General features: G+C 73.2%; 48 protein-coding genes (2 of these 48 cut by a window edge). 26 read left to right on the top strand and 22 right to left on the bottom strand.

Features of this window, described 5'->3' with window-relative positions:
- Positions 1-206, bottom strand: the start of a protein-coding gene (locus tag AB0E98_RS20065) for a YbaK/EbsC family protein (protein ID WP_361704523.1). The gene continues 337 nt to the left of window position 1, outside the view; the window shows 206 of its 543 coding nt (coding positions 1-206); its start codon is at positions 204-206; the stop codon falls past the left edge of the window.
- 79 nt (positions 207-285) lie between these two features.
- Positions 286-858 (bottom strand): XRE family transcriptional regulator, encoded by a 573-nt coding sequence (locus tag AB0E98_RS20060; protein WP_361704254.1) that lies wholly within the window; start codon positions 856-858, stop codon positions 286-288.
- 100 nt (positions 859-958) lie between these two features.
- Between AB0E98_RS20060 and AB0E98_RS20055 the strand changes: the two genes are divergently transcribed.
- The gene (locus AB0E98_RS20055; protein WP_361704252.1) at positions 959-1,825 is read left to right on the top strand and encodes an EamA family transporter; all 867 of its coding nucleotides are present in this window, start codon (positions 959-961) and stop codon (positions 1,823-1,825) included.
- A 133-nt stretch (positions 1,826-1,958) separates the two neighbouring features.
- On the opposite strand, the gene AB0E98_RS20050 is transcribed toward AB0E98_RS20055, so the two are convergent.
- Complete coding sequence (locus AB0E98_RS20050) at positions 1,959-2,480, bottom strand: gamma carbonic anhydrase family protein (protein WP_361704249.1); 522 nt, start codon at positions 2,478-2,480, stop codon at positions 1,959-1,961.
- 182 nt (positions 2,481-2,662) lie between these two features.
- Between AB0E98_RS20050 and AB0E98_RS20045 the strand changes: the two genes are divergently transcribed.
- On the top strand, positions 2,663-4,456 hold the full coding sequence (locus AB0E98_RS20045; RefSeq protein ID WP_361704247.1) for an NAD(P)/FAD-dependent oxidoreductase: 1,794 nt from the start codon (positions 2,663-2,665) through the stop codon (positions 4,454-4,456).
- Between the two features lie 54 nt (positions 4,457-4,510).
- Here the strand turns inward: AB0E98_RS20045 and AB0E98_RS20040 are convergent, their stop codons facing one another.
- Together AB0E98_RS20040 and AB0E98_RS20035 are read right to left on the bottom strand one after the other, a co-directional pair.
- Positions 4,511-5,176: a DedA family protein gene (locus tag AB0E98_RS20040; RefSeq protein WP_361704244.1), complete on the bottom strand. Its 666-nt coding sequence runs from the start codon at positions 5,174-5,176 to the stop codon at positions 4,511-4,513.
- Positions 5,177-5,383: 207 nt separating this feature from the next.
- Entirely contained in the window at positions 5,384-6,334 is a 951-nt protein-coding gene (locus AB0E98_RS20035) for a MerR family transcriptional regulator (RefSeq protein WP_361704242.1), read from the bottom strand.
- A 97-nt stretch (positions 6,335-6,431) separates the two neighbouring features.
- Between AB0E98_RS20035 and AB0E98_RS20030 the strand changes: the two genes are divergently transcribed.
- Positions 6,432-7,922, top strand: coding sequence for an alpha/beta hydrolase (locus tag AB0E98_RS20030; protein ID WP_361704239.1), 1,491 nt, complete (start codon positions 6,432-6,434; stop codon positions 7,920-7,922).
- A 68-nt stretch (positions 7,923-7,990) separates the two neighbouring features.
- Here the strand turns inward: AB0E98_RS20030 and AB0E98_RS20025 are convergent, their stop codons facing one another.
- From AB0E98_RS20025 to AB0E98_RS20005, 5 genes are all read right to left on the bottom strand, one after another.
- Positions 7,991-8,686: a hypothetical protein gene (locus AB0E98_RS20025; protein ID WP_361704238.1), complete on the bottom strand. Its 696-nt coding sequence runs from the start codon at positions 8,684-8,686 to the stop codon at positions 7,991-7,993.
- A gap of 59 nt (positions 8,687-8,745) precedes the next feature.
- Positions 8,746-11,337 carry a glycosyltransferase gene (locus AB0E98_RS20020; protein ID WP_361704235.1) on the bottom strand — a complete coding sequence of 864 codons (2,592 nt, stop codon included), beginning with the start codon at positions 11,335-11,337 and terminating at the stop codon, positions 8,746-8,748.
- Positions 11,338-11,339: 2 nt separating this feature from the next.
- A complete protein-coding gene (locus AB0E98_RS20015; RefSeq protein ID WP_361704232.1) occupies positions 11,340-14,330 on the bottom strand; it encodes a glycosyltransferase in 2,991 nt (996 codons plus the stop codon).
- Positions 14,327-15,232 (bottom strand): glycosyltransferase, encoded by a 906-nt coding sequence (locus AB0E98_RS20010; protein ID WP_361704231.1) that lies wholly within the window; start codon positions 15,230-15,232, stop codon positions 14,327-14,329. Before AB0E98_RS20010 ends, AB0E98_RS20015 begins: the two co-directional genes overlap by 4 nt.
- 143 nt (positions 15,233-15,375) lie before the next feature.
- Entirely contained in the window at positions 15,376-16,500 is a 1,125-nt protein-coding gene (locus AB0E98_RS20005; RefSeq protein WP_361704228.1) for a hypothetical protein, read from the bottom strand.
- Positions 16,501-16,928: 428 nt separating this feature from the next.
- Between AB0E98_RS20005 and AB0E98_RS20000 the strand changes: the two genes are divergently transcribed.
- Both AB0E98_RS20000 and AB0E98_RS19995 read left to right on the top strand, forming a co-directional pair.
- Entirely contained in the window at positions 16,929-17,294 is a 366-nt protein-coding gene (locus AB0E98_RS20000) for a hypothetical protein (RefSeq protein WP_361704226.1), read from the top strand.
- Between the two features lie 308 nt (positions 17,295-17,602).
- Positions 17,603-18,457: a methyltransferase domain-containing protein gene (locus AB0E98_RS19995; RefSeq protein ID WP_361704224.1), complete on the top strand. Its 855-nt coding sequence runs from the start codon at positions 17,603-17,605 to the stop codon at positions 18,455-18,457.
- Between the two features lie 57 nt (positions 18,458-18,514).
- On the opposite strand, the gene AB0E98_RS19990 is transcribed toward AB0E98_RS19995, so the two are convergent.
- Positions 18,515-18,967 (bottom strand): DUF4442 domain-containing protein, encoded by a 453-nt coding sequence (locus AB0E98_RS19990; protein WP_311612269.1) that lies wholly within the window; start codon positions 18,965-18,967, stop codon positions 18,515-18,517.
- 82 nt (positions 18,968-19,049) lie between these two features.
- Between AB0E98_RS19990 and AB0E98_RS19985 the strand changes: the two genes are divergently transcribed.
- Positions 19,050-20,102, top strand: coding sequence for a hypothetical protein (locus AB0E98_RS19985; RefSeq protein ID WP_361704221.1), 1,053 nt, complete (start codon positions 19,050-19,052; stop codon positions 20,100-20,102).
- 123 nt (positions 20,103-20,225) lie between these two features.
- On the opposite strand, the gene AB0E98_RS19980 is transcribed toward AB0E98_RS19985, so the two are convergent.
- Positions 20,226-21,071, bottom strand: coding sequence for a fused MFS/spermidine synthase (locus tag AB0E98_RS19980; RefSeq protein WP_361704218.1), 846 nt, complete (start codon positions 21,069-21,071; stop codon positions 20,226-20,228).
- A gap of 60 nt (positions 21,072-21,131) precedes the next feature.
- Entirely contained in the window at positions 21,132-22,265 is a 1,134-nt protein-coding gene (locus tag AB0E98_RS19975; protein WP_361704215.1) for a GTP-binding protein, read from the bottom strand.
- 333 nt (positions 22,266-22,598) lie between these two features.
- On the opposite strand from AB0E98_RS19975, the gene AB0E98_RS19970 reads away from it, so the two are divergent.
- The 4 genes from AB0E98_RS19970 (at position 22,599) to AB0E98_RS19955 (ending at position 26,606) form a co-directional block, all read left to right on the top strand.
- Entirely contained in the window at positions 22,599-23,345 is a 747-nt protein-coding gene (locus AB0E98_RS19970) for a TVP38/TMEM64 family protein (protein ID WP_361704212.1), read from the top strand.
- A 143-nt stretch (positions 23,346-23,488) separates the two neighbouring features.
- Positions 23,489-24,361, top strand: coding sequence for an undecaprenyl-diphosphate phosphatase (locus tag AB0E98_RS19965; protein ID WP_361704209.1), 873 nt, complete (start codon positions 23,489-23,491; stop codon positions 24,359-24,361).
- A gap of 151 nt (positions 24,362-24,512) precedes the next feature.
- Positions 24,513-25,130, top strand: coding sequence for a helix-turn-helix domain-containing protein (locus AB0E98_RS19960; RefSeq protein ID WP_361704206.1), 618 nt, complete (start codon positions 24,513-24,515; stop codon positions 25,128-25,130).
- Between the two features lie 111 nt (positions 25,131-25,241).
- Positions 25,242-26,606 (top strand): FAD-dependent oxidoreductase, encoded by a 1,365-nt coding sequence (locus tag AB0E98_RS19955; protein ID WP_361704203.1) that lies wholly within the window; start codon positions 25,242-25,244, stop codon positions 26,604-26,606.
- A gap of 104 nt (positions 26,607-26,710) precedes the next feature.
- On the opposite strand, the gene AB0E98_RS19950 is transcribed toward AB0E98_RS19955, so the two are convergent.
- Complete coding sequence (locus AB0E98_RS19950) at positions 26,711-27,880, bottom strand: PP2C family protein-serine/threonine phosphatase (RefSeq protein ID WP_361704202.1); 1,170 nt, start codon at positions 27,878-27,880, stop codon at positions 26,711-26,713.
- A gap of 332 nt (positions 27,881-28,212) precedes the next feature.
- Here AB0E98_RS19950 and AB0E98_RS19945 point away from each other — a divergent pair, with 332 nt between their 5' ends.
- The 3 genes from AB0E98_RS19945 to AB0E98_RS19935 all read left to right on the top strand — a co-directional run bounded on the left by AB0E98_RS19945 (position 28,213) and on the right by AB0E98_RS19935 (position 31,028).
- A complete protein-coding gene (locus AB0E98_RS19945; RefSeq protein ID WP_361704199.1) occupies positions 28,213-28,890 on the top strand; it encodes a uracil-DNA glycosylase in 678 nt (225 codons plus the stop codon).
- Positions 28,891-28,924: 34 nt separating this feature from the next.
- The gene (locus AB0E98_RS19940; RefSeq protein WP_361704197.1) at positions 28,925-29,971 is read left to right on the top strand and encodes a BadF/BadG/BcrA/BcrD ATPase family protein; all 1,047 of its coding nucleotides are present in this window, start codon (positions 28,925-28,927) and stop codon (positions 29,969-29,971) included.
- Between the two features lie 106 nt (positions 29,972-30,077).
- The gene (locus AB0E98_RS19935) at positions 30,078-31,028 is read left to right on the top strand and encodes a hypothetical protein (RefSeq protein ID WP_361704195.1); all 951 of its coding nucleotides are present in this window, start codon (positions 30,078-30,080) and stop codon (positions 31,026-31,028) included.
- A gap of 244 nt (positions 31,029-31,272) precedes the next feature.
- Here the strand turns inward: AB0E98_RS19935 and AB0E98_RS19930 are convergent, their stop codons facing one another.
- Together AB0E98_RS19930 and AB0E98_RS19925 are read right to left on the bottom strand one after the other, a co-directional pair.
- Complete coding sequence (locus AB0E98_RS19930) at positions 31,273-32,331, bottom strand: lactonase family protein (protein WP_361704193.1); 1,059 nt, start codon at positions 32,329-32,331, stop codon at positions 31,273-31,275.
- Positions 32,332-32,508: 177 nt separating this feature from the next.
- Positions 32,509-34,005 carry an FUSC family protein gene (locus AB0E98_RS19925; RefSeq protein ID WP_361704191.1) on the bottom strand — a complete coding sequence of 499 codons (1,497 nt, stop codon included), beginning with the start codon at positions 34,003-34,005 and terminating at the stop codon, positions 32,509-32,511.
- Positions 34,006-34,345: 340 nt separating this feature from the next.
- On the opposite strand from AB0E98_RS19925, the gene AB0E98_RS19920 reads away from it, so the two are divergent.
- The 3 genes from AB0E98_RS19920 to AB0E98_RS19910 all read left to right on the top strand — a co-directional run bounded on the left by AB0E98_RS19920 (position 34,346) and on the right by AB0E98_RS19910 (position 36,584).
- Positions 34,346-34,828, top strand: a complete 483-nt coding sequence (locus tag AB0E98_RS19920) for an Lrp/AsnC family transcriptional regulator (RefSeq protein WP_361704189.1) — start codon at positions 34,346-34,348, stop codon at positions 34,826-34,828.
- Between the two features lie 34 nt (positions 34,829-34,862).
- Positions 34,863-35,576, top strand: a complete 714-nt coding sequence (locus AB0E98_RS19915; RefSeq protein WP_361704187.1) for an HAD family phosphatase — start codon at positions 34,863-34,865, stop codon at positions 35,574-35,576.
- 84 nt (positions 35,577-35,660) lie between these two features.
- The gene (locus AB0E98_RS19910) at positions 35,661-36,584 is read left to right on the top strand and encodes a serine hydrolase (protein ID WP_361704184.1); all 924 of its coding nucleotides are present in this window, start codon (positions 35,661-35,663) and stop codon (positions 36,582-36,584) included.
- Positions 36,585-36,587: 3 nt separating this feature from the next.
- Here the strand turns inward: AB0E98_RS19910 and AB0E98_RS19905 are convergent, their stop codons facing one another.
- A complete protein-coding gene (locus tag AB0E98_RS19905; RefSeq protein ID WP_311612246.1) occupies positions 36,588-37,010 on the bottom strand; it encodes a secondary thiamine-phosphate synthase enzyme YjbQ in 423 nt (140 codons plus the stop codon).
- Between the two features lie 97 nt (positions 37,011-37,107).
- On the opposite strand from AB0E98_RS19905, the gene AB0E98_RS19900 reads away from it, so the two are divergent.
- From AB0E98_RS19900 to AB0E98_RS19875, 6 genes are all read left to right on the top strand, one after another.
- The gene (locus AB0E98_RS19900) at positions 37,108-38,244 is read left to right on the top strand and encodes an NAD(P)-binding domain-containing protein (RefSeq protein ID WP_361704182.1); all 1,137 of its coding nucleotides are present in this window, start codon (positions 37,108-37,110) and stop codon (positions 38,242-38,244) included.
- Positions 38,245-38,304: 60 nt separating this feature from the next.
- Complete coding sequence (locus AB0E98_RS19895) at positions 38,305-39,066, top strand: (Fe-S)-binding protein (protein ID WP_361704181.1); 762 nt, start codon at positions 38,305-38,307, stop codon at positions 39,064-39,066.
- Positions 39,063-40,532 (top strand): lactate utilization protein B, encoded by a 1,470-nt coding sequence (locus tag AB0E98_RS19890; protein WP_361704178.1) that lies wholly within the window; start codon positions 39,063-39,065, stop codon positions 40,530-40,532. The genes AB0E98_RS19895 and AB0E98_RS19890 overlap by 4 nt, the downstream gene beginning before the upstream one ends.
- Entirely contained in the window at positions 40,529-41,209 is a 681-nt protein-coding gene (locus AB0E98_RS19885) for an LUD domain-containing protein (protein ID WP_361704176.1), read from the top strand. Before AB0E98_RS19890 ends, AB0E98_RS19885 begins: the two co-directional genes overlap by 4 nt.
- Positions 41,210-41,268: 59 nt before the next feature.
- Positions 41,269-42,438, top strand: coding sequence for a CaiB/BaiF CoA-transferase family protein (locus AB0E98_RS19880; RefSeq protein ID WP_361704174.1), 1,170 nt, complete (start codon positions 41,269-41,271; stop codon positions 42,436-42,438).
- Positions 42,439-42,571: 133 nt separating this feature from the next.
- Positions 42,572-43,807, top strand: a complete 1,236-nt coding sequence (locus tag AB0E98_RS19875; RefSeq protein ID WP_361704171.1) for an SGNH/GDSL hydrolase family protein — start codon at positions 42,572-42,574, stop codon at positions 43,805-43,807.
- A gap of 84 nt (positions 43,808-43,891) precedes the next feature.
- Here AB0E98_RS19875 and AB0E98_RS19870 read toward each other — a convergent pair whose 3' ends face one another.
- The gene (locus AB0E98_RS19870; RefSeq protein ID WP_361704168.1) at positions 43,892-45,688 is read right to left on the bottom strand and encodes an ABC transporter ATP-binding protein; all 1,797 of its coding nucleotides are present in this window, start codon (positions 45,686-45,688) and stop codon (positions 43,892-43,894) included.
- 157 nt (positions 45,689-45,845) lie between these two features.
- On the opposite strand from AB0E98_RS19870, the gene AB0E98_RS19865 reads away from it, so the two are divergent.
- A complete protein-coding gene (locus AB0E98_RS19865; RefSeq protein WP_361704167.1) occupies positions 45,846-46,289 on the top strand; it encodes a MarR family transcriptional regulator in 444 nt (147 codons plus the stop codon).
- 74 nt (positions 46,290-46,363) lie between these two features.
- Here AB0E98_RS19865 and AB0E98_RS19860 read toward each other — a convergent pair whose 3' ends face one another.
- A complete protein-coding gene (locus AB0E98_RS19860; protein WP_361704165.1) occupies positions 46,364-47,977 on the bottom strand; it encodes a peptide-N4-asparagine amidase in 1,614 nt (537 codons plus the stop codon).
- A gap of 158 nt (positions 47,978-48,135) precedes the next feature.
- Here AB0E98_RS19860 and AB0E98_RS19855 point away from each other — a divergent pair, with 158 nt between their 5' ends.
- On the top strand, positions 48,136-50,016 hold the full coding sequence (locus tag AB0E98_RS19855) for an ABC transporter ATP-binding protein (RefSeq protein ID WP_361704162.1): 1,881 nt from the start codon (positions 48,136-48,138) through the stop codon (positions 50,014-50,016).
- Positions 50,013-51,794 carry an ABC transporter ATP-binding protein gene (locus AB0E98_RS19850; RefSeq protein WP_361704160.1) on the top strand — a complete coding sequence of 594 codons (1,782 nt, stop codon included), beginning with the start codon at positions 50,013-50,015 and terminating at the stop codon, positions 51,792-51,794. Before AB0E98_RS19855 ends, AB0E98_RS19850 begins: the two co-directional genes overlap by 4 nt.
- A gap of 29 nt (positions 51,795-51,823) precedes the next feature.
- Here AB0E98_RS19850 and AB0E98_RS19845 read toward each other — a convergent pair whose 3' ends face one another.
- Positions 51,824-52,615 (bottom strand): metal-dependent hydrolase, encoded by a 792-nt coding sequence (locus AB0E98_RS19845; RefSeq protein ID WP_361704159.1) that lies wholly within the window; start codon positions 52,613-52,615, stop codon positions 51,824-51,826.
- Between the two features lie 133 nt (positions 52,616-52,748).
- Between AB0E98_RS19845 and AB0E98_RS19840 the strand changes: the two genes are divergently transcribed.
- Positions 52,749-55,262 (top strand): DUF3516 domain-containing protein, encoded by a 2,514-nt coding sequence (locus AB0E98_RS19840; RefSeq protein ID WP_361704156.1) that lies wholly within the window; start codon positions 52,749-52,751, stop codon positions 55,260-55,262.
- 53 nt (positions 55,263-55,315) lie between these two features.
- On the opposite strand, the gene AB0E98_RS19835 is transcribed toward AB0E98_RS19840, so the two are convergent.
- Both AB0E98_RS19835 and AB0E98_RS19830 read right to left on the bottom strand, forming a co-directional pair.
- Positions 55,316-56,290 (bottom strand): DUF6397 family protein, encoded by a 975-nt coding sequence (locus AB0E98_RS19835; RefSeq protein WP_361704154.1) that lies wholly within the window; start codon positions 56,288-56,290, stop codon positions 55,316-55,318.
- Positions 56,291-56,496: 206 nt separating this feature from the next.
- Positions 56,497-56,614 carry the final stretch of a roadblock/LC7 domain-containing protein gene (locus AB0E98_RS19830; protein ID WP_361704153.1) on the bottom strand. Its footprint extends 254 nt past the window's final position, so the window shows 118 of its 372 coding nt (coding positions 255-372); its start codon lies off the right edge, out of view; the stop codon is at positions 56,497-56,499.

Below are 56,614 nucleotides of genomic sequence, written 5' to 3'. Positions count from 1 at the left end.
ATCACGCAGTTCGCGGACTTCTCCAGCAGCCACTGCCCGTAGTGGGCCACGAGGACGGCGGTGTCGGCCTTCTCCGCCGCGGTGTCGACGTGGAGCAGCTCCTCCACGGGCACCGGGCCGCCCCAGCCCCGGATCGCCTCCGCCACGGGCGGGACCAGCAGCCCCAGCCGCTCGACGGCGGGCGCGACGTCGTCGAACGCCTCCATGGGCGTCGGGTTCTCGCTCACGATCGTCACCGTAACAGCCCCGCCGACGAGGGCGGTGGGGCGTCTCAGCCGGGGCGTCTCAGCGGGCGGGCGGGACGGCCACCGCCATGGTCATCTCGACCGGTTCGGAGCCGTCGTTGCGGTAGGTGTGCGGCACGTTCGCCTCGAAGGTGGCCGAGCTGCCGGCCGGCACCCGGTGCTCCGCCCCGTCGACGACGAGGGTGAGCTCGCCGGCGGTGACCCGCAGCAGCTCGACCGTGCCGGGCGGGTGGGCGTCCGAAGCGCTGCTGTCGCCGGGCACGATGCGCCACTCCCACAGCTCCAGCGGGCCGCGCGCGTCGGTGCCGACGAGGAGCGAGGTGTGGCTGCCAGCCTCGGTGGACCACATCCGCACCGCCTGCTCCCGGGGGACGACCCGGACACGCGCGCCCTGCTCGTAGTCGAGGAGGGTGGTGATGCTGATGCCGAGCGCGTCGGCGAGTTTGACCGTGGTGCCGACGCTGGGGTTGGTACGGGCCTGCTCGATCTGGATGATCATGCCGCGGCTGACCCCGGAGCGGGCCGCCAGGGCGTCAAGGGTGAAGTTGCGCTCGCCACGCCAGCGCTTGAGGTTACGGGCGAGTGACTGGGTGAGCTGATCGAGGTCCGTCACGTTCGATCCCGTCCAATATACTTTTCGCCAAGTTCAACATAATGAACTACGGTGTCCCGGACTCTTACTGTTCACCACACTGTACTGCGAGGTCCTTCCCATGACACCGGTCTTCGCCCTGGCCACCAGCCTCATGTGGGGGCTGGCCGACTTCGGCGGCGGTCTGCTCACCCGGCGCATGCCCGCCCTGACCGTGGTCCTGGTCTCCCAGCTGCTGGCCGTGGCCGCGCTGGGCTCCATCGTCGTCGCCACCGGCGGCTGGTCCGAGACCGGCCCCCAGCTCTGGTACGCGGTCGCGGCCGGCGTGGTCGGCCCGGCGGCGATGCTCGCCTTCTACCGCGCCCTGGCCCTCGGCCCGATGGGCGTCGTCTCCCCGCTGGGCGCGCTCGGCGGCGTCGCCGTGCCGATCGGCGTCGGGCTCGTCCTGGGCGAACGCCCGGGCCTGCTCCAGCTCGCGGGCATCGCGGTCGCCGTCGCCGGCGTCGTCCTGGCCAGCGGCCCGGGGCTCGGCGGCGCGCCCGTACAGCGCCAGACCCTGGTGCTCACGCTCGTCGCCGCCTTCGGCTTCGGCTCCGTGATGGCGCTGATCGCCGAGGCCTCGCACAACCTCACCGGGCTCTTCCTCGCCCTGTTCGTCCAGCGCCTGTGCAATGTGGTGGTGGGCGCGGGCGCCCTCTACGCCTCCGTCCGCCGGGGCGCCCCGGCCCTGCCGGACAACGGCTGGCAGGGCATCCGCGCCGCGCTGCCCGCGCTCGCCTTCGTCGGCCTGGCCGACGTGGCCGCCAACGGCACGTACAGCATCGCGGCCAACAACGGCCCGGTGACCGTCGCGGCCGTCCTCGCCTCCCTCTACCCGGTGGTCACCGCTCTGGCCGCCCGGGGCTTCCTGAGCGAACGGCTGCGCGCGGTGCAGGCCGCGGGCGCGGGCCTGGCGCTCGTGGGAACGGTCCTGCTGGCGACGGGCTGACGGCCGGGTACCGCCCCGGCGCGTCGCCGGGCTGTCCGTCGACGCGCCGCCGCCGGGCACGCCGCCCGACTGGTACGACCTGATCGCACAGGCCGGCTGGGGCGACCGTCCGGTCGCCCCATAGCGCGAGCGCTCAGACCTCGCGGTGGGCCTTCGCGAGTTCCAGGTACATCGTGGCGTTGAGCCGGATGTGCTCGCGCTCCTCCTCGGTCAGCTCCCGGCGCACCTTCGCGGGCACGCCCGCGACCAGCGAGCCGGGCGGCACCCTCATGCCCTGGGGCACGAGCGCCTGCGCGGCGACCAGTGAACCGGCACCGATCACAGCACCGTTGAGCACGGTCGCGCCCATGCCGATCAGCACGTCGTCCTCGACGGTGCAGCCGTGCAGCACGGCGTTGTGCCCGACGGTCACCCGCTCGCCGACGCGCACCGGGAAGCCGGGGTCGACGTGCACGGTGCAGTTGTCCTGGATGTTGCTGTCGGCGCCCAGCGCGATCGGGCCGCAGTCGGCGCGCAGCACGGCGTGGTACCAGACGCTCGCCCCGGCGGCGAGGGTGACGTCGCCGAGTACGACGGAGGTCGGGGCCGTGAATGCCTCCGGGTCGATCTCCGGTTCCCGCCCGCCCACGCCGGCGATCAGCGCTCGCTCCGTCATCGCCCCGGTCCTCCCTTGATCCATCACGACTGATCCACACAGCGCCCTTCGCGCCCCCGGAACGGTATCCCCCTCCGTCTCCGCCGCACATGACGATGACCCGAATGTGTCATCTATGAATAACTTTCTGGCTATTTGTACAGCCTCGTAATGCCAGAGCGGATCACGAAGCTGGAGGACGCATGCCGAGTTCGACCCCACCACCCGTCATCGTGCTGATGGACGGCGACCCGCTCCGCCGGAGCTCGCTCGCCGAGACGATCGCGGGCTGGTACGAGCAGGACTTCCAGGTCCTGCAACTGGGCTCCGGCGAATCCGCCGGCCTCGGCGCCCTGGCCGGGGGCGGCACACGGGTGGCGCTGGTGGCCGAGGTGGGCGAGGACAGCGCGGGGCTCGCCCGGACCGCCGAGGCGGCCAAGATCCCGGACGCGGCCGGCCTGGTGTCGCTGGTGCCCGACGGGGAGACGGCGGCCGTGACCGACGGCGGCGGCCCGGCGAAGGCCGGCTTCGTCGAGGAGGACGGCCTGCGGCCGACGCACCTCCGGCTCCTCGACAACCTGCTGTACGACTGGTGGCTGAAGGCGCCGGCGGATCTGCGGAAGCTGTTCGGGTCCGTCGAGATCTCGGGGAACATCAAGGCCAAGGGGGCCTTCAGGATCCGGGAATTCCTCACCGGGTCCGGCGTCGTCTTCCGCTGGCCCAAGGACTCCCAGGGCAAGGACATCCTGGTCAAGGTGACCCCGCCGGGAAAGTCGGCCGCCACGGAGCTCAAGAACCCGACGCTCGTCAAGCTGGCGCAGGCGCTCGGGCTCCTGAACACATCCCTGAAGGACTGGTACGACCTGGTGATCGTCGGCGGCGGGCCCGCCGGTCTGTCGGCGGCCGTCTACGCCGGCGCCGAAGGGCTCACCACCCTCGTCGTCGAGGACGACGTCCCCGGCGGCCAGGCGGGCACCTCGTCGAAGATCTGGAACTACCTCGGGTTCCCGGGAGGGATCCCCGGGCACACCCTGGCCACGTCCGCCTTGAAGCAGATCAAGGAATTCAAGGTGCACTGGCATCCGCTCGCCGTCGCGAAGGCCCTGCACCTCGGCACCGACACCGACCAGCCCTGGATGCTTCCCCACGAGGTCGAGCTCTCCGACGGAAAACGGATCAAGGCCGGTGCCGTCGTCATCGCCACCGGCATGACCTGGCGGCGACTGGCCGAGCGCACGCACGCCGACGAGCTGGAAGGCGCAGGCGTCTACTACCACGCCCTCATGACCGACCTCGACTACATCGAGGGCGAGGAGATCGCCATGGTCGGCGGAGGCAACTCCGTCGGGCAGGCCGCGGTCCACTTCGCGCAGAAGGCCAAGAAGGTCACGCTGATCGTCCGGTCCGGTCTCGGCATGTCCCAGTACCTGGTCGACGCGATCAAGCGCCTGCAGGACGCCAAGAAGATCGAGGTGCTGCTGAAGACCGAGGTCAAGGAATGCGTGGCCGCGAAGCCGAAGAAGGAACTGAAGGCCGTGAGGATCGGCCCCACCGGACAGGAGCCCGCCGACCGTGAGCTCGCCACCGAGTGGCTGTACGTGCTGATCGGCGGGGACCCGAACACCAAGTGGCTGGGCAAGAAGGTCCTGCTCGCCCCCAACGGCGCCGTCCTGACCGGACATCACGTACCCGGCCAGGAGGAACGGCTCAAGCAGGTGGAGAAGGAGGTCCGCGAGCGCGCGAAGAAGCAGAAGTGGACTCCGAAGAAGACCGAGGAGGAGGTGGCGAAGGCCGTCGAGGCCGCCAGGGTGCCGTCCACCGGTACCAGCGTCCCCGGGGTCTACGCGGTCGGCGACGTCCAGTACGCGGCGCCGCCCCGCGTCGGCGGGGCGGTGGGCCGGGGCGCCGCCTGCGTCGCCGACCTGTTCGGCTACATCAAGGAGTATCCATACCTCTTCCCGACCTACGCCGGAAAGGGCGGCAAGGGCAAGAGCTGACCGGGAACGCCGAAGGCCCCGGCGACTGCCGGGGCCTTCACGGGGTACGCGTCGTCACTCCGCGGCGGCGACGGCCTCGGCCTCGGTGGACCGCCCGGCGGCCGCCTCGCTCTCGCGCGCGGCCTTCTTGGCCTTGATCCGCATCACCACGAAGGACCCCAGGCCGAAGAGCAGCGCGGCCACCAGGCCGAGCCAGGAGAACTTCCCGATCCACTCCTCGGCGACCTTGCCGACGGTGTAGATCAGCGCGACCGTACCGCCGGCCCAGACGATGCCGCCGAGGACGTTGGCGATGAGGAACTTCCAGTACGGCATCTTCAGCACACCGGCGAGCGGGCCGGCGAAGATGCGCAGCAGGGCGATGAAACGGCCGACGAAGACGGCCCACATGCCCCACTTCGTGAACGCCTTCTCGGCGGTGGCCACGTGGTGCGGGCCGAAGTGCTTGGGGAACTTGCGGCCCAGCCAGTCCAGCAGCGGCTTGCCGCCCCTGCGGCCGATCAGATAGCCGATGGAGTCGCCGATGATCGCACCCGCGACGGCGCACCCGCCGAGCACGTACGGGTTGATGTGGTCCTGCGAGGCGGCGAGCAGCGTGGCGCTGACGAGCACGATCTCACCGGGCAGCGGGATGCCCAGGCTCTCCAGCCCGATCACTCCGCCTACCAGGAGGTAGACGGCGATGGCCGGAACTGTCTCGAGCCATTCCTGGATGTGCAACGCCGGATCCTCCCCGGTTGACGGCCCGCTTGCGCGCGGCCCGATGTGTACGACCTGCCGATGTGTACGGCCTGCCCCCGGCGCGCCGTGTCGCGCACGCCGGAAGCCTACCCGGAGGTGAAGACTCGGATCCGGGTCCGCTGGTTGAGGCGGGACGGTCACATCTTCGCCACACCGTCTTCGCCCCCCTCGGGGAAGCCGTCCGGCTCAGGCGGCCTCCCGGGCCGTGTCGGCGTCCAGCGCGGCGCCGAGCCAGGCGTGGGCGGAGCCCGCGGTGGGCTCGGGCGGACCGGAGGGCGGGCTGATCAGCTCGGCAACGAGCCCCCAGTAGTGATCGATCCGCGGGTCCGCGGCGAGCTGGCCGCCCAGCAGCCGGCGGAAGGCCGGGGTGTCGGGCGTGCCACGGGCGTGGGCGTAGGCGGAGACGAAGCAGTCGAGCGCCTCGCCGGGCCGCGCCGGGCGCCCCGCCCGCAGTTCCGCCGAGGCCAGCGCGTACGCCTCGATCAGCCCGTCGTAGAGGACGGCCGGGCGGTAGCCCTCCTCGGGCCGGTGCACAGCGGGCCGGTTGTCCGCGCCACCGCAGTCGCCCGAGACGAAGGCGTGCAGCCGGGCGAAGGCCAGTACCTGGGCGGGGGTCGGGTCCTCGGGGGGCGGGGGCACGGCCTGGTCGATGATCGCGGAGGCGAGCCGGGCCGGGAGCCTCCGGGGGATCCAGGCCCGCCAGAAGCGCACCAGCGAGGCCGTGCTGGGCGGGGTGGAGATGGAGCCGATCAGGAGCAGCCGGTCGGCGCGCTCCTCGGCCGGGCAGCCCCGGAGCAGTTGGAGGGCGGCCTCGCGCCAGCGCAGGGCGGCCATCCGTGAGCCGATCTCCCGCAGCCGCTCGGCGATGACGTCCTCCAGAACGCCGTCCAGGCCGCCGTCGAGGGCGTCCTCGCGGCCGAGGACCCGGCCCACGTCCGGGACCGGCAGGTCCAGGGTGCGCAGCGAGCGGATCAGCCGGAGCCGGTCGAGGGCCTCGGGGCCGTACCGGCGGTGGCCGCCGGTGCTGCGCCCCGCCTCGGGCAGCAGGCCGCGGTCGGAGTAGAAGCGGACGGTCTTGACGGTGGTGCCCGCGCGTTCGGCGAGCTCCCCGATGCTCCATGTGTCGTCGGCGGACAACGGGTTGAACCTCCCCCAGGTGGAGCTCTTACCGTACCGGCGAGCGCGGGCGGCCGGATCGGCCGGCCCGTGGACGACGGCTTACGAGGAGACGCGCATGACGGCATTCGTCCTGGTATCCGAGGCCTTCACCGGCGGCTGGATCTGGCAGGAGGTGGTCGCGGGGCTGAGGTCGGTGGGGGCGGAGGCGCATCCGGTGACGCTCACGGGCATGGGCGACCGGGCCCGTCCGGCGGGTCCGGGGACGGACCTGGAGACGCACATCGAGGACGTGGTGGGGGCGATCGACCATGTGGACGCGCCGGAGGTGGTGCTGGTCGGGCACGGCTACGGCATCCACCCGGTACTCGGTGCGGCCGGGCGCCGCCCGGGGCGCGTGGCCCGGATCGTCTATCTGGACTCCGGTCTGCCGCAGGACGGTGACGCGCCGCTCAAGGTGGTGCCCGACCCGGCCGTCCACGAACTGCCGGCGGGGCGGGACGGGGGCGACCGGCTGATCCCCGCGCCGGCACTCGACGAGTGGGGACGCTGGGGCAGCCTCGACGGCGTCCCGCGCGAGGCGCTGGAGCGGCTGACCCGGCTCGCCGCGCCGCAGCCGGCGGGCACGTTCACCCAGCCGCTCCGGCTGACCGAGGAGGTCGCCGGCCTGCCGACGACCGGTGTGCTGTGCACGTCCAACGGTTCAAGCATCGAGATGGTCGAGGCGTTCGTGCGGCTCGGCGATCCCCGGCTGCGGGCCCTCGTCGATCCCCGGGTGAGCTTCTTCGAGCTGCCCACCGGTCACTGGCCGATGCTCTCGTGCGCCGCCGAGCTCGCCGAGGTGCTCGTACAGGCCGCCGCGGGCGAGGGGTACCGGCTGTCGGTGGACGGGCGACCGCGTGAGGAGTCGTTCCTCCTGGAGGTGCCGGAGATGCCCCGCGAGCGGGTGGGGCGGGTCGATCTCCACCTTCCGGACGCCGACGGCCCCCGGCCGGCGGTGGTGTTCGTCCACGGCGGCCCGTTCCCGGCCGGCCTGCGGCCGACGCCCCGGGACTCGGCCACCTTCACCGGCTACGGCCGGTACGCGGCGAGCCTGGGCGTGGTCGGCGCGACGATGGACCACCGGCTGCACGACCTGGCCGACTACGGGCGCGCGGCCGAGGACGTCGCGGAGGCGGTCGAGCTCGTGCGGGCCGATCCGCGCGTCGACGGGGAGCGGGTGGCGCTCTGGTTCTTCTCCGGCGGCGGGCTGCTGTCGGCGGACTGGCTGGCGGCCGCCCCGTCGTGGCTGCGCTGCGTGGCCGCGACGTACCCCGTCCTCGCGCCGATGCCCAACTGGGGGCTCGTCCCGGACCGTTTCCGTCCCGCCGAGGCGATACAGCGTGCGGGCTCGCTGCCGCTCGTCCTCACCTGGGTGGAGCTGGAGCGGCCGGAGATCGCGGCGACGGTCGCGAAGTTCCTGACCGCCGCCGAGAAGTGCGCGGCCGCCGTCGAGATCGTCGACGTGCCGGGCGGCCACCACGGGTTCGAGACGCTCGACCACACCGAGGAGACCCGCCGGGCCGTGGAGCGGGCCATGGGGTCGGTGCTGGGGCACCTGCGGGGCTGATCCGGGGGAACGGGAAAGGGGCCCCTCCGCCGAAGGAGCGACGGAGGGGCCCGGAGGAAGTGACGCGGTTACGCCGTGGGGGCCGCGAGGCCCATGGCGATGAAGTGGAACGGCTGGGGGCTCCAGGTACCGCCCGGGTTCGCGGTGAAGATCACGGCCGTGGTCGGGGAGACGCTGTTGACCGTGACGATCGGCGTCGCGCTCCCCACCGCCGCCGTGGCCACGACGACCGGCACGGAGGTGAAGGGCTTCGCGAACGTGATCGTGAAGGTCGACGTCGCCGACCGGACCGAGGTGAAGCCGGTGCCCGTGCTGACGGCGCCGCTCGCCGCGACGGTTCCGTATATCCGCCGCTCCACCGGCTGCGGAGCGCTGATCCGGAAGCTGAGCTTCGACGACGTGACGCCGATGGTGAGGCCGTCCGGGACGGTGCGGTCGCCGGGGGCGGCGGTGGCCGCCGCCTGGACGTTGACGGAGTAGAAGCCGTCCGGCTTGTTGCCGATCGCGTCGGCCTTGAAGCGCACGAGCCGGCCGTCGGGGTCACGGCTCTCGATCGCCATCGGCCGGTTGATGCCCTCGTCGAGCTTCATGAAGCGGATCTCGCCGGTGGGCGGGAAGACCAGGCCCTCGGGGAGCTTCACCTGGATGATCTCGCCGGGGCCGACCGGGTCGCCGTCGACGTACACCTCGACCGTGAACGAGGAGTTGGCACCCGGCAGCAGGACCTGCGGGTTGGGACTTCCCTGAGCGATGTGGAACGCCATGTCTCTTCTTCCTTCTTCTCGGTGTGTGTTTCTCGGTGAGCGGTTGAGCGGTTGAGCGGTCACCCGTCGGCGACGGGTGCCTCGTGCGGGAGCCGGTCGCCCGGGGTGACCCGGTGATAGGCCGCGAGCTGCGCGGCGGCGATCCGGTCCCAGTCCAGGTGGGCCACCGTCGGCGGCCCCTTCGCGCCGAGCGCCGCGCAGCGGGCCGGGTCGGCGGTCAGGGTGACGAGGGCGGCCGCGTACGCGTCGAGGTCGCCGGGCGGGACGCGCACTCCCACGTCGTCGGTGACCAGGTCGCGCAGGCGGGGGATGTCGAAGGCCAGCACCGGGGTGCCGGTGGCCAGGGCCTCGGCGGCGACCATGCCGAAGGTCTCCCGGCGGCTGGGCACACAGGCCAGCCGGGCCGAGGCCAGCAGGTGGAAGCGGGCGGGGCCGTCGACGCGGCCCAGCCACCGGACGCGGTCGGCGATGCCGAGGTCGGCGGCCAGGGCGCGGGCATCGGCGGCGTGCGGGCCGTCGCCGGCGATGTGCAGGTCGGCGGTGGTGCGCGGGGCGGCGAGCGCGTAGGCGCGCAGCAGCAGGTCCAGGCCCTTCGACGTCGTCTCCAGGCGGCCGAGGTAGAGCACGTGGTCGCCCCGCCGGGCCACGGGCGGGACGAACGCGGCCCGGTCGACGCCGTTGGGGATCACTTCCACGCGCGCGGCCGGGTTGCGCCGGCGCAGCTCCTCGCCGAGGTCGTCGCCGACGGCGAGCAGCGTGGTGTGCGAGGCCAGCCCGCGCCGCTCGACGGCGCCGAACGGCAGGTGGAACTCGCGCGCCTTGTCGGTCGCGAACAGCCACTGCACCAGCCCGACGACCGGCCTGCGGGTCAGGTACGGGACGCAGACGGACGAGAACGGGGCGGCGAAGTCCTCCACCACGACGTCCGGGTCATGACGGCGCGTCAGCCTGCCCAGCCGGGTGACGACGACGGCGAAGTAGGCGATCTGCGCGGCGAAGCGGCTACGGGCGAGCGGTCCCGGACGCGCGGGCAGCGGCATGTACCGGACGCCGTCGCGGACGGTCTCGTCGGCGCCGGGCCACGGCGCGACGACGACGGTCACCTCGACTCCCCGCGCGGCCAGCCGCCGGTTGACCTCGTGCGTACGGACCGAGCCACCGCCCGCGCCGGGCCGCCGGGGGTCCTCGAAGCCCAGGTGGAGCACGCGGTACGGGCCGGGACGGCGGGGCCGGACGCGGACCGCGAGCGCCGCTCCGGTCAGGACGGCGAGCGCCGCGAGGGCCCACAGCACGGGGCAGGGCCGGAGGACGAACAGCGCGCAGCAGGCCGGGGCAGCCGCGGCGAGCGGTGCGGCGGCCCCCGCCGCCGGGCCGAGTCCGGGGACCCGGCGCCGCGCCCGTACGACCGTCACCAGCGCGACGGCGCAGGTCACGGCGGCCGAACACCAGGCCAGGGCCAGGGGGCGGTCGGCGGTGAGCGCGTAGCCGGTGCCTCCGGCCAGGCAGGCGAGCGCCAGCGTCACGACGGTCGGCCGGGCCGGGCCCCAGGTCTGGAACACGACGCTCGCCAGGGCGGTCGTGGCGCCCGCGAACCCGGCCAGGGCCAACGGCGGCAGCAGCGCGGCGGAAGCGGTGTAGTGCCGGGGCAGCACAAGCCCGGTGATCGCGTCGGGGCAGGTGGCGATGGTGACGGTGACGGCCGCGCCGGTGATCCAGTGCAGCCTCAGCGCGCCGCGGAAGCCGTCGCGTGCCGCCGGGGACCGGCCGGCCGCGAGCCGGGGGAAGACGACGGTGGCCAGGGCGGTCGACAGGAAGAGCGGTACCCGGGCGAGGACCAGCAGGGCCTGGTAGGGCGCCAGGCCGGCCGAGCCGCCCCGTACCGCCGTGGCGACGACCACGTCCAGCGTGAACAGCACACAGATGAGGACCTGGATGCCGCCGATGGCGGTGGCGCGCCGCCACAGCCCGTGGTCCGCGCGCACCGGTTCGTCCTCGTCGGCCGCCGCGGGCCCGCCCATGTCCCCTCGCAGGGCGACGAATCCGGCCGCCGAGGTGACGGCCGCGCCGGCGGCGAAGGCGCCGACGGCCCCGGCGCTCCCCCACCCGGCCGCGACGGCCCCGACGGTGACGGCGACCCGGACGGCCACCTCGGCGACCCGCAGCGCGGCCAGATGGGCGAAGCGCTCGCGCCCCTGGAGGTGTCCGGCCCCCACCGAGTTGAGCCAGAGCGTCACGCACGCCGCGGCCAGCCCGGCGAGCGGGCCCGGACCGGCGTACGAGGCGACGGCCCCGCACGCCGCGACGGCGGTCAGGACGGACAGGCCGAGCGCCAGCCACAGGCAGGTCCGCACCGACAGCCGCCGCCGTGCGCCGCCCGGGACGCTGTCGGCGACCTCGCGGGCCAGCACCCAGGGCACTGTGGCACCGGCGAGGGTGCCCACGCTGAGCAGGACCGAGGAGACGGCGGCGTAGACGGTGAAGTCGGCTGCGGGCAGACGGTGGACGAGGAACAGGGAGAGACCGTAGTTGCCCATGCCGACCAGCACGGCGGAGAGGGCGAGGGGCAGGGCTCCCCGCGCCGTTCCCTTCTGCCGGTTCTGCCGGTTCTGCCGGGGCACGGCGGGAGCGGTGGTGGCAGTGGCGGTCACCATCGTCACCCCTCCCTTCCGGAGCCGGCGACCAGGGCCCGCACGTCGTACACGCGCAGCGCGCCGACGGTCCTGCCGCGCTCGCTGTGGACGAGCCGGGCCTCGTGCTCGAGCACCCGGGGCAGCCCGGAGCCGATCCGCGCGTACCCCTGCCTCACCAGCTCGGTGGACAGCACGAGGTAGTCGACGCGGTCGCGCCGGAGGTCGGCCGTGGTCCGCCAGTGGGCGAACCGGGCGCCGGGCAGGACGAAGGACGCGCCCTCGTCGGTGGCCGCGACGACGCTGCCCTTCGGCAGGTGGGCGCGGGACCAGGCCAGGGTCCGCCGGAGGGCGTCGTCGTGGCGGGTGTGGACGCGCGCCCAGACGACGGCGTTCACGGTCAGGGCGGTCAGAGCGAGAGCGGTGAGGACGGCGACCGCCCCGGTCGCCACGGCCCTGGGCCGGAGGAGGATGTCGGCCGCGAGTGCGAGGGCGGCGGTGCTGGTGACGACCAGCGGGTAGAACATCTGCTCCTCAAGGGTGCCCACCGCCATCGCGTACATCAGGTGCAGCAGCGTGCAGGCGGCCCACGCCGTGATCAGGGTCCGGCCGGGTCGGCCCGTGAAGATCCCGGGCCGCCGGGCGCGGCACCACAGCAGCCATGCGGTGGCGGCGGTGCCGAGGGCGATCAGCGCGTAGGGGACGGCGAACTGGCCGAGCTGGACGAGCAGCCGGTCGGTGAAGGCGACGGTGCCGTCGTCGCTGTTGAAGCCGCTGATCTGCTTGATGCCCAGGGCGCGGGCGACGCCGTCGGTCTTCTGCGCCCACCAGGGCGCCCGGTTGCCGGTCGCCACCACCGTCACGACGTACACCGCGTACCCGGCGACGGTGACGGCGGCCGCCGTCAGCCGGATCCGCCGCGCCTCGCCGCGCGCGGCGATCCCCAGTGCGGTGACGGGCACGAACGTGCCCAGCGCGTACGGCTCCTTGGTGGTCACCGCGAGCGCGAACAGCAGCCCCGCGCCCAGGCCGGTGGCGGTCCGGCCGCGTGGGGTCGCCGGGGTGCGGGCGAGCACCAGCATGCCGAGCGCGGCGGCGGCCGTGGCCTGGGTCTCCAGCATGACGCGGCTGTCGAAGCGGTTCAGGAAGGGGTCCAGTGCCAGGAACAGCCCGGCGAGCAGCGCCAGCGGTCCACGGACGGCGCGGCGCAGCAGGGTGGTGACGGCGACGACGGTCAGCGCCCCGGTCGCGGCCACGACGGGCCGCAGGTCCAGCACCTGGTGGAGCAGGTCGCCGGAGGCGCGGCCGGTGAGGCGCATGAAGGCCGCGAGCAGGGCGAAGAGGGCGGGCGGGTGGAGGGCGAAGAACTGTCCGTCGAAGACGGGTCCTTGGCCGTCGGCGAGGTGGCGGCTGATGGCGGTGTAGTAGAGCTCGTCGACGTGCACGTCGTACGAGCGCCCGACGAAGGCCAGCCGCAGGGCGAGTGCGAGGGCGAAGAGGGCGCCGAGGAGGGCGGCCCGGGTGGTGGCGCGGCGGTGGCCCGTGTCATTCCGCCGCGCCCGGGCAGGGGGGTGGGCCTGCCAGCCGAGGATGTCGTAGTGGCGGGCGAGGCGGATGGAGACGCGGGTGTCTGCGGTGTCGACGCCTATGCGGGCCAGGACGGCTTCGGCGTCCCGTTCGTCGGCGCCGAGCAGGAGCAGTCCGGGGCGGGGGCCGGTGAGGTCGATGAGGTCGGTGGTGCGCAGGGCGGCGAGATCGGCGTGTTCGAGGACCTCGGCCGGGGCGCTGACGAGCGTGCACGCGTCGGTGACGGTGCGCCGCTCGGCGGTCTTGCCCCGGCCGGTCCCGCGCAGCCGGCCGTCCTCGGCGGTGAGCGCCGCGAGCAGGTGGGCGGTGGTGGCCGTCCAGCTGAACCTGGTCGCCCACGTGCGGCACTCGGCCTCCCAGTGGGCGGCGTCCCGCGGTGCCTCGACGGTGCGCAGGGCCTTGGCGAGGCCGGAGGCGAGATCGTCGTCGGGGCCGAGGAGCCAGCCGGTGACGTCGTGGCGGACGGTGTCGCGCAGCCCGGGGACGTCGTAGGCGAGTGCCGGCACTCCGGCAGCCGCGGCCTCCATCACGGACAGGCCCCAGCCCTCGGCGAGGGAGGTGGTGGCGGTGATCCACGCGGAGTCGACGAGGGCGTCCCGCTCCTCCTGGGGCACGCGGCCGTGCAGGACGACGCAGTGGCCGACGTCGAGTTCGTCCACGAGTGAGGCGAGCTCTTCGCGTGCCTCGCCGTCACCGACGATGTGCAGTTCCGCGCCGGGCAGTTCGCGGCGGAGGGCGGGCATGGCGTGGACGAGCCGGTCCACGCGCTTCTGTGTGACGAGCCTGCCGACGCAGACGACGCGCGGCGCGGGCGCGCGGTGGCGCGGCCCGGTGGCGGGCGGGGCCGCGTCGAGGCCGGCGGGCGCGAAGTGCACCGGGCCCCGCACGGCGAGCCGCCGGCGGATCTCGGCCCGGGTGGAGGGCGACACGGCGCACACCGCGCGCCGCCCGTACACAAGCCCGCTCCCCCGGCCCTCCAGCCAGCGGCCGAGACCGGCGACGGGGCGGGGGAACCACAGGGCGAACTGGCCTTGATGGACATGGTGGATCAGCAGCACGACGGGGGTGCGGCGACGCAGGACGAGCGGGGTGAAGAAGGGGATGCCGTTCTGCGAGTCGATGACGGCCGCCACCGAGCGGCGGTGGCGCAGCAGCCACAGCAGGACGAACGCGTAGACGGTGAACCGGCCGCCGCCGCGTACGACGGTGCCGAAGCCGGTGTCCTCGCGGCGGGCGGTGCCCTGGGGGCGGGAGGTCAGGTAGGTGACGCGGACGCCGGAGGCGTGGAGTTGCCGGGCGACTTCCTCGCAGTACAGCTCGGCGCCGCCCGCCTGCGGGTGGCGGCTGTCGCGCCAGTTGCACACGACGACGTGGCGGCCGCGCCAGTCCGGGGCGGCGGGGAGGGCGGCCCGTAAGTCCGTCGGATTCATCCCGCCCCCTCGGTCGCGGGGGCGGAAGGGGCAGAGGGGGCGGCGGGCGTGGCGAAGGCGGCGGGGGCGTGGTGGACGACGCGGGGCGGGAGGCGGTGCATGGTCCGGTGCAGCCGCCACAGTTCACCGGCCACGCGGCGGCCGTCGGCGAACGGCCGGAAGCTGGAACCCTCCTGGTCGCTCCAGACGACCGGGAACTCGGCCAGACTCAGCCCGAGCGCGCGGGCCCGGGCGATCACCTCGAGGTCGAAGGCGAAGCCGGTGGTGGTGACATGGGCGAAGATCCGCCGCGCGGCCTCGGCCTCGAAGAACTTGAACCCGCACTGGGTGTCCTTGACCGGCCCGGAGAACCGCCGTGTCGCCAGCCGGAACCCGGCCCCGCCGAGCCGCCGCAGGGCGGGCTGCCGGACGGGGACGCTCGCCCCGGTGCAGCGGCGGGAGCCGATGACGACCTGCCGGCCGTCCCGCAGGAGGGCGACCGCGTCGTCGATCGCGGTGGCGGGGGTGGCGAGGTCGGCGTCGCAGAAGCCGACCCAGCGCGCCTTGGTGGTGACCATTCCCCTGGCCACCGCGGCCCCTTTGCCGCGGCGGGAGCACCCGGTGACGGTGATGGGGATGCCGGAAGCGGCGAGCCGGTCCACGCACTCGGCCGTGCGATCGCTGCTGCCGTTGTCGACGACACGCAGCGCGGCGGTCAACGGCATGCCGCGCAAGTGGCCGGCGAGGGCGAGCACGGTGGGGGCGAGGCGCTGTTCCTCGTTGTAGGCCGGGATGACCAGTTCGAGATCGCAGGCGGTGGTGGCCGGCCGGGCGGTGGTGGCCGGCGCGGTGCCGGTTCCGGGTAAGGGGACGCGGGCGGCGTCCTCACCCGGTGGGGTCGCTGCTGTGCGGGGCGTACTCATGGCTGGGGACGTCTCCTCGGGCGGTGGCGTGCGGGCGGCGCGGGAGCCGGTGACCCCCTCGTGTACGGGCGGGGGCCACCGTCTCCGTCGTGCGGTCACCGGGGCGTGCGGTTACCAGGGCGTGCGGTTACCGGGTGGCACGGTTACCGGGTGGCGCTGAGCCGTACGTGGGCGAGCAGCATTCCGGAGCTGCCGTCGGGGTTGGCGTCGAGTTCCTTGTTGAAGCCGGCCCGCCCGGGGTTGGCGAACCGCACGGTCACCGCGGTGACGCCCTGGGGCACCCGGAAGGACAGCCGGCGCTCGCGCCAGCCGGGGTCGTTGAGCTTCTTGTCCGGGTCGTGGGAGGCCGTGGCGCCCTTGCCGGTGTAGTACTGGACGTAGTCGTCCCAGGCCAGGACGGTCTCGGCGCCCGGCTTTCCGTATCGCACCTCGGCCCGCAGGTACGTGGGCCGGCGATAGGGCTCCTCGGGGTTGGGCAGGACGTGGTAGCCGGTGTGGAAGGCGAGTTCGTACGAGGCGCCGGGGGCGATGTCGACGGTCTGCTCGATGAAGCCGCAGGTGTTGTCGCCGTTGATGTCGACGACGTTCTCGCCCTTGTCGAACGGGGGCTCCGCGTCGGCCGGGAGGTGCCCGTCGGCGTCACCGTTGATCAGATCGATGAGCCTGCCCGGCTCGCCCGTCTTCGAGGCCGCCCAGACGCCCTGGCCCTTGTACTCGCCGACGGTCCACGCGTCGAGCTTCTGCGCGTCCGGCCCGTAGAGGACTCCTTCGAGGGGGCGCCAGTCCTTGCCGGACCGGAAGCGGACGTCGGTGAAACCACCGTTCCGGATCAGGTTTCCGGGCACGGGCCGAGGCCCGGGGGGCCCGACCTGAACGCGCAGCGGCGCGGTGGCGGTACCGATCCCCAGCCGTCCCCACAGCAGGTCCTCGAAGGCCTCGGGCAGCACCTGGACGCTGACGGAGTAGAAGCCGTCGGCCTCGTCGGACTGGTCTCCGAGATGGATGAGGTGGTTGAACTGAAGCTGCCGGTTCGCCTCGTCGTAAGGGAGATACGCGAGCTCCTCCCGGGGCTTCTTCCGAGAGTGGTAATAGACCTTCCCGTCTTTGGGGAACCTCGTCCCCACCGGGAACTCCACCCAGATCATTTCCTTCTTGCCGCTGATCGGCGCGCTACCGGGCGTCAGCCGGAGGTCTATCGCGAAGAACTCCTGCTGCCCCCTGGCCAGGCGTGCCGGCACGGGTAATCCCTGAGCGATGACGAAGGGCATTCTGCCCACCTCTCACTTGTCCGTTCGAGCCGAGGAAGACATTAGCGGTGAGCCGATAAAGAAACGCAAAACGGAGCAGTCCGCTTCGGTAAACGCCGCAGTATCCGGCCAGCGGACCGCACTGGATGCGGGTTCGATGATCTCAAGAATCCCGGGCCTGGTTACCGTCGCCGCCGACGCGGCGTCAAGAACGCCCTGACCAGCCATAAACGCACGTAAACGCCACCGGAGGGAAGCGACTCAAAAATGCCGCCAATAAAGTTGAATCCTCATCGGAATCAGAGGCTGGCCGGAATCTGCCACCGGGTTCCTCATCGATTTGGCAGACACATCGCCGGGCGTGCTACCAATGACCCCGCAAGGTCGCCGCACCGAATTCACGGCGCAGCGGTCCGAACCATTTCTCTACTTCCATCGGAGGAAAAGTCATGGCACTGTCGTTCAAGACCCGCGAATTCCAGCTCCGCATCACCCCGAGCGCGGAGGAAGCGAAGGACACCTACGACTTCGAATTCCCGAGCGACCTCCGCGAGGACAGCAACGGCTATGTCGTCGATGCGGCGATCCAGTCGTACAAGTTTGAGAACTTCATCAACGGCAGCACGGAGGACTGGGAGATCGGCGGCGAGTCCGTCACACTGGAGGTGAAGAACAAGGCCCGCCGCAAGGCCACGGTCGTCGTGCGTGCCAACATGCGCCCGCAGGAGGCCGTCGCCCGGACGAACCCGGCCTTCCAGTACCGCGCGACCGTCACCGTGCTCGTCATAGCGGACCTCAAGGGCTCCACCTCCTGACCGAGGCCGTAAACCGATGAAGGCCCCACCCGGGCGACCAGGTGGGGCCTTCGAGGCGTCAGGAGCCATTTGCTGGGGCGCACAGGGCACACCTCCAGCGCGCGGTAGCGCGAGGCGCGCCCCGAAGCCGGCGAGCAGGCCCGCGCCGACTTCGCCGCACTCCACAACGGTGTCAGACTTCTGACGGCAACACCGGTTCCCTGTCCCACTCCTACTCGGATCCCGGGTCGCGTCGGTCACCGACGCCCGACCGTCGCTCTCCGCGAGGACCTCGGGCGGGGCGGGGCGATCGACCAGGGGGCGGAGTGATGACTCACGTGACCGATGTCCACTACCGGCGACACGTCCTGCCGTACTACCGGGCGTTCGAGTCACGCTTCGGGTATGCGGCGCTGCTCGGTCGCACGCGTCACTTCGGCTGGTACGAGCCGGGCCAGTCCCCCTGGGGATTCGCGGCGGCCATGCGGCGCATGGAACTCGTCGTGGCCCGGAACCTGGCCCTGCCTCCGGCGTCGTCGGTGCTCGATGCCGGATGCGGGGTCGGCGACACGGCGCGCACGGTCGCACGGGCGAGCGGGGTGCGCGTCACCGGGATCGACGGGATCGAACCGGACGTCGCCATCGCACGGCAGCGATCGGCCCGTGCCGGCGAACCGGGCAGGCGCACGCGCTTCCTCCTGGCCAACTATCACGCCCTCCCGTTCGCCGACGCCTCCTTCGAAGGCGTCTACACGATGGAGTCCTTCGTCCACTCCCCGGACCCCCGGCAGGGGCTCGCCGAGTTCTTCCGCGTCCTGCGCCCCGGCGGAAGGCTGGTGATGTTCGAGTATTCGAGCACTCCGCAGGCCCATCTGCTGCCGCGGGCGCGGTCCGCGCTGCTCAGGGTCTGTGAGCTCTCCGGTATGCCGGGCATGCTCACGATGACCCACGGGCACCTGGAGCGGCTTCTCCAGCAGGCCGGTTTCGTCGTCGAATCGGCCTATGACGCGACGGAGAGGGTCCTGCCCATGCTGCGGTGCTTCTCGGTGCTCGGCCGACTGCCCTACGCGCTCGCGCGCGGCGTGGGCCGCGGAGACAGCCTGGTCAACGCGATGAGCGGGGTGGAGATGTACCGGCACCAGGAGACGTGGCGGTACAACATCTGTACCGCCACCCGGCCGTGACGCTCCTGCAAAGCGGCAGATCAGCACCTGCCCGGGGCAGGGGCTACTCGTCAGGAGCTACTTGTTGGGCCGCAGGGTCCACCAGATCGTCATCTCGCCCGTCTCGGCGCCGTCCTCGCGGGTGATCGACACGCGCACCGGGAACTCCGGGCGCTGTCCCGCGTCCAGTTCGGCGACGACCTCGGCGGCCGGGCGGCCGAGTTCGGCGGTCGCGGTGACCGGGCCCATGGCGAGCTTCTTGTAACCGATCTCGGCCTTGACTGCCAGCGGCACGGCCCGGGAGAGCTGGTCGCCGAAGGCGGCGAGGACGATCGCGCCGCTGGCGGACTCGGCGAGGGTGAACATCGCGCCGGCGTGCGGGCCGCCGACGTGGTTGTGGTAATCGGGCTGGTCGGGCAGCCGGAGGACCGCGCGCTCGGCGGTGATCTCGTCGAAGACGAGGTTGAGGGTGCGGACCATGGGCACGGTGGCCGCGAGGGCGTCGCCGATCGAGGGCGTGGTCTGTGACATGCCGGTAAGTTACCAATCAGTAGCACGATCGGGAAGGGGTGACGACCACAACCGTTACCCGCGGCCTCTATGGTTGTCGGCCATGTGGCCAGGACAGCAGCAGCCCGGGGGCGAGCAGAACCCGCAGGACCCCGACCGGAACCCGTACGCACAGCCCGTGCCGGGTCGACCCCAGGGTGGCAACCCGTATCAGCAGCCGGGCTACCAGCAGCCCAACCCCTACGCGCAGCAGCCCGCCGGGGCGCCGCCCGTACCGCCGGGCGCCCCCCAGTGGTCCCCGCCGGGCGCGCCCGGCGGGCCCCAGCCGCAGGGCGGGGGCGGCGGCCGTGACAAGCGCACCACGGTGATCGCGATCTCCGTCGCGGCGGCCGTGGTCGTCGCGGCGGGCATCACCGGTTTCCTGGTCCTGAAGGACGACGGCGGCAAGGACGACCCGGCGCCCGCCGCGAAGGACACCAAGCCCTCGGCGTCCGCTCAGGCCCCGTCACCCGCCGCGAGCTCACAGGCGCCGCTGGACAACCCTCGGGCCGGTGGCGACATCAAGCCCGTGGTCGACGGCTGGAAGGTCGTCGTCAACTCCAAGCGGCACCTCGCCTTCGACGTCCCCTCCGACTGGGAGGTGCCCCCGGAGGGGGCGGCCCTGCGGATCGACGACGAGGCCGACAAGTCGGGCATGAAGCTGGCCGAGGCGGCGTCCTCGCCCGCCTACTTCCAGCGGGAACAGTGCTCGGTCAAGAACGACCGCGGCACCGACGACACCTACTCGTCCGGGATCTCCGGCACCAAGGGCGCCCAGGGCGCGAAGAGCCTGGAGGAAGCCGCCCAGAACGAGGCGTCGGCCTGGGCGTGGGCGATGTTCGACCAGAAGAAGCAGGGCAAGTACGACATCGGCAAGGCCACGCCGTTCAAGAACGACCACGGCATCACCGGCGCCACCGCGACCACCACGGTGTCCGACGTGCCCAAGGCCAACAAGTGCTCCAGCGACGGCAAGGCCTTCGCCGTGGCCTACAAGGACACCGGCGGCGACTTCGCCGTCTGGGTCTTCTCCGGGGTCAAGGGCGGGCAGCGCGAGGCCGCCGACGACACCATCAAGAAGATCATGAGCACCCTCAGGCCGCTCCCCTCCTCCTGACGGAGGGTCGCCTCCCGGCCATGGCAGGGGGGACGGGCACTCGAACGAGTGGGTACGGGCCGGGCCGGACGGCACGTATCCACTCGACCCCGCCCGGCCCCGCCCGGCGAAGCCCGGCCCCGCTCAGCCGACGGTGAACGCCCCGCCCGGCGGTTCCGGCGAGGCCACCGCGTCCACGTCGCGCACCGGCACCGCGCCCCGGGCGAACCGCTCCAGGGCCGCCCCGTGCTCCACCCGCGCCGGGAACACGTCGGAGGCGGTCCGGCGGGCGAGGTCGGCGAGCGGCGGCTCCCGGTGCGCGGCGACCAGGACGGCGTTGCCGAACCGGCGGCCGCGCAGCATCGGGGCCTCCGCGATCAGGCACAGGTGCTCGAAGACGGCCGCGAACGTGGCCACCTGGGCGCGCAGGAAGCCGAAGGGCGCGCCGTCGGCGAGGTTCGCCACGTAGTGGCCGTCCGGCCGCAGCACCCGCCCGACGCTCCGTGCGTACTCCAGGGACGTGAGGTGCGCGGGCACCCGGGAGCCGCCGAAGACATCGCCGATGATCATGTCTGCGGAGCCGGCCGGTGCCTCCTCCAGCACGGCCCGGGCGTCCCCGGCGAACACCTCGATCCCCGACCCGGCGGGCAGCGGAAGGTGTTCGGCGACCAGCTCGATCAGGCCACGATCCGCCTCGACGACCCGCTGCCGCGAGCCGGGGCGGGTCGCGGCGGCGTAGCGGGGCAGGGTGAGGGCCCCGCCGCCGAGGTGCAGCAGCGTCAACGGGCTGCCCGGCTCGGCGACGGTGTCGAGGACGTGGGCGATCCGGCGCGCGTACTCGAATTCGAGGTGGGTGGGGTCGTCGAGGTCGACGTACGACTGGGGGGCGCCGTCCATGGTCAGCAGCCAGGCCCGTGCCCGGTCCACATCGGGCATGAGTTTGGCGGTGCCATGGTCGACCTCGCGGGTCACGGGTATCGGTTCGTCCACTCCCCCATTCTTCCCCCTTCCCGACCCCACCCGACCGCTGAGCGGGCGGCCGGCGCCGGCTCACGCCGCGACGGCCGTCACCGTGCCGGTGCCGATGGTGCGGCCGCCCTCTCGGATCGCGAAGGGCAGCCCGGCCCCCACCGGGAGCGGGCGGTCCAGCCCGACCGTCAGGGCCGCGCTGCCGCCCGGGCCCGCGCTGCCGCGCGGGCCGAGGCCGATCTCCCCGGTGACCTCGGCGGTCCGCAGATGGAAGCGGGCCCGGAAGCCGGTGCGGACCGGGGTGCGCCGACCGCCCTCGGCCGGCGTCAGCAGCCGCGCCCGGGCGGTGAAGCGCCGGTGCACGGTGGCGCTGCCCGGCGCGGCGACCACGTCCCCGCGCCGTACCTCGGGCCCCTGCAAGCCACGCAGCAGCAGCGCCACGCTGTCACCCGCCTGGGCGACCTCCATGCTGTGGCCGAAGGTCTCCACGCCCAGGACATGGGTGAGGCCGTACCCCTCGGGCAGCTCGACGAGGTCGCGCGGGCGGACGGTGCCGCGCTCGACGGTGCCGGTGACGACGGTTCCGCGCCGGGGCACGATCAGGACACGCTCCACCGGCAGCAGGAAAGGCGCGTCCGTGTAGCGGACCGGGGTGGGGAGGCAGGTGTCGACGGCGTCGAGCAGGGCCTCGATCGAGGCGGTCCAGCGCGGCTCGCCCCGCAGCGCGCCCAGCGCGGAGACCCGGACGACGGGGGTGCGGCGGCCGTCGCCGCCCCGCGCGGTGAGCAGCCGTCGGACGTCCGCCTCGACGGCGTCGGCGCGCTCGGGCGGGGCGGCCTCGGCCTTGGTGAGGGCGACGACGAAGTGCTCCACGCCGGCGCGGCGGGCGAGGAGCAGATGCTCGGCGGTCTGCGGCCGGACGCCCTCCAGCGCCGAGACGACGAGGATCGCGCCGTCGAGCCCGGCGGTGCCCGACAGCATGTTCCCGACGAAGCGGGGGTTTCCGGGCAGGTCGGCGTGGGCGTAGTGGCGGGTGTCCGTCTCATAGGCGACGTGCGCGGTGGCGACCGTGGGGCCGGACGGGACCCGTCGCATGGGGGTACGGCCGAGACACTCGGCGATGGCGCGGGTGAGTGTGGTCTTGCCGTGGTCGAGGTGGCCCATGGTGCCGATGTTGAGATGCGGCTTGGTGCGCGCATAGGCCTGCTGGGTCATGGCTCCTTCTCTCCGGGCTCTGGCGGAAGCGCTCCGGATCTCTCCGGACCTTTCCGGACTCGGTGGACGGGGCGCCGCGGCGGCACCGTCGCCCGTCCCTGTTCCCGGTCCCGGTTCCCGACCGCACCGGCCCACGGCCCCCAAGCGCGATGCTCGCGCACGGTCCCGGGCCCGTCGAATGCTTTTCCCCTGCTCATCCCGGCCCTTCCCGCTGCTTTTCCTCGCACACCGGCGGGCCGGCCGGGCGAGCCGAGAACGATCGTTCGTTTCTGCTTCCGCGCCTTCTCACCGAGATCACACCGTCCATACGGCCACGTCGGTTACGCTCCTTCGATGCTCGATACCGCCGCGCCGCCCCCCGGCCCCGCCGAGCGCCGCGCCCGTGCGCTGCTGTCCCCGCGGGCCCGGCTGGGACTGCTCGTCGCGCTGGTCGGCGGGGCCGTCGTGGCCGTACTGCTCCTCCATCCGGAGCGCCTGCTCACGGGCGGCTGGCCGGACCGGCTGTCGGGCGGGGCGGCGGCACTGGTGCTCTTCGCCGGCGCGTACGGACTGTGCACGGCGGCGTTCGTCCCGCGCCCGGTGCTGAGCCTGGCGGCGGGCGCCCTCTTCGGCGCGCCGCTCGGCACGACGGCGGCCGTGGTGGGGACGGTACTGGGCTCGGCGCTCTCCTTCGGCCTGGGCCGGCTGCTCGGGCAGGACGCCCTGCGGCCGCTGGTACGGGGGCGATGGCTGACGGCCGCCGACCGGCAGCTGAGCCTCCACGGCTTCCGCTCGATGCTGGCGCTGCGGCTCTTCCCCGGGCTGCCGTTCGCCGGCGTGAACTACTGCGCCGCGGTCTCCCGGATGGGCTGGGCACCCTTTCTGCTGGCCACCGCCCTGGGGAGCGCGCCCAACACCGCCGCCTACGTCATAGCGGGCAGCCGCGCGGCGTCCCCCACGTCCCCCGTGTTCCTCGGCGCGGCGGGCTTCCTCGCCGTCACCGGACTGGCGGCGGTCGTCGTGGCCTGGCGGCGGCGCGGGCGCCGGGACGAGCACCAGGGCGGGCGAACCACCGGTGACGCCCGCCCGTCCAGTGAGTGAATTATCGGCACGAACGCCGGTACCACAGACACCAGTTCGACTCGGCGTGACATTCTGCGACCATCCCACCGGATCAAGGCACCGCGCCGGCGCGGACCGTTCCGGGCCAGGCCACGACCACCGCTTTGGATGGCGCAGACTTCATGAGCTGGTTCGAATCCCTCGTCCTCGGGCTCGTACAGGGACTGACCGAGTTCCTGCCGATCTCCTCCAGTGCCCATCTGCGGCTGACCGCCGCCTTCGCGGACTGGCCGGACCCCGGCGCGGCGTTCACCGCGATCACCCAGATAGGCACCGAGGCCGCCGTCCTCATCTACTTCCGCCGGGACATCGCGCGCATCGTCTCCGCGTGGTTCCGTTCGCTCACCGACCGCCGGGCCCGCCGTGACCACGACGCGACGATGGGCTGGCTGGTGATCGTCGGCTCGCTCCCGATCGGCGTGCTGGGGCTGCTGCTCAAGGACGCCATCGCGGGCCCGTTCCGGGACCTCCGGCTGATCGCGACGACCCTCGTGGTGATGGGCGTCGTACTGGGCGTCGCCGACCGGCTGGCGGCCCGCGACGCGACGGGCGGCCGCCACCGGGCCGTACGCACGCGCAAGGGGCTGACGGAGCTCGACGTCAAGGACGGCCTGGTCTTCGGCTTCTGCCAGGCCATGGCCCTGGTCCCGGGCGTCTCCCGGTCGGGCGCCACGATCAGCGGCGGTCTGCTGATCGGCTACACCCGCGAGGCGGCGGCCCGGTACTCCTTCCTGCTGGCCGTGCCCGCGGTGCTCGCCTCGGGGCTCTTCGAGCTCAAGGACGCGGGCGACGGGCACACGGCGTGGGGGCCGACGCTGTTGGCGACGCTCGTCGCGTTCGTCGTCGGATACGCCGTCATCGCATGGTTCATGAGGTTCATTTCGAGCAGGAGCTTCATGCCGTTCGTGATCTACCGCATTCTGCTGGGGCTGCTGCTCTTCGCCCTCGGCGGCGCGGGCATCCTCGCCCCGCACGCCGGGGAGCTCTCGGGCTGACGACCGGACGCGCGCGAGCGCTGATGTCCGGATCATCCCCCGCATGACCCGGACATCAGCGGACGAGCCGCTGTCCCGCCCGCCGGGAGGGACAGCCGGCCACCCCCTGAGTATATTGGCTCGGAGCCAGTCAACGCAGGAGTTAAAAGCAATGTCTCCGCGCAGCCCGGCGGTCAACGAGGAATTGCGCCGCCGCTCCATCGAGCGCCTGCTGCGGGCGACCGTCGAACTCGTCGACGAGCGGGGCTACGAGGCGACGACCCTCGCGGACATCGCGGACCGGGCGGGCACCGCGCGCGGGCTGGTCTCCTACTACTTCCCCGGCAAGCGGCAGCTGCTCCAGTCCGCCGTGCACCGGCTGATGCACCTGGAGCTCGCCGCCTGCCTGGAGCGCGAGCCGCGCACGCGCGAGGGGCACGACCTGCTGGCCCGCGCGATCGACGCGGTCCTGGGACTCGCCCGGGACCGGCCCCGGCTGATGCGCACCCACATGGCGGGCATCCTCACCGCCGAGGGCTTCATCCAGTGCCCCGAGCAGCAACGCCTCGCCGCCCTGCTCCGCGACACCATGACCCGCTACGGCTCCGCCGACCCGGAGACCGACTACCGCCTGTTGCGCGCCCTGTTGATGGGCTCGGTCGTGGCGATCCTGCTGCCGGGGGCGCCGATGCCCGCCGAGCGGCTGCGCGCGGAGCTGTTCCAGCGGTACGCGCTCGCCTGGGAGCTCGGCTTCCCGCCCGGCGAACCGCCGCCGGCCCCCGGGGTCTGACGGCCCCCCGGGGTCGGGGATCGCCTCCGATCGCACCCGTGTGGCCCTTCTGCCCCTGCCGTGACACGGCCGTCGATGGGATCCTGGACGCACCCGCGGGAAGGAGCCCCTGTGCTTCGCGTCGCAGTCGTCGGATCGGGACCGAGCGGTGTCTACACGGCCCAGTCCCTGGTGGAACAGCACACGGTGCCGGGAGTCAGGGTCGACGTGCTCGACCGGCTGCCCTGCCCGTACGGGCTGGTGCGCTACGGCGTCGCCCCGGACCACGAGAAGATCAAGTCGCTTCAGAACAACCTCCGCACCGCGCTGGAGCTGCCCGGGGTGACCTTCCTCGGCAACGTCGCGGTGGGGAACGGCCCGGGCGAGGTGACGCCGCGTCGGCTGCTGGAGCTCTACCACGCGGTGGTCTACTGCGTGGGCGCGGCCACCGACCGGCGGCTGGGCATCCCCGGCGAGGACCTGCCGGGCAGCTTCTCGGCGACCGATTTCGTCTCCTGGTACAGCGCCCACCCCGACGCCGTGCCCGGCGGGTTCGCGCTGGAGGCGCGCTCCGCCGTCGTCATCGGCGTCGGCAACGTGGCCGTCGACGTGGCGCGGGTGCTGGCGCGCCACGCGGACGACCTACGGCCCACCGACGTGCCGGACGCGGCCCTGGCCGCGCTCGCCGCCAGCCGGGTGCGGGAGATCCACATGGTGGGCCGGCGGGGCCCGGCCCACGCCCGGTTCACCACCAAGGAGCTGCGCGAACTGGGCGCCCTGCCGGGTGCCGGGGCCCACGTACGGGCCGACGAGGCCGCGCTGGACCCCGCCTGGGCCGACCCCTCCGCCCTGCCCGCGGCCGCCCGCCGCAATGTGGAGGTGCTGCGGGGGTGGTCCGGGCGGCCGGAGACGGACGGGCCGCGGCGGATCCGGCTGCGGTTCTTCCTGCGGCCCGTCGCCCTGCTGGGCGACGACGCCGTACGGGCGGTGCGCTTCGAGCGGACGGCGCCGGACGGGAACGGCGGCGTCGTGGGCACCGGGCGGTTCGAGGAGATCGAGGCGCGGCTGGTCCTGCGCTCGGTGGGATATCGCGGAGTGCCCATCCCCGGGCTGCCGTTCGACCCGGACCGCGGCACCGTCCCCCACGACCAGGGGCGCGTGCTGCGGGACGGGGCGCCCTCGCCCGGCGAGTACGTCGCGGGCTGGATCAAACGCGGGCCGACCGGTGTCATCGGCACCAACCGCCCCTGCGCCAAGGAGACCGTGGGCGCGCTGCTCACCGACGCCCGGGCCCTCCTGGCACGCCGGCCGGCCGAGGACCCGCTCACCGCGCTGCGCGCGGCCGGCGGGGAGCCGGTGGAGTGGCCGGGCTGGCTGGGCATCGAGGCGGCCGAGGCCGCGCTGGGGCGGCGGCTGGGCCGGGGCACGGTGAAGATCCCGGACTGGGAGGGCCTGCTGACGGCGGCGCGCTCGACGAGCGGGACGCCGGTGAACTGACGTCTTGCGGCACTCCGCCGCGGGGCGGTCGAGCGCGGGCGTCGGGTGAGCACCGTCGGACCGGCCGTCGTACGGGCCGACTCGTGGAACGCCCAGGCGGACCGTCACACGGACCGTTCGGGCGGACCGGCGTGCGGGGCGTGCGGAACGTGCCGGCGGGGCGTCCGGACGGGCCGGCGTTCGATGGCGACGAGGGCGACGTCGTCGCCCAGGAAGCCGCCCGCGTGGGCGACCAGATCGCTGTGCAGCCGCTGGGCGAGCCGCTGGGGATCGGTTTCCCGCCAAGCCCGGAGCCGGTCGGCGAGGGGGTAGAAGACGCCGTCGGCGTCACGGGTCTCGATGACCCCGTCCGTGTAGAGCAGCAGGAGGTCGCCGTCCCGGTAAAGGAAGGTCTCGGCCTCGTAGTCGTCCTCGGTGACGCGGCCGTCCACCCCGAGGGGGAGGGCGGGGTCCCGTACCGCCAGTTCCGTCGGCTCGCCGTCGCGCAGCAGGATCGGCGGCGGGTGGCCGCAATTGATGAGCCGGAGCACCTGCTCGTCGTCGGGGATGTCCAGGACGGCGGCCGTGACGAACCGTTCCCCGGCCGAGGTGTCGCCGGTGAGCTCCTCGGGCTCCGAGTAGACGGCGTTCTGGAGGTGCGCCACCAGCCGGGGCAGCGGTGGATCGCGGTGGGCGGCCGCGCGGTAGGCGCCGAGCAGCAGGGCCGCGTCACCGACCGCCGTCAGCCCCTTGCCCCGTACGTCGCCGATCATCACGCGGGCGCCCCGGGGGGTGCGTACGGCCGCGTAGAGGTCGCCGCCGATCTGCGCCCCGGCCTCCGCCGCGATGTACACCGACGCGATCCGCAGCGGGCCCAGGTGAGCCGGCAGCGGCCTGAGCAGGACCTTCTGGGCGACGTCGGCCACCCAGCGGGCCTGGCTGAGCGCCTTCTCGTGGCCCTCGTGGACGGAGCGGAAGACCACGACGAACAGGGTGATCACCACGAGCGCGATGATCTGCGCCTGGTGGTTGGACGTCCACAGCCCGCCGTGGAAGACGCCGATGAGGATCTGGGCGGCCACGGCGAGGGCGCCGATGAGGGCGGTGAGCCGGGGGCCGGCGAACACCGCGGTGATCGTGGGGGCCACGACCAGCAGGGGGCCGAGGTGGATATTGGGCGCGGTCAGCAGGTCCACCGCCACGATCAGGCCGATCAGCCCCAGCGGCACCGCGATCAGCGCACGGCTGGGGCGCCACGACTCGCCGGGGTCCGGCAGGCGGTGCTGAAGGCGCATGCTTCCTGCTTACATTCCCCGCGGCCCGGGCGCCTGTCGGACGGGGAGGGCCCGTCAAGGCCCGCCCGAGGTTAAGTCATAAAGGATGACAAGCCGGTGATGGGTCCCGGGCACCACGCCGGGTGAATCCGCAGGACGCATGGCGCCGCCGCACCGGCCGGTCCGCGCTACCCGTCCCGGCATCCCCGCCGGGCGGCGCCCCCGTCTCGCGTACGATCTTTGCCTCACGCACCGGCGTCCACCGCGACAGCGTCGACACAGCGACACCGTCCGCATGTAGCGACACCGTTGCGAGGACAGTCCGTACACAAGGACAGGGAGGCACGGCAGCCGTGGCTGCGAGACCCTTGAACGAAATCGTCGAACCGGGCTGGGCCAAGGCGCTCGAGCCGGTGGCCGGGCGGATCGCCGCCATGGGCGACTTCCTGCGCGCCGAGGTCGCGGCGGGCCGGACCTACCTGCCGTCGGGCGCGAATGTGCTGCGCGCCTTCCAGCAGCCGTTCGACGACGTCAGAGTACTGATCGTGGGTCAGGACCCCTATCCCACGCCCGGCCACGCCGTCGGCCTCAGCTTCTCCGTCGCCCCGGAGGTGCGCCCGCTCCCGGGCAGCCTGGAGAACATATTCCGTGAGCTGCACACGGACATCGGGCTCCCCCGGCCGTCCAACGGCGACCTCACCCCGTGGACCCGGCAGGGGGTGCTGCTGCTCAACAGGGCGCTGACCACCGCCCCGCGCAAGCCCGCCGCCCACCGGGGCAAGGGGTGGGAAGAGGTCACCGAGCAGGCGATCCGCGCGCTGGTGTCCCGGGGCAAGCCGATGGTGGCGGTGCTCTGGGGGCGCGACGCCCGCAATCTGCGGCCGCTGCTGGGCGGGGTGCCGTGCGTGGAGTCGGCGCACCCCTCCCCCATGTCGGCGGACCGCGGCTTCTTCGGCTCGCGTCCGTTCAGCCAAACCAACGACCTCCTCGCCCGGCAGGGCATGGCGCCGGTCGACTGGCGACTGCCCTGACGCGGGGCCGGGCCCGGGCGATAGGGTGCGCGCCATGTCGCTTCGTACCGGCACGGCGAGCAGGGGCAGAGCGGGCACGGTCCTGGGCGTCGACTCGGGCGGCTCGGGTCTGCGGGTGGCCCTCGCCCCGGCGGACGGCGGCGGCTCCGCGCTGATCTGGTCCTCGCCCGTGCCGGTCGGCACGGGCGGGCGTGGCATCGACGCGCCGGACCTCCTCGACCGGGTGCTGCCCGCCGCCCGGCGGCTGCTCCACGAGGCCGGGTCACCGGGCTGCGACGCCGTGTGCGTGGGGGCCGCCGGCATGACGACCCTGGGGGACGACCTCCACGCCGTGCTGCCCGGAGTACTGCGCGCCGAATTGGGCGCCCGGCGGCTGGCGCTGGCCAGCGACGCCGTGACCGCGTACGCGGGCGCGCTGGGGCAGCGCCCGGGCGTGGTGGTCGCCGCCGGTACGGGCGTGATCGCGCTCGGCACCTCCCTCGGCCCGGAGGGCCGCTGGCGGCGCGCCGACGGCTGGGGCCATCTGCTGGGCGACTGCGGTGGCGGCGCCTGGATCGGACGGGCCGGGCTGGAGGCGGCGATGCGCGCTTTCGACGGGCGGGTCGGCGGATCACCGGCGCTGCTGGCCCGTCTGGAGGCGGTCTTCGGCCCGGCGTGCGGACTGCCCGGAAAGCTCTACCCCCGGCCGGACCGGCCCGCCGTCCTGGCCTCCTTCGCCCCCGAGGTGGGACGCTGCGCGGCGGACGACCCGGTCGCGTCGGGCATCCTGCGGGAGGCCGCGCGCCACCTCGCCGCGGCGGCCGCGGCGGCGTGCCCGTCGGCGATGGGTCCGTCGTCGTTGGGTCCGTCGGCGACCGGCCCGGGGGCGGCACCCGAGGTGGCGCTGACGGGTGGGCTGTTCCGTATGGGCGAGGCCCTGCTCTCCCCCGTCCAGGAGGAATTGCAAAAGCAACTTCCGCGAGCCCGGCTGACGACCTCCCAGGGCGACCCCCTCACAGGGGCGTTGCGCGTGGCCACGGCGCTGGCGGAGGACACTCTCGCACTGCCGGTGGACGGCGCACTACTGCGCGTCGTTCGCTGATCACATCCGCACCCAACGGATGAGTCGCCGAATAAAGCCGGACAGACCTTGATCATTTACCCCCACCCAAACGGACGAGTCGTATGAACGGCTAGCATGCAACGCCATGAGCTCCCCCACAGGGCCCACGCCGGGCCTGCCAGTACGAATGCCGCGTCCCCGCCAGCCCGGGCGGCACCGGCGGCCGGAGCCCGCGGCCGCTCCGGCGGGCGCTCCCCCGCTGGTACTCGCCGTGCCCGGGACGCCCGACATCACCACGCACCGTCTCGCCGAGGAGCTGCTGAGCATCGCCCGCTCGGAGCTTCCGGGCCTCGACGCGCGCATCGGCTACGTGGACGTCGCCGAGAGCGGCGACGCCGGTGACGGCTTCCCCGCCCTGGACGCCGTCCTCGGCCACGCCTCCGCCCAGCGCGACGTCCGCATGGCCGAGGCCGAGGCCGCCGAGGGCCCGGAGGGCGCCGCCGTCTGGGCGCAGGCGCCCGACGCCGTCGTCGTGCCGCTGCTGGCGGGGCCGGACAGCGCCGTCGTCCGCCGTATACGCCAGGCCGTACTGAACAGCGGCTGCGCCAGCGAGCTCACCGACGCGCTCGGCCCGCACCCGCTGCTCGCGGAGGCCCTGCACGTCCGCCTCTCGGAGGCCGGTCTGGCCCGCGCCGACCGCGCCCGACTGTTCACAGTCGCAACGGCCGCTGACGGCATCGTCCTGGCGACGGTCGGCGGCGAGGAGGCCGTGCAGTCCGCCGGCATCACCGGCATGCTGCTCTCCGCCCGTCTCGCGGTGCCGGTGCTGCCCGCCGCGCTGGACGAGGACGGCGCTGTCGCCCGCGCCGCCGACCAGCTGCGCTCCTCCGGCTCCCGGAACCTGGCGCTGGCCCCGTGCCTCATCGGCCCCGAGGTCGACGAGACCCTCACGGCCATGGCGGCGAAGGAGGCCGGCTGCGCCGCCGCCGAGCCGCTGGGTGAGTACCCGTCGGTCGGCAAGCTCGTCCTCGCCACGTATGCGGCCGCGCTCGGCATCACGCTGCCGGCGGCGCAGGGCGCCCCGGCCGCCCGGTAACCCGGCCGCCCGTGCCGCCACGGGAGGGGTCTCCGCCACCGGAGGCCCCTCCCGGCGTTTCCGGCCCCGCAGTCCGTCCCCTCCCCAGCGTGAAGCGCCACACCGCCACCGGAACCGTGCGAAGGGGCGGGCGGCGGCCATCGCACCGCGGAGGCGGCGACGAGGCCCTCCGCGCACAAGCGAGAACCTCCGCGCGAAGAACCACCGGCAGTGCATGCCACAGCACGGCACGGCACAACACGGCTCAGGCGAAAACCACGCAGGACGGCGCCGCGATCACGGCCGAGCCCGTCCGCGCCGGTATGCCCGTGTCCGGGTCGACGGCGAACCAGGTGACGTCCCCGGAGCGCTCGTTGGCCGCGTACAGCACCCGCCCGTCCGGGCCGGCGGCCAGGTCACGGGGCCAGTGCCCGCCGCAGCCGACGGTGCCGAGCAGCACGAGCTCATCGCCGGCGGGGTCGAGGGAGAGCGTGGCGACGCTGTCGTGGCCCCGGTTGGCCGCCCACAGGAAGCGGCCGTCGGCGGAGATCACGGGAGCGGACGGATACGTCGGCCCCTCCGTCCCGGCCGGTACGACACGCGTCTCGCCCAAGGGCTCGAGCTTCCCCGCCGACCCGTCCCAGCGGCAGACGGTGACGGTCGGCTCCAGCTCGTTGAGGACATAGGCGCGGTCGCCGCGCGGATGGAAGACCAGATGCCGGGGGCCGCTGCCGGGGCGCAGCCGGGCCTCCCCGTGCGGGCCGGGGGCGCCGGTGACGGGGGCGGTCCCGTAGATCCACACCGAGTCCGTGCCCAGGTCGGTCGCGAGCAGCCAGCGCCCGCTGGGGTCGGGCACCACGGCGTGGGCGTGCGGACCGGCCTGACGGTCCGGCACCGGGCCGCCGCCCTGGTGCGGAAACACCGCCGAGGGGGCACCCAGGGCCCCGCCCACGCGGACGGGCAGCGCGCTGACGCTGCCGGAGCCGTAGTTGGCGGTGAGCAGCCACGGGCCGGCGGTGGCGAGGTGGGTGGGCCCGTCGCCCCGGACGGGGACGGGCGGGCCCAGGAGCGCGGGCCGCGCGGGATCCGCGAGGGAGAACGCGGCGACGGCCCCCTCGTCGGTCTCGCTGACCGCGTAGAGCACGTCGCCGCCGGGCGAGAGCGCGAGGTACGACGGGTTCACGACCGCGTCGGTGGCGTGGACGGGGCTGAGCGCGCCGGTCACGGCGTCGACCTCGGCGACGGTCAGGCCGGCGCCGCCCGCCTCGGTGAACGAGCCGATGTACGCCCACCGGCGCCGGGGTCCTTCGCTGCCGTTCGCCATGCCGTCCTCCCCCTCGCGGCCCGGCGGGTCCGTGGTGGCCCGCCGAGCACCGGATCACTGTCAGTGGCTCCGACGCTACACGGCGGCACTGACAACGCCGCGACCGGCCGGTTCCCGGCTCCGCGCGCCGCCTGCCCGGGGCTCCGTACGTCGGGGAGGGCCCGGGGGCGGGGCCGCTCAGGCGGCGGGGGCGAAGACCCCTCGCGCGCCTTCCCGCAGCGGTGCGGCCAGCGAGGCGAGGGACGCCTCCAGGTCGCGCAGGTGGGCGAGGGCGGTCTCGGCACCGGGGTGGTGGTGCGGGGCGGCGCCGGGCCCGGCCGCGGCCCAGGGCGTCTCGCCGGGGGCGGCCAGGGCCAGCAACGCGGATTCGACGCGGTCGCAGGCGGCCGTCAGCCGGGCGTCGTGGGAGGCGGCCGGATCAGCGGCGACCTCCGCCAGGCCGTGGGCCTGCCGGGCGCAGTCGTCGAGGTGGGCGAGGACCGCCAGGGCCCGCTCGCGACGCGCCCGCAACGGGCTGAGCGGGTGGAGCAGCGGGGCGAGGGAGACCCGCACCTTGGTCAGGAGGAGCTCCAGCTCGGCGACGTGCGGGGCGGGGTCGGCCGTCTCGTCGCCGGCCAGCCGGCGCGCGGACTCGGCGGTGCAGTGGCGCACGGCCAGCAGGGCCCGCTGGATCCAGGCGTCGGTGGCGGCGTGCGTGGTGACGGGCAGGACGACGGCGACGGCGACGACCGCACCCGCCGCGCCCACGAGGGTCTGTTCGAAGCGCAGTGCCAGCAGGCCGGGGTGGAGCACGCCGAGGAGCCCGTACAGCAGGCCGGCCATGACGGTCACGAAGAACATCATCCAGCTGTAGGAGGGGGCGGCGGTGTAGAAGATCCCGAAGACGCAGAGGGCGACCAGGGCGGCGGTGGGCGCGGGCGCGCCGTGCAGGGGCACGGCCACGAGCAGGCCGGCGGCGATGCCCGCGAGGGTGCCGACGACGCGGCGGAAGCCGCGGACGAGGGTCTCCCCGCGCGAGGCGGTGTTGACGAAGATCCACCAGGCCGTGCCGACGGCCCAGTACCAGCGCTCCTGGGAGACCAGCTGGCCGACGGCGAGGGCCAGGCCGCAGGCGAGGGCGGCCTGGAAGGCCTGCCGGGTGGTGGCGCGCGCGAGGCCCCGGACGGCGAGGGGTGCCGGGGCGGCGGGCGGCGGGGTGCGCCGCTCGATGGGCCAGGCCACGAAGCGGACGCCGCCGGCGGCCGCCAAGCCCAGGAGCACCGCCGCGTACAGGTGCGGCAGCTGGGCGGGGACGGCGTGGAGGAACTGCGTCGCGAAGAACATCATGAAGCCGAAGATCCCGAGGGCGTTGCCCCGGGGGCCCCAGCGGCGGGCGTACACCCCGCAGAAGACGACGGCGAGGAAGGCCGCGTCCCGGAGGAGCGGCAGCCCGCGGAGGGCGGTCGCCAGCGCGAGGACCGGCAGGCCGACGGCGGGCAGCAGGGCGGTGGTGACCGTCTGGCGGCGGACGGTCGGGTCGGCGACCGTGAACAGCGCGAGCAGTGCCGCGAGCCCGCCGGTGATGGAGGCCGTCAGCGGCAGCCCGGACAGTGCCACGACGGTGACCGCGAGGCCCACGCCCAGCACGGCGCGGGTGGCGGTCCGCAGCCTGGCCAGGCCCGGATCGGGTGCCACGAACGCCCTCTTCAGCACTGATTACCGCCCCTTCGACGTCCTGCTGCGAACTGATGCGAAACCGCCGTGGGTCCCGGCACGGAGCCATGGGGAAACCCGGCATGAAAAAGGCGCCGCGGGAATCCGCAGCGCCATCGACCGGACCATCACACCATCACTTCGGCTGTTGGCTCAACAGTGCCGAGAAAAACTGAGCCATTGGCCCAGTAGAACGCCGGGTAGCTGCGCCATGAGCGGGCCAATGGCCGCGTTCCGGGGGACCGAGCGGCTTCGCCCCGGGCGACTGGGCCATTGGTACAGTGCGGGCCGGGACGAACGACCACGAGGGAGCCGATGGCCCATGGCCGTGGACGCGCTGGACGCCAGGATCCTGCGACTGCTGCTGGAGCGGCCGCGGACGAGCGCGCGGGAGTACGCGCGGCTGCTGGGGATCGCGCGCGGCACGCTCCAGGCGCGGCTCGACCGGCTGGAGCGCGACGGTGTGATCACCGGGACCGGCCCCCGCCTCTCCCCCGCCGCGCTGGGCCACCCGGTGCTGGCGTTCGTCCACATCGAGGTCACCCAGGGCCATCTGGACAGCGTGGCGAACGAGCTCGGCGACGTGCCGGAGATCATCGAGGCGTTCTCGATAACGGGCGGCGGTGATCTGATGGCGCGCGTCGTCGCGCGGGACCCGGCGCATCTGGAGGATGTGATCCAGCGGCTGGTGCAGCTGCCCGGCGTGGTGCGCACGCGGACCGAGATGGTGCTGCGCGAGCGGGTGCCGTACCGGATGGTGCCGCTGGTGGAGTCGGTGGGGCGGGCGGCGCAGCGCTCCACCTGACCGTTGGGCCCATGGTGCTCTGTGGGGCCCTGCCATGCTGGGGCGCGTGATCACTTCAGACGTGCCCTCGCCTCTCGCGGTCATCTTCGATCTCGACGGAACGCTGGTGGACAGCGAGCCGAACTATTTCGAGTCGGGCCGGTCCGTGCTCGCCCGCCACGGCGTGCGCGACTTCGGCTGGGACGACCACCTGCGGTTCGTCGGCATCGGCACGCGGGAGACGCTGGAGACCCTGCGCCGGGAGTACCGCCTCGACGTGTCCGTGGACGAGCTGCTCGCCGAGACGAACCGCGCGTATCTGGAGCTGGCGGGCACGCGCACCGAGGCGTTCCCCCGGATGCGGGCGTATGTGGAGCGGCTGTACGCGGCCGGGGTGCCGCTGGCCGTGGCGTCCGGCTCCTCGCTCCGGACCATCGAAGCGGTGCTGAAGTGCGTCGGTCTGACGGATCGTTTCGCCGCGGTGGTCTCGGTCGAGGAGGTGTCCCGCGGCAAGCCCGAGCCGGACGTCTTCCTGGAGGCGGCACGGCGGTTGGACGCGGAGCCCGGGGGGTGCGTGGTGGTGGAGGACGCCCCTCCGGGCGCCGAGGCGGCGCACCGGGCGGGGATGCGGTGCGTGGGGGTGCCGTACGCGCCCTCCGTGGCAGCGGATCCGGCGTTCGGCACGGCGGGGCTGCTGTTCCCGGGCGGTCAGGCGGAGTTCGACGCCGCGCGGGCCTACACGTGGGTCTTCGACGGCCGCCAGGAATGAACCTGACATTCCGTTTTCTCCTCATGGAGTCACTGGTGCGATCATCGGGACGCCCTATCCGATTCACGAGGAAAAGGTTCATTCATGGAGCTCAGGAGCAGATCCGTCCGTCGTCGATACGCGGCCGCGATCGCCTCGGCGGTCGCGCTGGCCATCGCGCTGCCCACGGCGACCGCCCAGGCCGAGGGCGGCCCGTCCGACATCGCCGCGCAGGGCGCGTTCCTGCTCGACAGCGGAGCGAACCAGGCGCTGTGGGGCAAGGACGCCGACACCCAGCGGCAGATGGCCAGCACCACCAAGATCATGACTGCGGTCACGGTGCTCAACAAGCGCGGCCTCGACCTCGACAAGCAGATCACCATCAAGCAGTCGTACCGCGACTACGTGGAACGCAATGGCGCCAGCACCGCCGATCTGCGGACGGGCGACACCCTGACCGTCCGCCAGTTGCTGTACGGGCTGATGCTCCCCTCCGGCTGCGACGCCGCGTACGCGCTCGCCGACACCTTCGGCCTGGGCAACACGGAGGCCGCCCGTACCCGGCAGTTCATAGCCAAGATGAACAAGACGGCCGAGGACCTCGGCATGGCGAACACCCGGTACGACTCGTTCGACGGCATATCGAGCGAGGGGAACAACTACACCACCCCGCGCGACTCGGCGACGCTGGCCCGCTACGCGCTGACCAACGACACGCTCGCCACGGTGGTCAAGACGACGACCACCAGCCAGAAGGCCGTGAACGTCGATCGCACCTACCGCTGGGACAACACCAACAAGCTGCTCGGGTCCTACGACGGCGCGATCGGCATAAAGACCGGCACCGGCACGGCCGCCGGGCCGTGCCTGGTCTTCGCCGCCCGGCGCGGCGACCGCACGGTCGTGGGCGTCATCCTCAACGACCCCACGAACCGCTACCCGGACGCCGTGCGGATGCTCGACTGGGCCTTCGGCACGAAGACCGCGCTGAAGCTGCGCCAGCTTCCGCAGTCGGCGCAGAAGGACTGATCCTCAGCCCAGGAAGCTCAGCCGCACCTGGCGGTCCGGATTGTCCACATTGGTATCGACCAGACACACGGACTGCCAGGTTCCGAGCTCCAGCCGCCCGCCGATGACCGGAAGGGTCGCGTGCGGCGGCACCAGGGCCGGCAGTACGTGGTCGCGGCCGTGGCCCCGGCTGCCGTGCCGGTGCCGCCAGCGGTCGTCCGCGGGCAGCAGGTCCCGCAGCGCGGCCAGCAGGTCGTCGTCGCTGCCCGCACCCGTCTCCAGCACCGCCACACCGGCGGTCGCGTGGGGCACAAACACATTGAGCAGGCCGTCGCGACCCCCGGCCGCCTCGCGCAGGAACGCCTCGCAGTGGTCGGTGAGGTCGTACACGCGCTCGGAACGGCCGGTGGTGATCTCCAGGACATGGGTGCGGAAGGTATCGCTCATGCGCCCATCTTCGTACGGACGACGCGCCCCGTCGCACCAGCAGCCCCGGCCGGCGCCCGCCGGGAAGGGATCGTCCACCCCGATAGTTAGTAGAAACATGAACGAAATCGGGGTGCGGGACGTCGAGGCCGTGGTCGTGGGCGCCGGGCAGGCGGGTCTGTCCGCCGCCTACCACCTGCGGCGCACGGGACACCAGCCGGAGCGGGACTTCGTCGTCCTGGACCGCTCGCCGCGCCCGGGCGGCGCCTGGCAGTTCCGCTGGCCGTCCCTCACCTACGGCAAGGTGCACGGCATGCACGCCCTGCCGGGCATGGAGCTGACGGACGCGGACGACGAACGGCCCTCCTCGGAGGTGATCGCCGACTACTTCGCGGACTACGAGCGCGCCTTCGGCCTGCGCGTGCGCCGGCCGGTCGAGGTGCGCGCGGTACGCGAGGGCGACGGCGGACGGCTGCGGGTGGAGACGTCCGAAGGGTTCTGGTCGGCCCGCGCCCTGATCAACGCGACCGGCACCTGGGACCGCCCCTTCTGGCCCCGCTACCCCGGCCAGAAGGACTTCCGGGGCCGTCAGCTGCACACCGCGGACTACCCCGGGCCGGACGCCTTCGCCGGGCTGCGGGTCGTGGTCGTCGGCGGCGGCACCTCCGCGGTGCAGCACCTGCTGGAGATCGCCGAGGTGGCGGCCGCCACGACCTGGGTGACGCGCCGGCCGCCGGTGTTCCGCGCCGGGCCCTTCGACGAGGCGCGCGGACGCGACGCCGCCGCCATGGTGGAGCGACGGGTGCGGGAGGGCCTCCCGCCCAGGAGCGTCGTGTCGGTGACGGGGCTCCCGATGACGGCCGCGATGGAACGCGCCCTCAAGGGCGGGGTCCTGGACCGGCTGCCGGTGTTCGACCGCGTCACACCGACCGGTGTGACCTGGGCCGACGGCACGACCGTCGACTCGGATGTCATCCTGTGGGCCACCGGATTCCGGGCGGCCCTCGGCCACCTCGCCCCGCTGGGGCTGCGCGAACCGGGCGGCGGCATCCGGGTCGAGGGCACGCGCGCGGTCCGCGACCCCCGCGTCCACCTGGTCGGCTACGGGCCGTCGGCGAGCACCATCGGCGCCAACCGCGCCGGGCGCGCCGCCGTGCGCGAGATCGGGGAGCTCCTGACGGAGGGCTTGCCGGACGCGGCGGGTTCTTCGGATTCTTCGGGTTCTTCCCAGCGAGCGCTCGCTGCGGCAGTATGAGGCGGCGAAGACGATCACTGGCCGGAGCGTCACCGACCGCGAGGAGATGGCCGAGGTGTCATGCGCGTAGGGCTGTTCGTCACCTGCGTCAACGACACGCTACGGCCGGACACCGGCCGAGCCGTGGTCACACTGCTCGAACGGCTCGGTGTACGCGTCGACTTCCCGCCGGCGCAGAGCTGCTGCGGCCAGCCCCTGTACAACACGGGCTACCGCCACAGCACCGAGCCGCTGCTCCTGCGCACCGCCGCCGCGTTCGCCGATCACGAGTACGTCGTCACCCCCTCCGCCTCGTGCGCCGCGATGGTCCGGGACGCCTACCCCCGGATCGCCGCCCGCGCGGCCGCCGAGGGACGCCCCGCCGACGCGGCACGGCTGCGTGCCGCCGTGGAGCGGCTGGCGCCCAGGACCTATGAACTCACCGAGTTCCTGGTGGACGTACTGGGCGTCGTCGACGTCGGCGCCCGCTTCCCCCACACCGTCACCTACCACCCCACCTGCCACGGTCTGCGCGCGCTGGGCCTGCGTGACCGCCCGCGCCGGTTGCTGGAGCACGTCGAGGGACTCGAACTGCGCGAGCTCGAAGGCGCCGACGAGTGCTGCGGCTTCGGCGGCACGTTCGCGGTCAAGAACGCGGCCGTCTCCGCCGCCATGGGCGCCGACAAGGCCCGGTCGATCAACCGGACCGGCGCCGCGACGGTCTGCGCGGCCGACAACTCCTGCCTGCTGCACATCGGCGGCACCCTCGCCCGGGACGGCTCCCCCGTGCGCGCCCTCCACCTGGCGGAGATCCTGGCCTGCACGGACGGAGTCGTGCCATGAGCCGTACGTATCTGGGCATGCCCGCTTTCCCCCGCGCCGCCGCCGAGTCGACCCAGGACGGCACGCTGCGTGCCAACCTCCGGCACGCCACGCACACCATCCGCGCCAAACGGGCCGCCGCCGTGGCCGAACTGGAGGACTGGGAACGGCTGCGGGCGGCCGGAGCGGCCGTCAAGGACCGCACGCTGCGCCACCTGGACCACTATCTGCTGCGGCTGGAGGAGAACGTCACCCGCGCCGGGGGCACGGTCCACTGGGCGGCCGACGCCGACGAGGCGAACCGCATCGTCACCGAGCTCGTACGGGCCACCGGCGAGCGCGAGGTCGTCAAGGTCAAGTCCATGGTCACCCAGGAGACCGGCCTCAACGCCGCCCTGGAACAGGCGGGCATCCGCGCCTACGAGACCGACCTCGCCGAGCTCATCGTCCAGCTCGGCGACGACCTGCCCTCCCACATCCTCGTCCCGGCCATCCACCGCGGCCGCCGGGAGATCCGCGACATCTTCCGCGACCGGATGGCCGACTGGGGCCGCCCGGCCCCCGAAGGGCTCACCGACCGGCCCGCCGACCTCGCCGAGGCCGCGCGGCTGCACCTGCGCGAGAAGTTCCTGCGGTGCAAGGTCGGCATCTCCGGCGCCAACTTCATGGTGGCCGAGACCGGCACCCTGGTCGTCGTCGAGTCCGAGGGCAACGGCCGTATGTGCCTCACGCTCCCCGAAACCCTGATTTCCGTGGTCGGAATCGAGAAGACCGTACCGGCCTGGCGGGACCTGGAGATCTACCTCCAACTGCTGCCGCGCTCCTCCACCGCCGAGCGCATGAACCCCTACACCTCGATGTGGACGGGCACCACGGACGAAGACGGCCCCCGCGACTTCCACCTCGTGCTGCTCGACAACGGCCGCACCGACACCCTCGCCGACGAGGTCGGGCGCCAGGCCCTGCGCTGCATCCGCTGCTCGGCCTGTCTCAACGTCTGCCCGGTCTACGAGCGCGCCGGCGGCCACGCCTACGGCTCGCCCTACCCCGGGCCCATCGGCGCGATCCTCACCCCGCAACTGCGCGGCCTGGCCTCACCGCTGGAGGAGTCGCTCCCCTTCGCCTCGTCCCTGTGCGGCGCCTGCTACGAGGTGTGCCCGGTGGCCATCGACATCCCCGACGTCCTGATCCATCTGCGGGAGCGGGTCGTGGAGGGCGGCCCCGTCACCGTCCGCGGCAATCGCACCGTGATCAGGCCCGCGAAGCGCCACGCCCTTGAGCGCGCCGCGATGCGCGCCGCCGGCTGGACCTTCGACCACCCGGCCGTGCTGCGCCGGGCCCAGCGCCTCGCCGCCCGGACCCGCCGCGCCCACCCCCGGCGGCTGCCGGGCCCGGGCCGCGCCTGGTCGGACACCCGCGAGCTGCCGGAGGTGCCCGAGGAGTCCTTCCGCGACTGGTGGGCCCGCACCCGGGGAGAGCGGCCATGACCGGCGACCCGGCACACTCCCCGAGCAGGGCGCGCGTCCTGGGGCGCGTACGGCGCGCGCTGGCCGATGTGCCGCGCCACGAGCGCCCCGACGATCACCCGGTTCCCCGGGATTATCTGCGGGCGCACGGCGAACGGACGCCGACCGAGTCCGTCGACCTGCTCGCCGCACGGCTGGCGGACTACCGGGCCGTCGTGCACCGCACGGACCCGCCCGGGCTGCCCGCCCTGCTCGCGGAGCTGCTGCGCCGGCGCGGCGCCCGCCGGGTCGTCGTACCGGCCGGTCTGCCGGACGGCTGGCTGGCCGAGGCGGCCGCCGAACGGGTCGTGGACGGGCCTGGGTTGACGGCCCGCGACCTGGACGCCATGGACAGTGTGGTCACCGGGTGCGCGCTGGCGATCGCCGAGACCGGCACCCTGGTCCTCGACGCGGGCCCGGACCAGGGCCGCCGCCGCATCACCCTCGTGCCCGACCACCACCTGTGCGTGGTCCGGGCCCCCGGGCAAGTGGTGGACTCGGTGCCGCGGGCCCTGGAACGTCTCTCCCCAGTCCGGCCCCTGACCTGGATCTCGGGCCCGTCGGCGACGAGCGACATCGAACTGGACCGCGTCGAGGGCGTCCACGGCCCGCGCGCTCTGGAGGTGATCCTCGTCGAGAGCCCGGAACCGTCCTCCTGACAGCACCCACCCTTATCAACCGTGCTCGTTTCAACCGTGCTCGTTCCCAAGGAGGAACCGTGCCGGAACCACCCCTGCGCGGCATCACGGTCGTCGCCCTCGAACAGGCCGTCGCGGTCCCCTTCGCCACCCGTCAGCTCGCCGATCTGGGAGCCCGGGTCATCAAGGTCGAACGCCCCGGGCGCGGCGACTTCGCCCGGGACTACGACCGCAGGGTGAAGGGCCTCTCCGCCTATTTCGTCTGGGTCAACCGGGGCAAGGAGAGCGTGGTCCTGGACCTCAAGGACGCCACGGACCGGGCGCTGCTCGACCGGCTCCTCGCCCGCGCCGACGTCTTCGTGCAGAACCTCGGCCCCGGCGCCGCCGACCGGCTGGGCCTGGCCCCCGGCCCCCTGCGGGTCCACTGTCCCCGCCTGATCACGTGCGACGTCTCCGGCTACGGCACGAGCGGCCCGTACCGTGACCGCAAGGCCTACGACCTGCTGGTGCAGTGCGAGGCCGGACTGGTCTCACTCACCGGGAGCCCGGACTCCCCCGCCCGGCCCGGGATATCCGTCGCCGACATCGCCGGAGGGATGTACGCCTTCACGGGCATCCTGACCGCCCTCTACGAGCGTGAACGCACCGGCGAGGGCTCCGCCCTGTCCCTCTCCCTCTTCGACGCCCTGGCCGAGTGGATGGGACAGCCGTACTATGCGGAGGCGTACGACGGGCCGCCCCTGACCCGCACCGGGGCCCGGCACCCGTCCATCTCCCCCTACGGCCACTACCGATGCGGCGACGGCGCCCGGGTCTTCCTCAGCGTTCAGAACGACCGCGAGTGGCGGACGCTGTGCGAACGGGTATTACGACGGCCGGAGTTGGCGAACGATCCGCGCTTCGCGGACAATCCGCTGCGCCACTCCCATGACGAGCAGCTGACGGCCGTCATCGAGGAGTGCTTCGCCGGGCACACGGCTGAGGGTGTCCTCGCCCTGCTCGACGCGGCGGGCATCGCGGCCGCCCGGCTGCGTACGGTCGCCGGGTTCGCCACGCACCCCCAGCTGGCGGCGCGGGACAGATGGCGGGAATTCGGCTCGCCCGCCGGTCCGCTGCGCGGGCTGCTGCCTCCGGTGACGGTGGCGGGCCGGGAGGCGGTGATGGGCGCGGTGCCCGCGCTCGGGGAGCACACGGCCGCGATCCGCGCGGAGTTCGGGGAGCCGGAGGGGCCGAGCACCCGTCGAGGGTGACCCTGCCGGTGGTAGGCACCCCGTGCGTACGCGAAGCCGGGGGCTGGGTGGGCCGGTCCCGGGGCGGCAGGCTCTGTCCCGAAGCGGAAGATCGCCGGGGAACCGGCGGACCCATCCAGAAGGGGGACGACCCATGGTCGTGCGGACAGCGGGGCTCGACACGGCGGCACGGGCCGGGGCGACGGGCGGAGCGGACACGGGGGCCCGGTGGCGGGCGGGCTGGTCGGCCCCGGTGCAGCGGCCGAGCAGCGGTTTCGAGGAGAGCTGGGCGGAGACCGGTTTCGACCGCCAGTCGGTGCGTCAGGTCGTCCGGGTGACGGGCGGCGGCTCCGGGGCCCGGATCCGGCTGTCGAACCGCTATGGCACGGGGCCGCTGACCGTGGACGGCGCGTCGCTCGCCCTGGCCGGCGAGGGGGCCGCCGTCCGGCCCGGCACCCTGCGGCCGCTGACCTTCGACGGGGCGCCGTCGGTGCTGATACCGGCGGGCGGCGAGGTCGTGAGCGACCTGGCGGAGCTGCCGGTCGGACCGTTCTCCCCGCTCACGGTGACCGTCTACTTCGCGGGCCCGACGGGACCGGCGACCTTCCACGCACAGGCCTATGCCACGAGCTTCAGGGCATCCGGCGACCGGACCGCCGACGCCGGAGCCGACGGCTTCGTCGAGCGGACCCACTCGTGGTACTACCTCTCCGGCGTGGAGCTGACGGGTGGTGACGCCCCCGCCTCCGATGTCTCCGGGACGGTGGTGGCCTTCGGCGACTCCCTCACCGACGGCTTCGGCTCGACCGCCGGCGCCGATCGGCGCTACCCGGACGCGCTCGCCGAGCGGCTCCGGGCCGCCGGCCACTCCTGGGCCGTGCTCAACGCGGGCATCGGCGGCAATCTGCTGCTCAACGACTCGCCGTGGTACGGCGAGCGGGCGTCGGCCCGCTTCGACCGGGACGTCCTCGACAAGCCCGGCGTCCGCTCGGTGATCGTCCTCGTCGGACTCAACGACATCGGGTTCAGCGAGGTGGATCTGCCCACCTACCGGCCCAACCCGCAGGTGTCGGTGGCCGAGCTGACGGCCGGATACGGGGAGCTCGTCGAGCGCGCGCACCGGCGTGGCGTCAAGGTGATCGGAGGGACGGTCCTGCCGTTCAAGGGCGCCGAGTACCACACGCCGCGGGCCGAGGCGAAGCGCGTCGCGATCAACGAGTGGATCCGCACGTCCGGGGTCTTCGACGCGATGGCCGATTTCGCCGCGGCCCTGGCCACACCGGACGACATCGAGACGCTCAACCCCGCGTACGACAGCGGGGATCACAAGCACCCCAATGACGCGGGGTACCGCGTGATGGCCGGTGCCGTGCCGCTCGGGTCGCTCTGAGGCCCAGGCGGCGGGGTGGCTCGCAGCCGGGCTGGCCGGCTGCGCCGGGCCAGGGCCCGGCCGCCGCCCGCCCCGCGCGCGGCGTCAGACCTTGGCCACGAGGGGGATGTCGCGCCGGACCAGCGCGGCGTAGCGCCCGTCGTCGGCGAGGAGTTCCTGGTGGGTGCCGCGCTCGGTGATCCGGCCGCCGTCGAGGACGATGATCTGGTCGGCGTGGCGGACGGTGGAGAGCCGGTGCGCGATGGTGATCGTCGTGCGCCCCGCGGAGAGGGTGTCGAGGGCCTGCTGGACGGCGTGTTCGGTATGGGTGTCCAGGGCGCTGGTCGCCTCGTCGAGGATGAGCACGGGCGGGTCGCGGAGGATCGTACGGGCGATGGCGAGGCGCTGTTTCTCGCCTCCGGAGAAGCGGTAGCCGCGCTCGCCGACCAGGGTGTCGTAGCCGTCGGGCAGGGAGGCGACGTAGTCGTGGATCTGGGCGGCCTCGGCGGCGGCTCTGATCTCCTCGTCCGTGGCGTCGGGTTTGGCGAAGCGGAGGTTGTCGGCGACGGAGGCGTGGAAGAGGTAGGTCTCTTGGGAGACGACGCCGACGGCCCGGGCGAGGGTGTCGAAGTCGAGGTCGCGCACGTCCTCGCCGTCGATGAGGACCCGTCCGCCGGTGACGTCGTAGAGGCGGGGCACGAGATAGCTCAGGGTGCTCTTGCCCGAACCGGTGGGTCCGACGACGGCCAGGCTGCCGCCGGCCGGGATGGCGAGGTCGATGCCGCTGAGGGCCGCGCTGCCGGGGCCGTAGGAGAAGGAGACGTTCTCGAAGGCGACCTCGCCGCGGATCTTCTCCAGGCGCACCGGGTGCGCGGGCTCGGCGATCTCCACGGGCAGGTCGAGGTATTCGAAGATCCGCTGGAAGAGGGCGACGGAGGTCTGCACCTGCACGCCGGTGGACAGCAGCGCGACGGTGGGCCGGAAGAGCCCCTGCTGGAGGGAGACGAAGGCCACGAGCGTGCCGAGGGAGATGTCCGGTCCGCCGGTCCGCAGGGCGATGCCGGCCGCCCAGTAGATGAGGGCGGGCATGGCGGCCATGACGACGCCGATGGTGGACATGCGCCAGCGCCCCGCCATATTGGTGCGTACTTCCAGCTCGACGAGCCGCTCGGACTCCTCGGTGAAGGCCTTGGTGAGGGAGTCGGCCCGGCCCATGGTGCGGCCGAGCAGGATGCCGCTGACGGAGAGCGATTCGGTGACCATGGCGGCCATGACGGCCATCTGCGTCTGCCGCTCGGCGGTGATCCTCTTGCGCTCGTCGCCCACGCGCCGGCCTATCCAGACGAAGACCGGCAGCAGGAGCAGGGAGACGACGGTGAGCCGCCAGTCCAGGGCGATCATCGCGACGACGGTGGCGATGACGCTGGTCAGGTTGGAGACGAGCGAGGTCGCGGTGGAGGTGACGGTGGCCTGCATCCCGCCGATGTCGTTGGCGATGCGGGACTGCACCTCGCCGGTGCGGGTCCGGGTGAAGAACGCCAGCGGCATGCCCTGGAGCCGCCCGTAGACCGCGGTGCGCAGATCGTGCATCACGCGCTGGCCGACGGTGGTGGAGATCAGGGTCTGGAGCACGCCGAAGACGCTGTTGACGACGGCCGCGGCGATCATGCCGAGGGCCAGCAGGCTCAGCAGGCCCATACGACCCTGAGGGATGGCGACGTCGAGGACCGCGCGCAGCATGAATGGCGAGGCGACGGTGACGAGCGACGAGGCGGCGACGAGCAGCGCTACGAGCGCGAGTCGGCCGCGGTACGGGTGGAAGAGACGGAGGATGCGCCGCACCTGCGCGGGCCGCTCCGGATCTGCGGGAGGTGGTGTCCAGTCCAGTGTGTCGTGAGGCATGGGCTCCTTCAGCGAGGTCGGGTCCGGGAGGCGGACGGCACGGTGACGCCGGAACGGTGCCGGGCGGCTCATACGCCATGACCCTCCGGCTCCGAACAGAGCATAGCTCACTGTTACCTATACTCACAATGCAAGCTGTCCTGATAACATTGCGATCATGACGGCCCCCGACACGTCCGGCCAGCTCGCCGAGCAACTGCTGAGGCTGACCCGCAGGCTCCATCGCGCGCAGAAGCGCTATCTGGACCCGGTCGGCATCACGCCCGCCCAGTCGCGCCTGCTCCGCACCGTGGCGCACTACGAAGCACCGCCGCGCATGGCGGACCTGGCCGAGCACCTGGAGGTCGTGCCCCGGGCGGTGACGACCCTGGTCGACGCGCTGGAGACCAATGGGGCGGTGCGCCGGGTGCCGGACCCGTCCAACCGCCGGGTGATCCGCATAGAGCTCACCGATCAGGGCCGCTCCACGCTGCGCGCCCTGCGGGACGCCCGCCGCGCGGCGGTGGAGGACGTCCTGGCCCCGTTGGACGACGACCAGCGCGAGGTGCTGGGCGATCTGCTCGCCGAGCTGCTGACGGGCCCGGGCCGCACCACCCCCTGACCCCCTCCGTATCCGCCACACGGAGGCGGGGGTGGAGCCCACGCCCCACCCCCGCCTCCCTCTCGGGCGGCCGGTCAGCAGCGCCGGCTGTCCTCCGTCAGCTGACCCTGGACCGTGGCCAGGGTGCGGTCGTAGCACGCGCCGGGGCCCAGGAGGCGGTAGCGCTCACGGGAGACTCCCGTGGCGTGGCGCTGCTCCCGGGGGACGTTCTGGATGTAGGACGCGTTACCGGTGTAGGTGTCGTCCAGCCGGCTCCAGGTGAGCTGCTTCCCCGCCCGCGTGGCGCGCAGATCGGCCTGATCACCCATGGTCAGCACGGTGTTCAGCCGGTTGTCGGGGTCCACGGTGGTGACTCCCTCCATGCTGTAGACGCGGTGGGCCGTGTTCACCGTGGCCGGTCCGCGGCCGGCGACCGTGACGGTCTCGTCGTCCGTCCAGCGGGCCCGTAGCCCGTCCGTGGCCTCGCCGTCCTTCCAGCGGTGCAGCGAGGTGGCGGCCAGCCGACGGGTGACCGTGGTGGCGACCCGCCCGTGCGAGGTCTTCAGATAGCCGGAGACGGTCAGCGCGTGCGTGGCGTCCGCCGCCACCCGGTGCCGGTCGCCGGGCTGATAGGCGGCAGCGCCGCGCGGGGCGTCCTCCTGGTACCGGGTGACCGCGCCGGTGACCACGGACGCCTTGGCGTCCTGCCAGACCAGGACGTTGACGGGGGTGTCCCAGCCGCTCTGTCCCTCGGGCACCCCGGCCACCGTGACCGATATCCGGTGCGGTCTACCGTCGTTCAGCTGCCCCGCGAAGGGCGTGAGGTCGTACTCCACCGGCCGGACGTCGAAGGCGCGCGGGCCGGGGATCACGTACCACAAAAAGGGGTTGGACCAGCCGCCGGTCCACACCGTCGGGTAGGGGGCGGCGATCCCGGCCAGTCTGCCGTCCACCGAGACGCGCACCTCCCGGTTGGGCCCGTCCTTGGCCTTGCAGGAGTAGGGCGCGGACTCCGGCGCGGCGAGGTACCAGAACTCCTCGCAGCCGCCGCCGGATCCGGTCGCGTAGACCTCGGCCACGACGCGCTCGCTGTTGCGCGGCACGGTCAGCGCGCCCTCGTAGGCCTGGCCGGCCTTCTGCGCGCCGTCGAGGGTGAGGACCCGGTCCGGGGTGCCGGCGGGCTTCACTCGCCCCTCGGCCTTGTAGAAGGTCAGGGTCGCCTTGACCTTGATGGCGCCGGTGTAGGTCTCGTTGACGAGGTTACCGATGAGCATCTCGACGGGCTGCCGGGTGCGCAGGGCGGGGGCGTAGCGGGTGACGTCCTTCTCGACGTGCCAGGTGATGCCCTTGGGCGAGGGTTCGGGTGTCGAGGTGCGCAGCACCTCGACACCGCCTATGCGGAGATAGCCGAGGCGGTCGAACTGCCGTCCGGCCACCGCGCCGTCGAGTCTGAGGACGACCTTGTTCCAGCGGTCACCACAGCGCTCGGGGGGCGTGTAGGTGCTCTTGTAGGGCGTGTAGTCGCGGAATTCGGTCTCCGCGACGGTCACGGTGCAGGAGGTGGTGCGAGGGGTGGCCACGGGAGGGCCGGCGGTGATCGGATCGTGCCATTCGGTGCCGAACTCGGTGGGCGCGGCGGCCGTGGCAGGTCCGGCGCTCAGCGCCAGTCCGGTGGCCGCGGCGCACAGCGCCAGGAACAGTCGTCTCATGGGGCAGGAGTGAAGCGCGTCGCCGCGTGGCGCACCAGTACGAAGCCGGTCTGATGGGCCGTTGCCGGACACCCCGCGTGGGAAAACCAGTTGAACCGGACATCTCCCTGCCGAGAGCCTGGCACGGACCCCTACCACCCACTCCGAACCGGGATGTCATGCACATTCGCGATCTGCCGTTTGCCGACCCCGGCCGTCCGGACGTCCGGTCGGGCCCCCGCTTCCTGCTGTGGCTGGGGCGGAGTCAGGTGGGCGGCCAGGCAAAGGCGATGTTCTGGGGCACGGTCAACATGGCGTCCGTGGCCCTGTTCCCCCTGGCGGCGGGTCTCGCCGTGCAGGCGGTGGTCGACCGCTCCGGCGCCCGGCTTGCGCTGGCGGCCGGTCTGATGCTGCTGCTCGGGACGGTCATGGCACTGGCCGACACGATGCTGCACAGGGTTTCGGTCACCAACTGGATCACGGCGGCGGCACGGGTGCAGCAGCTTCTGGCCCGGAAGACCGCCGAGTTGGGGGCGACACTGACGCGCCGGGTCGCGGCCGGTGAAGTGGTGGCGGTGTCCACGGGCGACGTCGAGAAAATCGGCTGGTTCGTGGAGTCCGTATCGCGCTTCACGGCGGCGCTGTTCACCACCGTGGTGCTCTGCGTGTCCCTGACGATCTATCAGCCCGTCCTGGGGCTGGTGATCGCGGCCGGTGTGCCCGTACTGGCCCTGGCGGTGCTGCCGTTGCTGCCGCACGCCACGCGGCGGGCCGACGAGCAGCGGGAGAAGGCCGGCCGGGCCACCGAGCTGGCGTCGGACACCGTGGCCGGGCTGCGGGTGCTGCGGGGCATCGGCGGCGAGGAGCTGTTCCTCTCCCGCTACCGCCGTGCCTCCCAGGAGGTGCGCGCGGCAGCCGTGCGCAGTGCCCGGATGTGGGCGCTGATCGCGACGGTCCAGGTGGTGCTGCCGGGGCTGCTGCTGATCGCGGTGGTCTGGTACGGCGTGCGGCTGGTCCAGGAGGGCCGGATCGAGGTGGGCGAGCTGGTCACGGTCTACGGCGTGGTCAGCTTCCTGCTGCTGCCGTTGCGCCAGTTCGAGGAGATCGCCCAGGCCTACTCCTTCTCCCGGCCCTCCGCGGCGCGTGCCGCCAGGGTGCTGGGGCTGGAGCGCGTCGCGCCGCCGGGCGGTGACCGGGAGGCGCCCGGGCCGGGGCTGCGGGGCGATCTGTACGACCCCGTCAGCGGGCTCCTCGCGCCGGCCGGGCGGCTGACGGCGGTGGTGTGCGGGGATCCCGACGTCGCGGGCCGGCTCGCCGACCGGCTCGGCGGTCACGCCGACGGGAGCGCCGACGGCACGCCCTCCGTGCTGCTGGGCGGTGTGGCGCTGGACGACCTGCCGCTCGACGTGGCGCGCGAGGCGGTGCTCGTCCAGGACAAGGACCCGGTGCTGCTGTCGGGCACCCTCGCCGAGCTGCTGGACGTGCCCTCCTCGGGTGCCGTGACGGCCGAGGCCGCTCTGGCGGCGGCGCAGTGCGACGACGTACTGGCCTCGCTGACCCGGTCCTCGGCGGACGGGAGCGACGATCCGATGCGGACCCGGATCACCGAGCGCGGCCGTTCGCTGTCCGGCGGGCAGCGCCAGCGCCTGGCACTGGCCCGTTCCCTGATCACCGACCCGGAGGCGCTGGTGCTGGACGAGCCGACCGCCGCGGTGGACTCCCACACCGAGGCGCGCGTCGCTGACGGGCTGCGCCATCTGCGCGCGGGCCGTACGACGGTGGTGTTCACCTCCAGTCCGCTGCTGCTCGACCGGGCCGACCGGGTGGTGTTCGTCCAGGAGGGCCGGGTGGCGACGGTCGGGGCCCACGCCGACCTGGTGCGCGCCGACCCCGCCTACCGCGCGGTCGTCACCCGCCGGACGGACGAGGAACCGGACGGGACGAACGAAGAGAACGAAGAGAACGACAAGGCACTGGACATGGAGCTCGCCGGTTTCGAGAAGGCCGACTTCGAGAAGGCCGTGGCCGACGAGGGCGAGCAGATCGGGGAAACGGCATGATCGGCCTGGCACCTCCGGCCTACGACCCGGCCGCACCGGAGTCGGCGACGACGCTTCCGGTGGCCGGACACACCACGGTGCGCGCCTACGCGAAGGGGATGCTGCGCCGGCACCGGGGCGCCTTCGCCGTGCTCGTGGGAGCCAACGCGATCGCGGTGCTCGCCTCGATGGCCGGCCCGTATCTGCTGGGCGGGCTGGTCGAGGAGCTCGCCTCGGGCGCACGGGAGCTCCACCTGGGCCGAACGGTCTCCCTCTTCGCCGTCGCCCTGGCCGTCCAGGCGCTGTTCACGCGCATGGTGCGGCTGCGCGGGGCGGTGCTCGGCGAACAGATGCTGGCGGACCTGCGCGAGGACTTCCTCGTCCGGTCGGTGGGGCTGCCGCCGGGTGTGCTGGAGCGGGCGGGCACGGGTGATCTGTTGTCGCGGATCACCACGGACATCGACCGGCTGGCCAACGCCATGCGGGAGGCCGTGCCCGAGCTGGCGATCGGCGTCGTCTGGGCCGGGCTGCTGCTGGGGGCGCTGACCGTCACGGCACCGCCACTGGCGCTGTCGCTGCTGGTCACCGTGCCGCTGCTGCTCGTCGGCTGCCGCTGGTACTTCCGGCGGGCGCCGGACGCCTATCGCTCCGAGGCCGCCGGCTACGCGGCCGTCGCCGCGGCCCTGACGGAGACCGTGGACGCCGGGCGGACCGTCGAGGCCCACCGGCTGGGCCGGGAGCGGGTCGCGCTGTCCGACCGTCGCGTCTTCGAATGGACGCAGTGGGAGCGCTATACGTTGTGGCTGCGCTCGGTGCTGTATCCGGTGGTCAATGTGTCGCATGTGCTGCTGCTCTGCGTCGTACTGCTCCTCGGCGGGTTCTGTGTGCTGAAGGGCTGGCTCTCGGTCGGTGAGCTGACGACGGGCGCGCTGCTCTCGCAGATGCTCGTCGAGCCGCTGGGGCTGATCCTGCGCTGGTACGACGAGCTCCAGGTCGCCCAGGTGTCGCTGGCCCGGCTCGTGGGGGTGCGGGAGATCGGCGCCGACGACGCCGACGAACGGGTGCGCCCGGCGGGCCGGGACGTCCGGGCGGACCGGGTGCGCTTCGGCTACGGTCCCGGCGGCGACGTGCTGCACGGGGTCTCGCTCGACGTCCGGCCGGGCACCCGGGTGGCGCTGGTCGGACCGTCCGGGGCGGGCAAGTCGACGCTGGGCCGGCTGATGGCCGGGATCTACGCTCCGCGGACGGGGACGGTGACGCTGGGCGGCGCGGAGCTCTCCCGGATGCCGACGGAGCGGGTGCGCCGCCATGTGGCGCTGGTCAACCAGGAGCACCATGTCTTCGTCGGCGCCCTGCGGGACAACCTGCTGCTCGCCCGGCCGGACGCCGGGGACGACGAGCTGTGGTCGGCGCTGGCCGCGGTGGACGCCGAGGGCTGGGCCCGGGCGCTGGAGAAGGGCCTGGACACCGAGGTCGGCTCGGGCGGGCTCGCGCTGACCCCGGCCCAGGCCCAGCAGATCGCCCTGGCCCGGCTCGTGCTCGCGGATCCCCACACCCTGGTCCTGGACGAAGCGACCTCGCTGCTGGACCCGCGCGCCGCCCGCCATCTGGAGCGTTCCCTGGCGAAGGTGCTGGAGGGGCGCACGGTCGTGGCGATCGCGCACCGGCTGCACACCGCTCATGACGCGGATGTGATCGTGGTGGCGGAGGACGGCAGGATCAGCGAGCTGGGCAGCCACGACGAACTGGTCGCGGCGGACGGCGCGTACGCGGCGCTGTGGCGCTCCTGGCACCGCTAGCCCTCCGGGCGGGGCGGGGGCCCGGGAGGTCAGAGGAGCTCCAGGGCCCCCAGCCCGCCCACACCGCCGAGGATCATGAAGACGGGCATCAGGATCTTGACCTCGACCCGGCTGCCGGCCCGGAAGCGCATCGACTTCGGGGGGCCGAGGGGGTACCAGCGCTTGCGCGCTATGGGCAGGGGCCACAGGATCGGGCAGCCGGAGACGGTGAGGGCGTCCCCGATGTCGTGCACGAGCGCGCCCAGGACGATCGGCAGGCCCAGCCACAGGTACTCCTGGCCGGGGCCGGTGAAGAGCCAGTGGGAGCCGTTGCCCGGCTTGTCCAGGACGCCGGCGAGGATCCAGGCGCTGGTGGCCCCGAGCAGCCAGACCAGCACATCGCTGGAGGTCCGGGCCGCCCGCCACAGCAGCCCCTCGACGGCGAGCACCATGTGGACGAAGAGGATGCCGAGGACGGCCCAGCGGTCCCCGGTCATCGCCAGCGCCGAGGCGCCGGCCCCTATCAGCACCGCCCAGAGGGCGGTGTGGGTCAGGGTGCGGTGGCCGCCGCTGCGGCGCGGGTCGGCCTTGGACCTGGTGGCCTTGTAGACCGCGTAGGACAGCTGGTCGATGATCCCGCAGAGGATCCGGGATATCGGGCCGAAGGACCGCGATATCGTCGCGGACTTGTGGTCGAGGTCCGGGGCCAGGGCGGCCCCGGCGCAGATCAGCGCGCCGACGACGAGCACGGGCCAGGGCATGGGGTGGTCCAGCGCGGCGGCCGCCGCTCCCAGGCCCAGCCAGGCCGCCGCCCCGGAGAGCGAATGAGCCGGTCCCATCATCGTCGTGCCACCCCTTCGCCGGCCCGTGCCGGGCTTCGCTGACGCCGTGTCGGCCACTCAGCGTAATGCCCGGATGATCATCGTCCGACCGGCCGGTTCCCTGATCCGGCCGGGGGCCAGGCAGTATGGGGGTGTGACCCTTATCGATCAGATGCCGAGCCATGCCGACCCCGATGCCCTTTTCGAAGCTTTCTCGACCTGGGCCGAGGAGCGGGGCATCTCGCTGTACCCCGCCCAGGAGGAGGCACTGATCGAGGTGGTCTCCGGGGCGAACGTGATCCTGTCGACGCCCACCGGCTCGGGGAAGAGTCTGGTCGCGGCGGGGGCGCACTTCACCGCGCTCGCCAATGACCAGGTGACCTTCTACACCGCCCCCATCAAGGCGCTGGTCTCGGAGAAGTTCTTCGACCTGTGCAAGATCTTCGGCACCGAGAACGTCGGCATGCTCACCGGCGACGCCTCTGTCAACGCCGATGCCCCGGTGATCTGCTGCACGGCCGAGGTGCTCGCCTCCATCGCGCTGCGCGACGGCAAGGACGCCGACATCGGCCAGGTCGTGATGGACGAGTTCCATTTCTACGCCGAGCCGGACCGGGGCTGGGCGTGGCAGATCCCGCTGCTGGAGCTGCCCCAGGCGCAGTTCATCCTGATGTCCGCGACGCTCGGTGACGTCTCCCGCTTCGAGGAGGACCTGACCCGGCGCACCGGCCGGCCGACCTCGGTGGTCCGCTCGGCGACCCGGCCCGTTCCGCTGTCGTACGAGTACCGTTCGACGCCGCTGACGGAGACGCTGACCGAGCTGCTCCAGACGCGTCAGGCCCCGGTGTACATCGTCCACTTCACCCAGGCGGCCGCCGTCGAGCGGGCGCAGGCGCTGATGAGCATCAATATGTGCTCGCGCGAGGAGAAGGACGAGATCGCCAAGCTGATCGGCAATTTCCGCTTCACCACCAAGTTCGGGCGGAACCTCTCGCGCTTCGTGCGCCACGGCATCGGCGTCCACCACGCCGGGATGCTGCCGAAGTACCGGCGTCTGGTGGAGCGGCTGGCGCAGGCCGGTCTGCTCAAGGTGATCTGCGGTACCGACACCCTGGGCGTCGGGGTCAACGTGCCCATCCGCACGGTGCTCTTCACCGCGCTGACCAAGTACGACGGCCAGCGGGTGCGGACGCTGCGGGCGCGGGAGTTCCACCAGATCGCGGGCCGGGCCGGGCGGGCCGGCTTCGACACGGCCGGATTCGTCGTCGCGCAGGCGCCCGACCACGTCGTCGAGAACGAGAAGGCGCTGGCCAAGGCGGGGGACGACCCCAAGAAGCGCCGCAAGGTGGTCCGCAAGAAGGCTCCCGAGGGCTTCGTCAACTGGACGGAGAACACCTTCGAGAAGCTCATCGGCTCCGAGCCGGAGCAGCTCACCTCCCGTTTCCGGGTCACCCACGCGATGCTGCTGGCGGTCATCGCCCGGCCGGGCAACGCCTTCGAGGCGATGCGCCGGATGCTGGAGGACAACCACGAGCCGCGCAAGGCCCAGCTGCGGCACATCCGCCGGGCCATCGCCATCTACCGCTCGCTGCTGGACGGCGGCGTGGTGGAGCGGCTGGAGGAGCCGGACGCCGAGGGCCGGATCGTGCGGCTGACGGTCGACCTCCAGTCGGACTTCGCGCTCAACCAGCCGCTGTCGACCTTCGCGCTGGCCTCCTTCGAGCTCCTGGACCCGGAGTCCCCCTCCTACGCGCTGGACATGGTCTCGGTCGTGGAGTCGACGCTGGACGACCCCCGGCAGATCCTGGCCGCGCAGCAGAACAAGGCGCGCGGCGAGGCCGTGGCGGCGATGAAGGCGGAGGGCGTCGAGTACGAGGAGCGCATGGAGCGCCTCATGGACGTCAGCTACCCCAAACCGCTGGAGGAACTGCTGTCCCACGCCTACGACGTCTACCGCAAGAGCCACCCTTGGGTCGGCGACCACCCCCTGTCGCCCAAGTCGGTCATCCGTGACATGTACGAGCGGGCGATGACCTTCACGGAGTTCACGGCCCACTACGACCTGGCCCGGACCGAGGGCATCGTGCTGCGCTACCTGGCCAGCGCCTACAAGGCGCTGGACCACACCGTGCCGGACGACCTGAAGTCCGACGACTTCGAGGACCTGATCGCCTGGCTCGGCGAGATGGTCCGCCAGGTCGACTCGAGCCTGCTGGACGAGTGGGAGCAGCTGGCCAACCCCTCGGAGGAGAGCGCGGAGGAGGCCCAGGAGCGGGCCGACCAGGTCAAGCCCGTCACGGCCAATGCCCGTGCCTTCCGGGTGCTGGTGCGCAACGCGCTGTTCCGCCGTGTGGAGCTCGCCGCTCTGGACAAGGTCGCCGAGCTCGGCGAGATGGACGCCGAGTCCGGCTGGGACGAGGACCGCTGGGGCGAGGCCATGGACGCCTACTGGGACGAGTACGACGATCTGGGCACCGGCCCCGAAGCGCGCGGGCCGAAGCTGCTGCGGATCGAGGAGCGGCCGGAGGACGGTCTGTGGCGGGTCCGGCAGACCTTCGCCGACCCCAACGGCGATCACGACTGGGGCATCTCCGCCGAGGTCGACCTCGCGGCCTCCGACGAGGAGGGCCGGGCGGTCGTCCGGATCATGGACGTCGGCCAGCTCTGACCCCTTCCCGGTCACGGTCCGGCGGCGTGCTCGGCACTCCGCCGGACCGTGGCCTACCGACGCCCGCGCAGCCATGACCACAGCCTTCCGGGACGCACGGACCGGGGCGCCGGTCGGTGGGCTCGTTCCTGCCGGGGCGCCGCGCCGCCGGCGGGGTCACGACCGGGCTCCGGCCCGGCGGCGTGGTCCCGCCCGGTCTGCCGGTTCCCGTCGGTGCCGGGTGCGGGCCGGGTGGCCCGGGCCTGGGGCAGTGCGGTCGTGAGGCAGTGGCGGTACCAGTCGGTCTCGTCCGGGTCCTCGGCCAGCACCAGCGACTCGATCACCTCACGGGCCGCCGGGACCTCCGAGCGGATCCGGGTCAGCTCCGGACGCAGCGCGCTCAGATACGCCCGTTCACCCGGGTCGGGCACGGCTTGCGCCAGTTCGGGGGTGTCGAGTACGGCGGCGGTGGCGGCCGCCCGCTGCCAGGCGTCCGTGGTCTGGGCGGTCAGCTGGTCGACCCGGCGAGCGCGCCAGCCCCGGGCGCGCCGGTCGGGGTGTTCGTCCAGCGCGGTCCGCAGCAGGGCGGGGGTGCGGCCGGTGAGCAGCCCGGGTTCACGGTCGGCGAACTCCGCGAGGTCGGCCGCCAGATAGTGCCAGACGACGGCACGGTACCGGTTGACGTAGAAACGGACCGGGGTGAAGCAGCCGGCCCGGGCCAGGCGGGTGAAGCGGGCCGGGCTGACGCCCATGAGCTCGGCTCCTTCCGCCGTGCCCACGGCCCAGAGCCGGGAGCGCAGCGCTTCGGGGAAGCCTTCGCTCGATCCGTGCCGGTCGATCTCCTCCGGCGGGACCCGTCGCCGCCCGTCCGGGCCGGCCGAGACGGTCCGTACCTCCCCGAGGTGGACGGCCAGTTCGAACTCGCGCGGCTTGAGCCCGAGCTCCCGCGCCGCCCGGGCGAAGGGGACGCCCGGCCACGCCGGGCCGTGCGCCCCTGTCCGACCCCGCTCCTGCCGCTGCCGTTCCTGTCGTGCCTGCCGTACCTCCATGACACCCTCCCGCCATCGCCCGATTACCGACAGTGACGACGATAGCGGTGAGGTGCGACAGCCCGCCGGGCCTGTGGATAACCCCGGCGGACCTCGGCGCCGCCCCTGCGCAGACCCCGGCGCGGCCACTGGTCCGGCACCGGCCGGAGCCGGCAGCGTCGACCGAGGTCGGCACCACCGGCCGAAGTCGGCGCCGCCAGCCGGCGTCAGCGGCTCCGGCCGCCGACACGGTTGGCCAGCAAGGTCATCTCGTAGGCGATCCGGCCGATGTCGGCATCGGCATCGCCCAGTACGCACAGACAGCTCTCCTCGTCGGCGGCCGTC

The sequence above is a fragment of the Streptomyces sp. NPDC037389 genome (genome assembly GCF_040636475.1).
In the GTDB taxonomy this organism is placed as follows: Bacteria; Actinomycetota; Actinomycetes; order Streptomycetales; family Streptomycetaceae; genus Streptomyces; species Streptomyces hesseae.
Note: the sequence above shows the minus strand (reverse complement) of the source record. Positions and strands in the feature narration are given on the sequence as shown.

Excerpts from the sequence above, each read along its gene's own strand:
- AB0E98_RS19885 (WP_361704176.1), top strand. The coding sequence starts at position 40,529 with ATGACCGGCGACCCGGCACACTCCCCGAGCAGGGCGCGCGTCCTGGGG.
- AB0E98_RS19890 (WP_361704178.1), top strand. The coding sequence starts at position 39,063 with ATGAGCCGTACGTATCTGGGCATGCCCGCTTTCCCCCGCGCCGCCGCC.
- AB0E98_RS20045 (WP_361704247.1), top strand. The coding sequence starts at position 2,663 with ATGCCGAGTTCGACCCCACCACCCGTCATCGTGCTGATGGACGGCGAC.
- AB0E98_RS19990 (WP_311612269.1), bottom strand. The coding sequence starts at position 18,967 with ATGTCACAGACCACGCCCTCGATCGGCGACGCCCTCGCGGCCACCGTG.
- AB0E98_RS19940 (WP_361704197.1), top strand. The coding sequence starts at position 28,925 with ATGTCGCTTCGTACCGGCACGGCGAGCAGGGGCAGAGCGGGCACGGTC.
- AB0E98_RS19850 (WP_361704160.1), top strand. The coding sequence starts at position 50,013 with ATGATCGGCCTGGCACCTCCGGCCTACGACCCGGCCGCACCGGAGTCG.
- AB0E98_RS19935 (WP_361704195.1), top strand. The coding sequence starts at position 30,078 with ATGAGCTCCCCCACAGGGCCCACGCCGGGCCTGCCAGTACGAATGCCG.
- AB0E98_RS19915 (WP_361704187.1), top strand. The coding sequence starts at position 34,863 with ATGCTGGGGCGCGTGATCACTTCAGACGTGCCCTCGCCTCTCGCGGTC.
- AB0E98_RS19845 (WP_361704159.1), bottom strand. The coding sequence starts at position 52,615 with ATGATGGGACCGGCTCATTCGCTCTCCGGGGCGGCGGCCTGGCTGGGC.
- AB0E98_RS19835 (WP_361704154.1), bottom strand. The coding sequence starts at position 56,290 with ATGGAGGTACGGCAGGCACGACAGGAACGGCAGCGGCAGGAGCGGGGT.
- AB0E98_RS20020 (WP_361704235.1), bottom strand. The coding sequence starts at position 11,337 with ATGGTGACCGCCACTGCCACCACCGCTCCCGCCGTGCCCCGGCAGAAC.
- AB0E98_RS19865 (WP_361704167.1), top strand. The coding sequence starts at position 45,846 with ATGACGGCCCCCGACACGTCCGGCCAGCTCGCCGAGCAACTGCTGAGG.
- AB0E98_RS19910 (WP_361704184.1), top strand. The coding sequence starts at position 35,661 with ATGGAGCTCAGGAGCAGATCCGTCCGTCGTCGATACGCGGCCGCGATC.
- AB0E98_RS20010 (WP_361704231.1), bottom strand. The coding sequence starts at position 15,232 with ATGAGTACGCCCCGCACAGCAGCGACCCCACCGGGTGAGGACGCCGCC.
- AB0E98_RS20050 (WP_361704249.1), bottom strand. The coding sequence starts at position 2,480 with ATGACGGAGCGAGCGCTGATCGCCGGCGTGGGCGGGCGGGAACCGGAG.
- AB0E98_RS19920 (WP_361704189.1), top strand. The coding sequence starts at position 34,346 with ATGGCCGTGGACGCGCTGGACGCCAGGATCCTGCGACTGCTGCTGGAG.
- AB0E98_RS19900 (WP_361704182.1), top strand. The coding sequence starts at position 37,108 with ATGAACGAAATCGGGGTGCGGGACGTCGAGGCCGTGGTCGTGGGCGCC.
- AB0E98_RS20005 (WP_361704228.1), bottom strand. The coding sequence starts at position 16,500 with ATGCCCTTCGTCATCGCTCAGGGATTACCCGTGCCGGCACGCCTGGCC.
- AB0E98_RS19950 (WP_361704202.1), bottom strand. The coding sequence starts at position 27,880 with ATGCGCCTTCAGCACCGCCTGCCGGACCCCGGCGAGTCGTGGCGCCCC.
- AB0E98_RS19960 (WP_361704206.1), top strand. The coding sequence starts at position 24,513 with ATGTCTCCGCGCAGCCCGGCGGTCAACGAGGAATTGCGCCGCCGCTCC.
- AB0E98_RS20025 (WP_361704238.1), bottom strand. The coding sequence starts at position 8,686 with ATGGCGTTCCACATCGCTCAGGGAAGTCCCAACCCGCAGGTCCTGCTG.
- AB0E98_RS19855 (WP_361704162.1), top strand. The coding sequence starts at position 48,136 with ATGCACATTCGCGATCTGCCGTTTGCCGACCCCGGCCGTCCGGACGTC.
- AB0E98_RS19860 (WP_361704165.1), bottom strand. The coding sequence starts at position 47,977 with ATGAGACGACTGTTCCTGGCGCTGTGCGCCGCGGCCACCGGACTGGCG.
- AB0E98_RS19965 (WP_361704209.1), top strand. The coding sequence starts at position 23,489 with ATGAGCTGGTTCGAATCCCTCGTCCTCGGGCTCGTACAGGGACTGACC.
- AB0E98_RS19930 (WP_361704193.1), bottom strand. The coding sequence starts at position 32,331 with ATGGCGAACGGCAGCGAAGGACCCCGGCGCCGGTGGGCGTACATCGGC.
- AB0E98_RS19895 (WP_361704181.1), top strand. The coding sequence starts at position 38,305 with ATGCGCGTAGGGCTGTTCGTCACCTGCGTCAACGACACGCTACGGCCG.
- AB0E98_RS19875 (WP_361704171.1), top strand. The coding sequence starts at position 42,572 with ATGGTCGTGCGGACAGCGGGGCTCGACACGGCGGCACGGGCCGGGGCG.
- AB0E98_RS20055 (WP_361704252.1), top strand. The coding sequence starts at position 959 with ATGACACCGGTCTTCGCCCTGGCCACCAGCCTCATGTGGGGGCTGGCC.
- AB0E98_RS19995 (WP_361704224.1), top strand. The coding sequence starts at position 17,603 with ATGACTCACGTGACCGATGTCCACTACCGGCGACACGTCCTGCCGTAC.
- AB0E98_RS20030 (WP_361704239.1), top strand. The coding sequence starts at position 6,432 with ATGACGGCATTCGTCCTGGTATCCGAGGCCTTCACCGGCGGCTGGATC.
- AB0E98_RS19870 (WP_361704168.1), bottom strand. The coding sequence starts at position 45,688 with ATGCCTCACGACACACTGGACTGGACACCACCTCCCGCAGATCCGGAG.
- AB0E98_RS19905 (WP_311612246.1), bottom strand. The coding sequence starts at position 37,010 with ATGAGCGATACCTTCCGCACCCATGTCCTGGAGATCACCACCGGCCGT.
- AB0E98_RS20000 (WP_361704226.1), top strand. The coding sequence starts at position 16,929 with ATGGCACTGTCGTTCAAGACCCGCGAATTCCAGCTCCGCATCACCCCG.
- AB0E98_RS19985 (WP_361704221.1), top strand. The coding sequence starts at position 19,050 with ATGTGGCCAGGACAGCAGCAGCCCGGGGGCGAGCAGAACCCGCAGGAC.
- AB0E98_RS20015 (WP_361704232.1), bottom strand. The coding sequence starts at position 14,330 with ATGAATCCGACGGACTTACGGGCCGCCCTCCCCGCCGCCCCGGACTGG.
- AB0E98_RS19975 (WP_361704215.1), bottom strand. The coding sequence starts at position 22,265 with ATGACCCAGCAGGCCTATGCGCGCACCAAGCCGCATCTCAACATCGGC.
- AB0E98_RS19970 (WP_361704212.1), top strand. The coding sequence starts at position 22,599 with ATGCTCGATACCGCCGCGCCGCCCCCCGGCCCCGCCGAGCGCCGCGCC.